The 56,711-nt window shown below is 56.5% G+C and carries 53 protein-coding genes, 2 tRNA genes and 1 riboswitch (1 of these 56 running past the window's edge); of the genes, 23 read left to right on the top strand and 32 right to left on the bottom strand.

Features of this window, described 5'->3' with window-relative positions; translation table 11 throughout:
• The 5 genes from kdpA to ACK13D_RS20675 form a co-directional block, all read right to left on the bottom strand.
• On the bottom strand, positions 1-1,419 hold the 5' portion of the coding sequence (gene kdpA / locus ACK13D_RS20695) for a potassium-transporting ATPase subunit KdpA (protein ID WP_010253440.1). The gene continues 270 nt to the left of window position 1, outside the view; the window shows 1,419 of its 1,689 coding nt (coding positions 1-1,419); it begins with the start codon at positions 1,417-1,419; the stop codon falls past the left edge of the window.
• Positions 1,419-1,508: a K(+)-transporting ATPase subunit F gene (gene kdpF / locus ACK13D_RS20690; RefSeq protein ID WP_010253443.1), complete on the bottom strand. Its 90-nt coding sequence runs from the start codon at positions 1,506-1,508 to the stop codon at positions 1,419-1,421. The genes kdpA and kdpF overlap by 1 nt, the downstream gene beginning before the upstream one ends.
• A 108-nt stretch (positions 1,509-1,616) precedes the next feature.
• Positions 1,617-2,783 (bottom strand): HD-GYP domain-containing protein, encoded by a 1,167-nt coding sequence (locus ACK13D_RS20685; RefSeq protein ID WP_010253446.1) that lies wholly within the window; start codon positions 2,781-2,783, stop codon positions 1,617-1,619.
• Positions 2,784-2,942: 159 nt separating this feature from the next.
• On the bottom strand, positions 2,943-3,899 hold the full coding sequence (locus ACK13D_RS20680; protein ID WP_022623978.1) for a 2-hydroxyacid dehydrogenase: 957 nt from the start codon (positions 3,897-3,899) through the stop codon (positions 2,943-2,945).
• The gene (locus ACK13D_RS20675) at positions 3,880-5,271 is read right to left on the bottom strand and encodes an MFS transporter (protein ID WP_033759126.1); all 1,392 of its coding nucleotides are present in this window, start codon (positions 5,269-5,271) and stop codon (positions 3,880-3,882) included. Before ACK13D_RS20675 ends, ACK13D_RS20680 begins: the two co-directional genes overlap by 20 nt.
• A gap of 420 nt (positions 5,272-5,691) precedes the next feature.
• Between ACK13D_RS20675 and ACK13D_RS20670 the strand changes: the two genes are divergently transcribed.
• A complete protein-coding gene (locus tag ACK13D_RS20670) occupies positions 5,692-6,609 on the top strand; it encodes a sugar ABC transporter substrate-binding protein (RefSeq protein ID WP_061704377.1) in 918 nt (305 codons plus the stop codon).
• Between the two features lie 35 nt (positions 6,610-6,644).
• On the opposite strand, the gene ACK13D_RS20665 is transcribed toward ACK13D_RS20670, so the two are convergent.
• Positions 6,645-7,145, bottom strand: a complete 501-nt coding sequence (locus tag ACK13D_RS20665) for a GNAT family N-acetyltransferase (protein WP_010253457.1) — start codon at positions 7,143-7,145, stop codon at positions 6,645-6,647.
• 72 nt (positions 7,146-7,217) lie between these two features.
• On the opposite strand from ACK13D_RS20665, the gene ACK13D_RS20660 reads away from it, so the two are divergent.
• Positions 7,218-9,050, top strand: a complete 1,833-nt coding sequence (locus tag ACK13D_RS20660; RefSeq protein ID WP_010253459.1) for an ABC transporter ATP-binding protein — start codon at positions 7,218-7,220, stop codon at positions 9,048-9,050.
• On the opposite strand, the gene ACK13D_RS20655 is transcribed toward ACK13D_RS20660, so the two are convergent.
• A complete protein-coding gene (locus ACK13D_RS20655) occupies positions 9,047-10,171 on the bottom strand; it encodes a GNAT family N-acetyltransferase (RefSeq protein WP_033780931.1) in 1,125 nt (374 codons plus the stop codon). The two genes, ACK13D_RS20660 and ACK13D_RS20655, sit on opposite strands and share 4 nt — an antisense overlap.
• A gap of 141 nt (positions 10,172-10,312) precedes the next feature.
• Between ACK13D_RS20655 and ACK13D_RS20650 the strand changes: the two genes are divergently transcribed.
• The 3 genes from ACK13D_RS20650 (at position 10,313) to ACK13D_RS20640 (ending at position 12,874) form a co-directional block, all read left to right on the top strand.
• Positions 10,313-11,218, top strand: coding sequence for a LysR family transcriptional regulator (locus ACK13D_RS20650; protein WP_045139531.1), 906 nt, complete (start codon positions 10,313-10,315; stop codon positions 11,216-11,218).
• A 98-nt stretch (positions 11,219-11,316) separates the two neighbouring features.
• Positions 11,317-12,258: a glutathione S-transferase family protein gene (locus tag ACK13D_RS20645; protein WP_122889834.1), complete on the top strand. Its 942-nt coding sequence runs from the start codon at positions 11,317-11,319 to the stop codon at positions 12,256-12,258.
• Positions 12,259-12,268: 10 nt separating this feature from the next.
• Positions 12,269-12,874: an alpha/beta hydrolase gene (locus ACK13D_RS20640; RefSeq protein WP_033773107.1), complete on the top strand. Its 606-nt coding sequence runs from the start codon at positions 12,269-12,271 to the stop codon at positions 12,872-12,874.
• Here the strand turns inward: ACK13D_RS20640 and ACK13D_RS20635 are convergent.
• Together ACK13D_RS20635 and crcB are read right to left on the bottom strand one after the other, a co-directional pair.
• The gene (locus ACK13D_RS20635; protein ID WP_418797009.1) at positions 12,871-13,686 is read right to left on the bottom strand and encodes a sugar phosphate isomerase/epimerase family protein; all 816 of its coding nucleotides are present in this window, start codon (positions 13,684-13,686) and stop codon (positions 12,871-12,873) included. The two genes, ACK13D_RS20640 and ACK13D_RS20635, sit on opposite strands and share 4 nt — an antisense overlap.
• A 132-nt stretch (positions 13,687-13,818) precedes the next feature.
• Entirely contained in the window at positions 13,819-14,196 is a 378-nt protein-coding gene (crcB, locus tag ACK13D_RS20630; protein ID WP_031593044.1) for a fluoride efflux transporter CrcB, read from the bottom strand.
• An 88-nt stretch (positions 14,197-14,284) separates the two neighbouring features.
• Positions 14,285-14,360, bottom strand: a riboswitch (Fluoride riboswitch).
• Between the two features lie 117 nt (positions 14,361-14,477).
• Here crcB and ACK13D_RS20625 point away from each other — a divergent pair.
• Positions 14,478-15,398 (top strand): nucleoside hydrolase, encoded by a 921-nt coding sequence (locus ACK13D_RS20625; protein WP_060681270.1) that lies wholly within the window; start codon positions 14,478-14,480, stop codon positions 15,396-15,398.
• Between the two features lie 23 nt (positions 15,399-15,421).
• Here the strand turns inward: ACK13D_RS20625 and ACK13D_RS20620 are convergent, their stop codons facing one another.
• Positions 15,422-16,450, bottom strand: a complete 1,029-nt coding sequence (locus ACK13D_RS20620) for a zinc-binding alcohol dehydrogenase family protein (RefSeq protein WP_033780926.1) — start codon at positions 16,448-16,450, stop codon at positions 15,422-15,424.
• A 137-nt stretch (positions 16,451-16,587) separates the two neighbouring features.
• Here ACK13D_RS20620 and ACK13D_RS20615 point away from each other — a divergent pair, with 137 nt between their 5' ends.
• Both ACK13D_RS20615 and ACK13D_RS20610 read left to right on the top strand, forming a co-directional pair.
• A complete protein-coding gene (locus tag ACK13D_RS20615; RefSeq protein WP_010671481.1) occupies positions 16,588-17,490 on the top strand; it encodes a GntR family transcriptional regulator in 903 nt (300 codons plus the stop codon).
• Between the two features lie 170 nt (positions 17,491-17,660).
• Positions 17,661-19,013, top strand: coding sequence for an MFS transporter (locus ACK13D_RS20610; protein ID WP_010671480.1), 1,353 nt, complete (start codon positions 17,661-17,663; stop codon positions 19,011-19,013).
• A 21-nt stretch (positions 19,014-19,034) separates the two neighbouring features.
• Here ACK13D_RS20610 and ACK13D_RS20605 read toward each other — a convergent pair whose 3' ends face one another.
• Together ACK13D_RS20605 and ACK13D_RS20600 are read right to left on the bottom strand one after the other, a co-directional pair.
• Positions 19,035-20,426, bottom strand: coding sequence for a hypothetical protein (locus ACK13D_RS20605; protein ID WP_418797008.1), 1,392 nt, complete (start codon positions 20,424-20,426; stop codon positions 19,035-19,037).
• Entirely contained in the window at positions 20,419-21,330 is a 912-nt protein-coding gene (locus ACK13D_RS20600; protein ID WP_187515394.1) for an alpha/beta fold hydrolase, read from the bottom strand. Before ACK13D_RS20600 ends, ACK13D_RS20605 begins: the two co-directional genes overlap by 8 nt.
• Positions 21,331-21,630: 300 nt before the next feature.
• Between ACK13D_RS20600 and ACK13D_RS20595 the strand changes: the two genes are divergently transcribed.
• Complete coding sequence (locus tag ACK13D_RS20595; RefSeq protein ID WP_418797007.1) at positions 21,631-22,407, top strand: nucleotidyltransferase domain-containing protein; 777 nt, start codon at positions 21,631-21,633, stop codon at positions 22,405-22,407.
• A 181-nt stretch (positions 22,408-22,588) separates the two neighbouring features.
• Here the strand turns inward: ACK13D_RS20595 and cspE are convergent, their stop codons facing one another.
• From cspE to ACK13D_RS20580, 3 genes are all read right to left on the bottom strand, one after another.
• Positions 22,589-22,801: a transcription antiterminator/RNA stability regulator CspE gene (cspE, locus tag ACK13D_RS20590; protein ID WP_010671477.1), complete on the bottom strand. Its 213-nt coding sequence runs from the start codon at positions 22,799-22,801 to the stop codon at positions 22,589-22,591.
• 346 nt (positions 22,802-23,147) lie between these two features.
• The gene (locus tag ACK13D_RS20585) at positions 23,148-23,288 is read right to left on the bottom strand and encodes a hypothetical protein (RefSeq protein ID WP_176442701.1); all 141 of its coding nucleotides are present in this window, start codon (positions 23,286-23,288) and stop codon (positions 23,148-23,150) included.
• A gap of 171 nt (positions 23,289-23,459) precedes the next feature.
• The gene (locus tag ACK13D_RS20580) at positions 23,460-23,723 is read right to left on the bottom strand and encodes a DUF2798 domain-containing protein (RefSeq protein ID WP_010253502.1); all 264 of its coding nucleotides are present in this window, start codon (positions 23,721-23,723) and stop codon (positions 23,460-23,462) included.
• A 128-nt stretch (positions 23,724-23,851) separates the two neighbouring features.
• On the opposite strand from ACK13D_RS20580, the gene ACK13D_RS20575 reads away from it, so the two are divergent.
• Positions 23,852-24,754: a LysR family transcriptional regulator gene (locus ACK13D_RS20575; protein WP_033766567.1), complete on the top strand. Its 903-nt coding sequence runs from the start codon at positions 23,852-23,854 to the stop codon at positions 24,752-24,754.
• A 216-nt stretch (positions 24,755-24,970) separates the two neighbouring features.
• Here ACK13D_RS20575 and ACK13D_RS20570 read toward each other — a convergent pair whose 3' ends face one another.
• Positions 24,971-25,984 (bottom strand): zinc-dependent alcohol dehydrogenase family protein, encoded by a 1,014-nt coding sequence (locus ACK13D_RS20570; protein WP_022623962.1) that lies wholly within the window; start codon positions 25,982-25,984, stop codon positions 24,971-24,973.
• 168 nt (positions 25,985-26,152) lie between these two features.
• Here ACK13D_RS20570 and ACK13D_RS20565 point away from each other — a divergent pair, with 168 nt between their 5' ends.
• Positions 26,153-27,058 (top strand): LysR family transcriptional regulator, encoded by a 906-nt coding sequence (locus tag ACK13D_RS20565; protein WP_033781012.1) that lies wholly within the window; start codon positions 26,153-26,155, stop codon positions 27,056-27,058.
• Between the two features lie 323 nt (positions 27,059-27,381).
• On the opposite strand, the gene azuC is transcribed toward ACK13D_RS20565, so the two are convergent.
• Positions 27,382-27,459: a stress response protein AzuC gene (gene azuC / locus ACK13D_RS20560; RefSeq protein ID WP_111534772.1), complete on the bottom strand. Its 78-nt coding sequence runs from the start codon at positions 27,457-27,459 to the stop codon at positions 27,382-27,384.
• A 117-nt stretch (positions 27,460-27,576) separates the two neighbouring features.
• Positions 27,577-28,152: a manganese efflux pump MntP gene (gene mntP, locus ACK13D_RS20555; RefSeq protein WP_010253515.1), complete on the bottom strand. Its 576-nt coding sequence runs from the start codon at positions 28,150-28,152 to the stop codon at positions 27,577-27,579.
• Between the two features lie 316 nt (positions 28,153-28,468).
• On the opposite strand from mntP, the gene ACK13D_RS20550 reads away from it, so the two are divergent.
• Positions 28,469-28,711 carry a DUF1158 domain-containing protein gene (locus tag ACK13D_RS20550; RefSeq protein ID WP_010253517.1) on the top strand — a complete coding sequence of 81 codons (243 nt, stop codon included), beginning with the start codon at positions 28,469-28,471 and terminating at the stop codon, positions 28,709-28,711.
• Here ACK13D_RS20550 and pdxR read toward each other — a convergent pair.
• Entirely contained in the window at positions 28,701-30,137 is a 1,437-nt protein-coding gene (pdxR, locus tag ACK13D_RS20545; RefSeq protein WP_089414962.1) for a MocR-like pyridoxine biosynthesis transcription factor PdxR, read from the bottom strand. The two genes, ACK13D_RS20550 and pdxR, sit on opposite strands and share 11 nt — an antisense overlap.
• Before the next feature lie 59 nt (positions 30,138-30,196).
• On the opposite strand from pdxR, the gene ACK13D_RS20540 reads away from it, so the two are divergent.
• From ACK13D_RS20540 to ACK13D_RS20530, 3 genes are all read left to right on the top strand, one after another.
• Complete coding sequence (locus ACK13D_RS20540; protein ID WP_346447929.1) at positions 30,197-30,652, top strand: carboxymuconolactone decarboxylase family protein; 456 nt, start codon at positions 30,197-30,199, stop codon at positions 30,650-30,652.
• A 511-nt stretch (positions 30,653-31,163) separates the two neighbouring features.
• A complete protein-coding gene (gene mqo, locus ACK13D_RS20535) occupies positions 31,164-32,780 on the top strand; it encodes a malate dehydrogenase (quinone) (protein ID WP_089414961.1) in 1,617 nt (538 codons plus the stop codon).
• Between the two features lie 126 nt (positions 32,781-32,906).
• Positions 32,907-35,291, top strand: a complete 2,385-nt coding sequence (locus ACK13D_RS20530) for a phosphoketolase family protein (RefSeq protein WP_346449836.1) — start codon at positions 32,907-32,909, stop codon at positions 35,289-35,291.
• Here the strand turns inward: ACK13D_RS20530 and ACK13D_RS20525 are convergent.
• Entirely contained in the window at positions 35,288-35,875 is a 588-nt protein-coding gene (locus ACK13D_RS20525) for a LysE family translocator (RefSeq protein WP_031593770.1), read from the bottom strand. The two genes, ACK13D_RS20530 and ACK13D_RS20525, sit on opposite strands and share 4 nt — an antisense overlap.
• A 134-nt stretch (positions 35,876-36,009) precedes the next feature.
• On the opposite strand from ACK13D_RS20525, the gene ACK13D_RS20520 reads away from it, so the two are divergent.
• Positions 36,010-37,497 (top strand): aminotransferase-like domain-containing protein, encoded by a 1,488-nt coding sequence (locus ACK13D_RS20520; RefSeq protein ID WP_022623956.1) that lies wholly within the window; start codon positions 36,010-36,012, stop codon positions 37,495-37,497.
• Here the strand turns inward: ACK13D_RS20520 and ACK13D_RS20515 are convergent.
• Positions 37,464-38,087 carry a glutathione S-transferase family protein gene (locus tag ACK13D_RS20515; protein ID WP_010253536.1) on the bottom strand — a complete coding sequence of 208 codons (624 nt, stop codon included), beginning with the start codon at positions 38,085-38,087 and terminating at the stop codon, positions 37,464-37,466. The two genes, ACK13D_RS20520 and ACK13D_RS20515, sit on opposite strands and share 34 nt — an antisense overlap.
• 107 nt (positions 38,088-38,194) lie before the next feature.
• Here ACK13D_RS20515 and ACK13D_RS20510 point away from each other — a divergent pair, with 107 nt between their 5' ends.
• Positions 38,195-39,043: a PhzF family phenazine biosynthesis protein gene (locus tag ACK13D_RS20510; protein ID WP_010253539.1), complete on the top strand. Its 849-nt coding sequence runs from the start codon at positions 38,195-38,197 to the stop codon at positions 39,041-39,043.
• A 47-nt stretch (positions 39,044-39,090) separates the two neighbouring features.
• Here ACK13D_RS20510 and ACK13D_RS20505 read toward each other — a convergent pair whose 3' ends face one another.
• Positions 39,091-39,849, bottom strand: coding sequence for an SDR family NAD(P)-dependent oxidoreductase (locus ACK13D_RS20505; protein ID WP_010671464.1), 759 nt, complete (start codon positions 39,847-39,849; stop codon positions 39,091-39,093).
• A 115-nt stretch (positions 39,850-39,964) separates the two neighbouring features.
• Here ACK13D_RS20505 and ACK13D_RS20500 point away from each other — a divergent pair, with 115 nt between their 5' ends.
• The 3 genes from ACK13D_RS20500 (at position 39,965) to ACK13D_RS20490 (ending at position 43,533) form a co-directional block, all read left to right on the top strand.
• Complete coding sequence (locus ACK13D_RS20500; protein WP_010253546.1) at positions 39,965-40,864, top strand: LysR family transcriptional regulator; 900 nt, start codon at positions 39,965-39,967, stop codon at positions 40,862-40,864.
• Between the two features lie 45 nt (positions 40,865-40,909).
• Complete coding sequence (gene yhjD, locus ACK13D_RS20495) at positions 40,910-41,929, top strand: inner membrane protein YhjD (protein WP_182500855.1); 1,020 nt, start codon at positions 40,910-40,912, stop codon at positions 41,927-41,929.
• A gap of 272 nt (positions 41,930-42,201) precedes the next feature.
• Entirely contained in the window at positions 42,202-43,533 is a 1,332-nt protein-coding gene (locus ACK13D_RS20490) for an MFS transporter (protein ID WP_010671462.1), read from the top strand.
• A gap of 515 nt (positions 43,534-44,048) precedes the next feature.
• Here ACK13D_RS20490 and ilvC read toward each other — a convergent pair.
• On the bottom strand, positions 44,049-45,524 hold the full coding sequence (gene ilvC / locus ACK13D_RS20485; RefSeq protein WP_010253551.1) for a ketol-acid reductoisomerase: 1,476 nt from the start codon (positions 45,522-45,524) through the stop codon (positions 44,049-44,051).
• A gap of 162 nt (positions 45,525-45,686) precedes the next feature.
• Here ilvC and ilvY point away from each other — a divergent pair, with 162 nt between their 5' ends.
• A complete protein-coding gene (ilvY, locus tag ACK13D_RS20480) occupies positions 45,687-46,568 on the top strand; it encodes an HTH-type transcriptional activator IlvY (RefSeq protein ID WP_008926355.1) in 882 nt (293 codons plus the stop codon).
• Here ilvY and ilvA read toward each other — a convergent pair whose 3' ends face one another.
• From ilvA to ilvL, 6 genes are all read right to left on the bottom strand, one after another.
• Positions 46,569-48,116, bottom strand: coding sequence for a threonine ammonia-lyase, biosynthetic (ilvA, locus tag ACK13D_RS20475; protein WP_031593765.1), 1,548 nt, complete (start codon positions 48,114-48,116; stop codon positions 46,569-46,571).
• Between the two features lie 2 nt (positions 48,117-48,118).
• Positions 48,119-49,969 (bottom strand): dihydroxy-acid dehydratase, encoded by a 1,851-nt coding sequence (gene ilvD, locus ACK13D_RS20470; protein ID WP_010253556.1) that lies wholly within the window; start codon positions 49,967-49,969, stop codon positions 48,119-48,121.
• 62 nt (positions 49,970-50,031) lie between these two features.
• Positions 50,032-50,961 carry a branched-chain amino acid transaminase gene (locus ACK13D_RS20465; RefSeq protein WP_010253558.1) on the bottom strand — a complete coding sequence of 310 codons (930 nt, stop codon included), beginning with the start codon at positions 50,959-50,961 and terminating at the stop codon, positions 50,032-50,034.
• A gap of 18 nt (positions 50,962-50,979) precedes the next feature.
• Positions 50,980-51,237 (bottom strand): acetolactate synthase 2 small subunit, encoded by a 258-nt coding sequence (gene ilvM / locus ACK13D_RS20460; RefSeq protein ID WP_008926359.1) that lies wholly within the window; start codon positions 51,235-51,237, stop codon positions 50,980-50,982.
• Entirely contained in the window at positions 51,234-52,880 is a 1,647-nt protein-coding gene (gene ilvG, locus ACK13D_RS20455; RefSeq protein ID WP_033780904.1) for an acetolactate synthase 2 catalytic subunit, read from the bottom strand. The genes ilvM and ilvG overlap by 4 nt, the downstream gene beginning before the upstream one ends.
• 150 nt (positions 52,881-53,030) lie before the next feature.
• Positions 53,031-53,129, bottom strand: coding sequence for an ilv operon leader peptide (gene ilvL, locus ACK13D_RS20450; RefSeq protein WP_072101316.1), 99 nt, complete (start codon positions 53,127-53,129; stop codon positions 53,031-53,033).
• 330 nt (positions 53,130-53,459) lie between these two features.
• Between ilvL and ACK13D_RS20445 the strand changes: the two genes are divergently transcribed.
• Positions 53,460-54,980: a YifB family Mg chelatase-like AAA ATPase gene (locus ACK13D_RS20445; RefSeq protein WP_418797006.1), complete on the top strand. Its 1,521-nt coding sequence runs from the start codon at positions 53,460-53,462 to the stop codon at positions 54,978-54,980.
• Positions 54,981-55,005: 25 nt separating this feature from the next.
• Here the strand turns inward: ACK13D_RS20445 and ACK13D_RS20440 are convergent, their stop codons facing one another.
• Positions 55,006-55,344, bottom strand: coding sequence for a DUF413 domain-containing protein (locus ACK13D_RS20440; RefSeq protein WP_010253568.1), 339 nt, complete (start codon positions 55,342-55,344; stop codon positions 55,006-55,008).
• A gap of 120 nt (positions 55,345-55,464) precedes the next feature.
• On the opposite strand from ACK13D_RS20440, the gene hdfR reads away from it, so the two are divergent.
• Positions 55,465-56,298, top strand: coding sequence for an HTH-type transcriptional regulator HdfR (hdfR, locus tag ACK13D_RS20435; protein WP_010253571.1), 834 nt, complete (start codon positions 55,465-55,467; stop codon positions 56,296-56,298).
• 118 nt (positions 56,299-56,416) lie between these two features.
• Here the strand turns inward: hdfR and ACK13D_RS20430 are convergent.
• Positions 56,417-56,492 (bottom strand) — tRNA-Trp (locus ACK13D_RS20430).
• A 7-nt stretch (positions 56,493-56,499) separates the two neighbouring features.
• Positions 56,500-56,576 (bottom strand) — tRNA-Asp (locus tag ACK13D_RS20425).
• Between the last annotated feature and the right edge of the window lie 135 nt (positions 56,577-56,711).

Raw genomic sequence — 56,711 nt, 5'->3', positions numbered from 1 at the left:
ACTCAGGCCGGCAAAGGCGCTGCCGTTGTTGTTGGCCGCCGAGGAGACCGCGTAGAGCACTTCGCTGAAGCCGTGAATGCCGGGATTGGCCATGGCACTGCGTCCGGCGTCGGTCATCATCGCCAGTGCGGTACCGATCAGCACCAGCGCCGGTGTGACCAGAATCGCCAGCGCGGTCATTTTCATCTCCCAGACGTCGATTTTTTTACCGAGGAATTCCGGGGTACGACCGATCATCAGCCCGGCGATAAACACCGCCAGCAGCACAAACAGCAGCATGCCGTAGAGACCGGCACCGACGCCGCCAAACACCACTTCGCCCAGTTGCATCAGCCACATCGGCACCATGCCACCCAGCGCAGTAAAGGAGTCGTGCATGGCATTCACCGCACCGCAGGAGGCGGCAGTGGTGATAACCGCGAACAGGCTGCTGTTAAGAATGCCAAAGCGCGTCTCTTTACCTTCCATGTTGATGGCGCTGTCAGCACCCAGCTGGAGGAAGTGCGGGTTGCCCTGCAGTTCGGCCCACATGACGACCGATACCGCCGCCACAAACATCAGCGTCATCGCCCACAGCAGCATGTGGCCCTGACGACGGTCACGCACGCTTTCGCCAAACGCGAAGCAGAGCGCCGCCGGGATCAGGAAGATGCTCAGCATCTGCACCAGGTTAGTCAGCACCGTTGGGTTTTCAAATGGATGGGAGGAGTTGGCGTTAAAGAAGCCGCCACCGTTGGTGCCCAGCATTTTGATCGCTTCCTGCGACGCCACCGGCCCCATTGACAGCGTCTGCTGCACGCCTTCCAGCGTGGAGAAACTGTGATAAGGCGCGAAGTTCTGGATGCTGCCCTGGCTGACAAAGAACAGCGCCATCAGCAGGCTGATAGGCAGTAAGACATAGAGCGTGATGCGCGTCAGGTCGCGCCAGGCGTTACCCAGGGTCGCAGAGCTGCGATTAGCGAAGCCACGGATCAATGCAAACGCCACGGCGATACCGGTCGCGGCTGAGAGGAAATTCTGCACCGTCAGGCCCACCATCTGACTAAAATAGCTCAGGGTGCTTTCGCCGCTGTAGGATTGCCAGTTGGTGTTGGTGACGAAGCTCACGGCGGTGTTAAGCGCCAGATGCCAGCTCAGGCCAGGCAGCTGCTGCGGATTCAGCGGCAGCGCGCCCTGCATCAGCAATATTGCCAGCAGCACCACGAAACCCAGCGCATTAAACAGCAGAATCGCCAGCAGGTAGTGCGGCCAGCGCATGTCCGATTGTTGCGCGCCCAGCAGTCGCCACAGCGGCGCTTCCAGGCGGGCAAACACCGGCTTGTCAGCCACTAACGACGCCAGACCCCGTCCGAGCGGCTGCGCCAGCACCATCAGCAGCAGCAGATAGAATGCGATGAGTAAAAAAGCATTGGCCGCCATCAGAAGGCCTCCGCATTTAACAGGGCATAGATCAGATAGCCCAGTAACAACACCACCAGCACAATGCCGGTTATTACGCCCACGCTCACAGGAACCTCCAGAGGATTGGATTTATGGCTTAGCTTGCGCGGAGGCGTATAAAGAAGGGGTTAAAATGCAGCGGGCGGGCGTAAAAATAGTGTAAAAATGGCGAAAAATCAGGCGACTTCCAGCGCCCAGATACGATTGAGATCGACGTTACCCCACAGCGTGCTGTCCTCTGCGCCTACAATGCTGTCGGTGCAGAAGCTGTCGCCAAGGTCGAGCTCTTCCGGTTTCACTTCACGCTGGGCGTGCAGCGACCAGAAGACATGCACGCAGGGACGCATCAGCGATTTTTCGCCCGCTTTCACCACCAGCGCCACCCGGCCGGAGGCCAGACGCACCAGCGATCCCACCGGATAGATGCCGATGGTCCGTACGAAGGTGTGCAGCAAGCCAGGGTCGAAATGGCCGCGCCAGCTCAGCATCTGGTGCATCGCCTCGGCGGGTGTCCAGCCGTTGCGATAGGAGCGGGTCGAAGTGACGGCATCATAGACATCGCACACCGCCGCCATGCGGGCGTAGAGCGAAATCGCCTCGCCTTTCAGGCGGTGCGGATAGCCGCTGCCATCATATTTTTCATGATGATGCAGGGTGATATCGAGCAGATCGTCATCGGCGTCGGCTTCTATCAGCATCTGCGCACCGACCACCGGATGCTCACGCATCACCCTGAACTCCTCTTCAGTCAACTTGCCCGCTTTGTTCAGGATCGCCAGCGGCACGGCCGCTTTGCCGACATCATGCAGTAAACCGCCCATGCCCACCCGACGCAGCTCCTGCTCATCCAGTCCAAGTTTTTTACCCAGCGCAATCATCAGCCCGCAGACCGCCATGGAGTGCAGGTAGGTGTAGTCATCATGATTTTTCAGTCGCGCCACGCTCAGCATGGCAGAGGGTTCACGCGTGATCGATCCGGCGATTTCATCCACCAGATCCATCATATAATCGAGCTTCAGGCCGTTACCCAGCCGCGCTTCGTTGAACATCGCCAGCACTTTCGGTTTGCCCTGCAAAAAGATCTGCTGTGCCTGATCCAGTTCCTGGAAAAACGGGGTGCGGCCAATGGTTCTCTTCGCGACCGTGGAGGCGATCGGCGCCTGCACCGATCGATCGAGGTCGATCCAGAGCTGGCGGATCCCTTCAGTGCGAAGCATGGCGATTTGTCGGGGATCGGTGATCAGCATCTCATTATGAATGCGCTGGTCTTTTATCCACCAGACCTCCAGCTTGTGGATAAACATCCCTGGGCGCAATTCATCAATGGTAATCAGCTTTATCACGCTATCACTCTTTAATATCAGCGGGTGGTAAGGTGATATCGGCAGCCGGACAAATTTTCTTCAGGCTGTTTTGTGCGAAGGTGAGGGTCTGGTGAGTGGTCAGAGGAGAGGCGTCCTGCCTCGCCCCCGTTTCAGCAGGGAGTTAAGACGCCGCTGCGGTTACACTACCCGGGTCAGCACCGGCTCACCACGGGCAAACGCCAGCATATTCTCAAAGACCAGGTCAGCCATCGCCGCCATGGTTTCGCGGGTGCTGCTGGCGATATGCGGCGTGATCACCACATTGTCGCGCTGGCGCAGTGCGTCAGGCACCTGCGGCTCCTGTTCAAACACATCCAGCCCGGCACCGGCGATCTGCCCGGTTTCCAGCGCATCCACCAGCGCCTGCTGATCCACCACGCTGCCGCGCGCAATGTTAATCAGATAGCCCTGTGGTCCCAGCGCCTGCAGCACTTCCGCATTGATAATGTGGCGCGTCGCGGCACCGCCCGGCAGGGTCAGCACCAGGAAATCGGCCTGCTGCGCCAGCGCCACCAGGCTCTCATGACGGGTGTAGGGCACATCGGGGCGTGAACGCGGATTGTAATAGTGAATCGCCATATCAAACGCCTGCGCGCGCCTTGCCACCGCCTGACCGATATTGCCCAGCCCGACGATTCCGCACACCTTGCCACCGATTTTGCTGCTCAGCGGAAAGCGGCCCTGCGTCCAGTGACCGGCGCGTGTGAAGCGATCGGCCTCGCTGATGCGGCGCGCCACATCCAGCAGCAGCGCCATCCCCAGATCGGCGACGCAATCATTGAGCACCTCCGGCGTGTTGGTCACCACAATGCCGCGCGACCGGGCGGCTTCCGTATCGATGCTGTCATAACCGACGCCGTTACTGCAGATCGCTTTCAGGTTTGGCAGCGCGGCGATCAGCGCGGCCGGTGCGCCCATCACCGCGTTGCCGCTGGTGACCAGCATGTCGATATCTGCGCCCTGCTCAGCCAGAAAGGCTGCCTCATCTTCCGCCTCCCACAGCCGGAACGCGGTGAACGTCTTTTCAATGTTCTCTATCAGCTGCGGCGGCAGGAATTTCCCTCTGATCAGCACCTTACATTGCTTTAATGCCATCTTCTTTCTCCTGATTGTTATAGGATGCCGGGCGATCGCTCTCTTCACCGACGCGTTCAATCGGTCCCATCACCAGCAGGAACAGCAGCGCCGCTACCACGCAGTGTGCCGCCACAAACGCCAGCCCGATGCTGTAGCTGCCGGTCAGACCGACGATGATGCCGAACAGCAGCGGCGTGGTGAAACCGGCAATATTGCCGATGCCGTTAAAAATGGAGCCGGCCAGGCCCACCGCCTCTTTAGGTGCGGTGTCGCTGATCACCGTCCAGGTGCCTGCACCGGCCGCTATACCTTTACCGAAAAAGGCGAAGGACATAATGGCGATAATGCCGCCGTTACCGGGAATAATCGCCGCCAGCACCAGGCTGGACGCCATCAGCATGCCGACGATATAGGGCGTTTTACGCGCCCAGGAGACGCTCCAGCCCCGGGCGATTAACTTGTCTGACAGGTAGCCGCCGCTGATCCCGCCCAGAAAACCAAACAGCGCCGGAGCAACGGTGGCGAAGCCCGCCTCCATGATGTTCATGCCGCGCGCCTGCACCAGATAGATCGGAAACCAGGTAATAAAGAAGTAACTGAGCGCAATGATGCAGTACTGACCGAGATAGGCGCACCAGAGCATGCGATTAGTGAGCAGCTTTCTGAACATCGCTTTACTGACCGGTGGCCGCGCTTTCAGCGTCTGCGCCGAGTCGATATCCACCAGCGCACCACCGTCGACGATGTGGCGCAGTTCACTCTCTGACACGCCAGGGTGATTGCGCGGCTCGCGCATCCAGGCAGCCCAGACAAACACCGCCAGCAGGCCGATGCCGCCCAGCACAAAGAACGGCCACTCCCAGCCAAAGCGCGACACCAGCCAGCCTGACAGCGGCGAGAAAATGGCGACGGCAAAATATTGCGCCGAGCTGAACAGCGATGAAGCCCGTCCCCGCTCTGCGCCAGGGAACCACATAATCACCACGCGCGCATTGGCGGGAAAGCTGGGTGCCTCGATCAATCCCAGCATAAAGCGCAGACCAAACATCAGCATCAGCGCGCCGGTCATGCCGCTGGAGAACTCGCCAACGAATCCCATCGCCAGCGTCGAGACTGACCAGAGCGCCAGCGTGACGCCATACACTTTTTTAGCCCCGAAGCGGTCAAGAAACAGCCCGCCGGGAATCTGACCGATAACGTAGGCCCAGCTGAAGGCAGAGAGGATCAATCCCAGCTGGATCGCTGACAGGCCGAACTCCTCTTTGATCGCCGATCCGGAGATCGAGAGGATCGAACGGTCGGCATAAGCCACGACCGACAGAAAGAGGATCAGGCAGAGGATCCAGATGCGCACATGAGACGTCCGGTGAGTCGTTTGGTCTTTAAGCATGAGCTGAATTCCTTAAAAAGCGGCAGGTTGCGCCACGAGGTTTTTTTCAGGAATAACGCTGAGATTTCCCGCTTAAGGAAATATAGATAGGAGGCTAACGATGGATCATTGTGCGGATGTTGAGATCGTCAGGCCCGATTCAACGGTTTTCTGACAACCACCACAAAGGCCAGTGCGATGCTGCACAAAAGCGCAAAAAGCCGCGGCTGACTGCCGCAGAGTGTGCGCCACGTCGAGGATTTCATCGGCGCTGGCAGCTATGACGCGGCGATTTTACGGCAAAGTGTGGCGGCGCTAGCAAGAGTGAAAAGGGCCGGTTGTCAAACCCGGCGACTGTTCATAAGCTGCAAATGATAATCTTTGTCCATTTTTATAATAAATGAAAAATCTATTCCACTCAGTTAACCTCGGGAGTCTGCAATGAAAAAACGTGCATGGGCAATACTCTGTCTGCTCTCTCTTTCCACGTCGGCGCTGGCAGAGAAAATTGGCGTCTCAATGGCCTATTTCGACCAGAACTTTCTGACCATTATCCGCCAGTCGATCGAGAAAGAGGCCAAAGCGCGTCAGCTGGATGCGCAGTTCGAAGATGCACGCGGCGACGTGGGCCGTCAGACCGATCAGGTGCAGAGCTTTATCAGTTCCGGGGTGGACGCGATTATCGTCGATCCGGTCGACTCCGCCAGCACCCCTGCCCTGACCAGACTGGCGCAGCAGGCTCACATTCCGCTGGTCTACGTTAACCGCACACCGGGCGATAAAACCCTGCCGCCGGGCGTGGTGTTTGTCGGCTCTGACGAACGCGAATCGGGCACGTTGCAGATGGAAGCGCTGGCGAAGCAGGCGGGTTATCGTGGCAAAGTCGCCATTATCATCGGTAACCTCAGCGATGCGGGTGCGCTGCAGCGCACCAAAGATGTGGAGCAGGTGGTGGCAAAGTATCCCGACATGAAAGTAGTGCTGAAGCAGACCGCAAACTATTCGCGTAATGAGGGCATGGATTTAATGCTCAACTGGCTGTCGAACGGGGAAGAGATCGATATTGTCGCCGCCAACAACGACGAAATGGCGATTGGCGCAACCATGGCGATTGCCCAGGCGAAACCGAAGAAAACCATTCTGGTGGGCGGCATTGATGCCACGCCGGATGGCCTGAAAGCCCTGGCAAGCGGCAAACTGGCCGTCACCGTGTTCCAGGATGCTGTGGGTCAGGGCAAAAAATCGGTCGAGGTGGCGCAGCAGATGATCAAAGGGGAAAAAGTCGATTCCCACCAGTGGATCCCGTTTGAACTGGTGACGCAGCAGAACATGCAGCAATACAGCAATAAAAATCCGTAATGAAAAGCGGAGCGGCAGCGCTGCCGCTCCGGTTATCACTTCTCGTGCAGCAGTTTCGCCATCATCACCACATCGCGCAGCTGACCGTCGCGCAGGGCGGCCTGCCGCATCACCCCTTCACGCTCAAAGCCCAGCCGCTCATAGAGCCGCAGCGCCCGTTCGTTGTCGTGAAACACCTCCAGCTCCATACGCGTAATCCCCAGCCAGTTACGGGAATAGTCGAGCGCGGTGCGGATCAGGCGCTCACCGACGCCGCGACCGGCGTAATCGGGATGCACGCCCAGCCCAAAGCTGATGCAGTGGCGGGTGCGCGGCTTGTTATCCACAAACAGCGTCAGCTCACCGGCCAGCACGCCCTCGATCTCCGCGACAAAGGCGATAAACCCCTCGGCATCCATTCTGGCGATTTTTTTCTCCCAGGTGGCAACGCTGGGAAACGGCAACTGCAGCGTCCAGGGATAGACATCGGGATGACTGTAGAGTCGCTGATAGGCGGCGGCATCCTGCGGTTCCCGTGCCCGAATAATGATTTCCATATTTTCTCCTTTTAGCCGAACGGGGTTCATGCACTAAGCTGTAGCTCTTTACCGGACGGAAAGAGTATCGCTATGTTGTATCGCCGTTTTGAGCGTTTTATCAATATTTTTCATGACGCGCCCACCGACTCGCCCCCCTCAACGGTCTGGTCGTTTTACCTCTACTATCTGCGGCAGGTCTGGCCGAGTTTCGCGGCACTGCTGGTAGTGGGACTGGCGTCAGCCCTGATTGAAGTGTCGCTGTTCAGCTATCTGAGCCGCATTATCGACATGGTCAATCACTCCACGCCCGCCACCCTGTTTCGGGATAACTGGCCGATACTGCTGTGGATGGGGGCGGTGGCGCTGATTCTGCGGCCGATTTTTATCGCCCTGCACGACATGCTGGTGCATCAGAGCATCAGCCCGAGCATGACCAGCATGATCCGCTGGCAGAATCACAACTACGTGCTGCGCCAGAGCCTCAATTTCTTCCAGAACGATTTCGCGGGTCGCATCGCCCAGCGCATTATGCTGACCGGCAGTTCACTGCGCGATTCCGCGGTGCAGCTGGTGGATGCCATCTGGCACGTGCTGATCTACGCGGTAACCTCACTGGTGCTGTTTGCCGGTGCCGACTGGCGGCTGATGATCCCGCTGATTCTGTGGATGGTGGCCTACAGCGCCTCGCTGCGTTTCTTTGTGCCGCGCGTTAAAGCCCGTTCGGTGGTCTCCTCAGAGTCGCGATCTAAACTGATGGGCACCATTGTCGATGGTTATACCAACATCGCCACCATCAAGCTGTTCGCTCACAGCGATCTGGAACGGCAGTATGCGCGTGAGGCGATTCAGGAGCAGACCGAAAAAACCCAGAACGCCGGCCGCATGGTCACCAGCATGGATCTGACCCTGTCGGCGCTGAACGGCCTGCTGATTGTCTCGACCTCCGGGCTGGCGCTGTGGTTATGGAGCCAGTCGCTGATTAGCGTCGGGGCGATTGCGCTGGCGACCGGTCTGGTGATCCGCCTGGTAAATATGTCCGGCTGGATCATGTGGGTGGTCAATGGCATTTTCGAAAATATTGGTACGGTACAGGATGGCCTGAAAACCATTGCGCAGCCGCTGAGCGTGCAGGATGCGCCGCAGGCGAAGCAGCTTAAGGTGACGCGCGGCAACATCCGTTTTGAGGATGTGCGCTTCGATTATGGCGGTGGCCGTCAGGTGATTAACGGCTTTAACCTCGACATCAAACCTGGCGAGAAGATTGGGCTGATTGGTCCCTCGGGTGCCGGTAAATCGACGCTGGTGAACCTGCTGCTGCGCCTCTATGACCTGAACGCGGGGCGGATTGTGATCGACGATCAGGATATCGCCGCCGTGACGCAGGAGAGCCTGCGCAGCCAGATTGGCATGATTACGCAGGACACCTCGCTGCTGCACCGCTCAATCCGTGAAAACCTGCTGTATGGTCGTCCCGACGCCAGCGAAGAGGAGCTGCAGCTTGCGATTCACCGCGCCCGCGCCGATGAGTTTATCCCGCTGCTCTCCGACTCGCTGGGTCGCACCGGGCTGGACGCGCACGTGGGCGAGCGCGGCGTGAAACTGTCGGGCGGTCAGCGTCAGCGTGTGGCGATAGCCCGCGTGCTGCTGAAGGATGCGCCGGTTCTGATCATGGATGAGGCCACCTCGGCGCTCGACTCCGAAGTGGAAGCGGCGATTCAGGAGAGCCTGGAGTCACTGATGCAGGGCAAAACCGTTATCGCCATCGCGCACCGCCTGTCGACCATCGCGAAGATGGATCGGCTGGTGGTGCTGGATAAAGGCGGCATTGCCGAGATGGGCAGCCATCACGAGCTGCTGGCGCAAAACGGTCTCTATGCCCGGCTGTGGCAGCATCAGACCGGCGGTTTTGTCGGCATCGATTAATCGCCGCGTCGATAGGGTAAGGCGTCGCGGGCTTCTTCCGCCCAGCCGCGCACGCCTTCCCGCTCCTGCACCAGAAAATCTGCCACGGCATCGCGCAGGCCGGGATGCAGCAGATAGTGCCAGGAGTGGGTAATCTGCGGCTCGAAGCCGCGCACCAGCTTATGCTCGCCCTGCGCGCCGGCATCAAACCGCGTCAGCCCCTCATCAAGGGCCAAATCCATTCCCTGATAGAAACAGGTTTCGAAGTGCAGCCGGTCAAACTCCGCCAGACAGCCCCAGTAGCGGCCATAGAGCGCATTGCTGTCCCGCAGATAAAACGCCATCGCGGCCGGTTGCTGCTGTAAACGGGCGATCACCACCACAATATTCTGCGGCATGCGTTCCGCCAGCAGGCTGAAGAAGTCACGCGTCAGATAGGGACGCTGACCGCGCACCGCATAGGTGTTGGCGTAACAGGTATAGACAAAATCCCACTGATCTTCGCGCAGCTGGTAGCCCAGGTAGCGGTCAAACTCAAAGCCGCTCTGCATCACCTGCTCACGCTCTTTACGCAGCTGTTTGCGCTTGCGCGACATCAGCGAATCCAGGAAATCCTGAAAATCGCGGTAGCCACGGTTATGCCAGTGATACTGACAACCGAGCCGGGAGAGCCAGTCGGGCTGATCGGCCAGCAGCTGATTAGCCTGCGCATCGGTAAAGTTGATATGTGCCCCGCTTAAGCCCTGCTGTAACAGGCTCTCAGGCAGGGCCGACAGCAGTTGCGCCGCGGCAGCGGTTTCGCCCAGCAGGCGCGCACCGCTGACCGGGCTGAAGGGGATCGCGCCCAGCCATTTCGGGTAGTAGCGGATCCCGGCGCGCTGGCTGGCATCCGCCCAGGCGTGATCAAAGACGTACTCGCCCTGTGAATGGCGTTTGCGGTAGCCTGGCAGCGCGGCGCGGGTCACCCCTTCCTCCCGCCACAGCAGATGATCGGGCTGCCAGCCCGCCTCTGACCGCACGCTGCCGCTCTGTTCTAACGTGAGCAGAAAGGCGTGGCGCAAAAACGGCTGGTCATCAGGCAACAGCGCATCCCACTCGGCGGCCGGGATCTCCGCCAGTGACGTCAGGTGAATCAGCGACATGAATTACTCCAGAGAACGTCGGGCAGAGAGTCAGTCAAGCAGGTTTTCCGCGTCAGCGAAAGGGTTAAGGCACGCAAAGTGAAGGCTGCATCAGCGGAGCACAGCTTCTATACTGCGACTTTATCTCCACAGGACACCGCCATGGATCGACTCGATTGTGACCGGATGTTTGTCACGGTGCTGGAAACCGGCAGCTTTTCTGCGGCGGCGTTACGTCTCGGCACCAGCAGCAGTCAGGCTTCCAAGCTGGTTTCAAAGCTGGAGCAGCGGCTCGGCGTCCAGCTGTTTAAGCGCAGCACGCGCGCCCTGTCGCCCACCGATGTCGGGCGCAGCTATTATGAGCGGGTCAAAAATCTGCTTGATGCGTTTGAGACGCTGGATGCCAGCGTGCGTGAAAGCGCTACGACGCCTACCGGCAGGCTGAAAATCAGCGCCCCCGGCTCCTTTGGTACTGTGGTGTTGTCTGAGGTGCTGGTGGCGTTTGCCCGGCGCTATCCGCTGATTGAACTGGATGTCAGCTTTTCAGACCGGTCCGTCAACATCGTCGATGAAGGCTTTGATATGGCGATCCGTATCGGCACCCTCAGCGACAGCAGCCTGGTCGCGCGCAAGCTGGGTGAGGTGCATGTGCGCATCGCCGCCTCGCCGGTCTATCTTGAGCAGTTTGGCACGCCGCAGCACTGGCGCGAGATGCCCCAGCATCAGTGCATCATCGACACCAATTTTCGCGATCCCTGGCACTGGCCGTTTGCCGGCGGCGGCGGCAGCAGCGAGATTATCACCGTACCGGTCCGCGGGCGTCTGCGCTTCGCCAACACCGAAGCCTGCCTGCAGGCCGCGATGGCCGGACTGGGCATTGCGCGGCTGCCCGGTTTTATCGCGGCTCCCGCGCTGCAACGCGGTGAGATTGTCCGGCTGCTGGAGAATTTCGACACGCCACCGCTTGGCCTGTTTGCGGTTTATCCGCCCGCCCGTCATCTGGCACACCGGGCGCGCCTGCTTATCGACTTCCTGGTGAGTCACTTTACCCGTTTTCCGCCCGCGTAATTTCTTCCAGAATGGAAGAAATGATTGTCTTTATGACCGGATTATCAGCCGTTTAGTCATCAGTTAAGCTGCTTCTCACATTACAGAGGAGTCGCGCGATGTTAGTAGAAGGCAAATGGAGTAGTGACTGGCACCCGGTGCAGTCGACCGATAAACAGGGTGGATTTGTCCGTCAGACGTCCGGTTTCCGGCATTTTATCAGCAGCGATGGCTCCACTGAATTTGCGGCAGAAGCGGATCGCTACCATCTTTATGTGGCGCTGATCTGTCCGTGGGCGTCGCGCGCGTTAATTGCCCGCAAGCTCAAAGGGCTGGAGTCGCTGATTAGCGTGACGGTGGTTGAACCGCAGCTCGGTGCCCAGGGCTGGCGCTTTGGCAATTTCCCCGGCGCACAGCAGGACCCGCTGAATAACGCGCAGTACCTGCATGAAATCTATACCCGCGTCGCGCCCGATTACACGGGCCGGGCCACCGTGCCGGTCTTGTGGGACAAGAAAACCGGCACCATCGTCAGCAACGAGTCCGCTGACATTGTGCGTATGTTCAACAGCGGCTTTGGCGATCTGGCCGATAACCGCATCGACCTCTATCCCGCCGCGCTGCGCCCTGAGATTGATGCGCTGAATGAGAGTCTTTATCCGCGTCTGAATAACGGCGTTTACCGCGCCGGGTTCGCCACCACATCGATCAGCTACCAGCAGGCATTTAATGACGTCTTCAGCCAGCTCGACGAACTGGAAGCCCTGCTCAGCGATGGACGCACCTTCCTGCTGGGTGAACGGCTGACTGAAACCGATATTCGCCTGTTCGTCACCCTGATTCGCTTTGACGTCGCCTATCATGGCCTGTTCAAATGCAACCTGCGCCGGATACGCGACTATACGCTGCTGAATCGCTATCTTAAGAGCATGCTGTCAGTCTCCGGCGTGCGTGAGACGGTCAGCATCGATCATATCAAACAGGGTTACTACTCAATCAAGGCACTGAACCCGAACGGGATCGTTCCGGCAGGCCCGGATCTGAGTGAGTACGGTCTTTAAAGGAGCAATAATGGCAAAAGCACTGGTGATTTTTCTGCATGGCGTAGGCAGTAACGGCGACGATCTGGCACCGATTGGCCGTCACTGGGCGACGCTGTTGCCGGATGTGATTTTTGCCTCACCCAATGCGCCCGAACGTTTTACCGCCGGTTTTGGCTGGCAGTGGTTCAGCCTGGAGGAGGTGACGCCAGAGAACCGGCCAGGTCGGGTACGGGCCGCGCGGGCGGCGTTTGACGCGACCCTCAGCGACGTTATCGCACAGCACGGCTTCGCCGACCGCTGGCAGGATGTGGTGCTGGTCGGCTTTTCACAGGGGTCGATCATGGCGCTGGATGCGCTGGCATCTGGCCGTTATCCGCTGGCGGGCGTGGTCGCCTTTTCGGGTCGTCTGGCGGTTGACGGTGAACTGACGCCACAGCCTCATCTGCCCGCGCTGCTGATCCACGGCCAGGCCGATGAGGTGATTCCGTGGCAGGAGAGCGAATCTGCCGCAGCACGACTCAGGGCCGCATTGGTGCCGGTAGAAGCGCGATTTGAACCCGCCACCGGCCACACCATCTCCGCTCAGGGTGCCATGCACGCCGCCGCGTTTATCGGGCAGTGCTTACAGGATTAACCCCAGCAGCGCTTTAATGCCTGCCAGGCATGACGTGCACCCACGTCAGGCGGCAGGCGTTTCAGCGCATCATTAAAGACTTCAATGCCCACCGGCCCCTGATAGCCCGCGCTTTTGAGCTTATCGACAAAGCGTTCAATGTCGATAATGCCATCGCCGGGCAGCAGACGCTGGTGCTTCGCCATCGCCATCAGGCTCTGTTTATCCTGCGCGGGAACGGCGGCCATATCACACAGCTGCACTTCATAAATGCGATCGGCAGGAATGCCGTCCAGCTGCGAGGCGTCGCCGCCCAGTGCGCAGATATGAAACAGATCGACCACCAGCCCGATATTGGGCTGATCGAGCCGCTGCAATCGCTGCCACGCCAGCGGCAGCGTGTTATCCACGCTGCACCAGGCCATCGGCTCATACATAATGCGCATGTTGTAGCGCGCAGCTTCAGAGGCCATCCAGCGCAGGTCATCATCAATCTGGTCGGCGCAGCAATCCTCACGGGTGCTGGCCGGCGCCTGAATGGTGTCGCAGCCCAGCGCCTGGGCAATCTGAATAAACTGGCGCAGCTCTTCGCGCTTCTGTCCGCGCAACGCACTGGGTGCCCCGGTGAAATCGCGCAGCACCTGGAGATTGGTAAAGCCAGGTCCCTGCCGGGCAGCGATCTCAGCCAGTGCCGCCGCGCCGCCCTCGCACGCCTCGACATCCTCGCGCCAGATCTCCACCTGATCGAAACCGGCGTCACGCGCCGCCTGAAGTTTCTGGCCGGGTTCACCGCTTAACAGCACCAGGTTAAGGAATGTGGGGTTAGTTCGCATTGCTCGGCTCCTTAATCGTCCGGAATAATCGGTGACGTTCAGCTTCTGTGCCCGTTCATGCAGGATGGTCGGGCGTAAAACCTGAAACAGTATCTACCTCTTAAGGAGTATGACAAGCGCCGCTTAGCCGGATCAGCCCAGCATCGTAACCAGTGCGAAACCGGCAAACGCCATCAGCAGCGAACCGATCACATGCACCAGCGCGCTGGTCATCGCCCAGAGATAGTTCCCTGATTGTAGCAACCCCATTAATTCCGCCGTGAAAGAGGAGAAGGTGGTCAGCCCGCCGCACAGTCCGGTGACGATCAGCAGTTTCCAGATCGGGTCGATATCGGGATGGCGAACAAACCAGGCCATCGCGCCGCCGATCACCAGACCGCCGATCAGATTCACCAGCAGCGTGCCCGGCGGCAGATTGGGAAAGAGCGCATTAAAGCGCATCGCAAAGAGCCAGCGCAGTACACAGCCGGCAGAGCCGCCGATCATCACAGCCAATAACGGTTTCAACATGTCTTGCTCCTGATTGCAGATTGACGCCGGGCTGAGGGGGAAAGGCAGAGATAAACTGCGCCTGACACCTCAGCTCCCGCGAAAGGATTGAGTGTCAGGCGTCATCAGCCGGTGTAAAGCCCACCGGCGGTTGGGAAAGGTGGCACGCCATCACCTTGAGCCGGTGATAATACGACGCCCGTTTCAGGCTGGCAACAGTGAGGTCATGGCGGCTGAAAACCTTGACGCGCACGCCACAGACGGAGTAATGCTGATGGTTTACAGCCTGTTGCGGAGACCCTATGCGTACCCTGATTTTTGATACCGATATCGGCGTGGATGACGCCTTTGCGCTGGCCTATGCGGCGCGGACGCAGCATCTGCTGGGGATTACCACGGTCTTCGGCAACGTGGCAGTGGGTCAGGCGGTGAAAAACGCCCGACTGTTTTGCGGGAAAATGGCGATTAACGCGGAGGTCTATCGCGGCTGTTCACGACCGCTGGCGCTGCCACCCTCTGCGCCTGCCAGACTGCATGGTGAAGATGGGCTGGGCGATGCGTTTGATAATACCTGCAGCGATCAGGCGCCGGGCGCGGTGCAGTTTATTATCGACAGCGTGCGGGCGCAGCCGCATCAGATCACCCTGGTGGCGATTGGTCCGCTGACCAATATCGCCACGGCCATTAATCAGGCGCCGGATATTATTCCGCTGGTAAAAGAGCTGGTGATCATGGGCGGCGCATTTGGCACCGACGGGCACAGTGGCAACGTGACGCCCTTCAGCGAATTTAATATCTGGAAAGATCCGCATGCTGCCGATCAGGTGCTCGCCTCGGCGCTGAACGTGGTGGTGATCCCGCTGGATGTCACACACAAGGTGCTGATCAGCGGCGATGAGGTTCAGCGTCTGAATCAGCCGGTGCTGAGTGCGATCTGTCGCCCTTACCTGGCTTACAGTCTGGAGAAAGAGGGATTCGAGGGTATGGCGCTGCACGACACCCTGGCGGTGGCGTGGCTCACTCTGCCACAGGCGTTTACCCTGACCGAAAGCCCGCTTCGGGTGATCACGGAGGGCATCGCCTGCGGTCAGACGGTGCGTAAGCTGAGCGCGCTGGCCTCCCGCCAGGACCCCTTTAACGGCCTGCCCGCCCAGCGTATCGCACTTGGCGTGGATGCTGACGCGGTGCGGGCGCACTTCTTTCAGACCCTCACCGCGCCCTGAACCACGCGAACCGACTGGCCGCGTTACCGGTCGAAATGAATCACGCCTTTGATCAGCTCGCGGTTGTTGATGATTTGCGCCTCAAAGGTTTCATCCAGCGTGGAGAAGGCCAGATGGTGATTCAGCATCATTTCGGCGCGCAGCTGGCCGCTGGCCATCAGCGCACGCACCCGATCGAAATCTTCACGGGTGGCGTTGCGGCTGCCCATCAGGGTGGTCTCTTTTTTATGGAATTCACTGTCCGGGATCACCAGATCGCCTTTGTGCAGGCCGACATAAACGATCGTGCCGCCGTGTCGCATCAGGTTGACCGCATTGTTCATCGCCGCCGGGCTGCCGGTGGCGTCGATCACCTTCAGCGCCAGACGGCCACCAAACTCCTCGCGCAGCGCGCTGTAAAACGCTTCATCAGCCGGATTCAGTGTCGCCAGGCCGAGCTGGTCAGCAACATGCTGGCGACGAAATTCGCTGGTATCCGCCACCACCACCTGCGCGCCGCTGGCGGCGGCGATAGCGGCAACACCCAGCCCAATCGGTCCGGCACCCACCACCAGCACCTGCTCATCCGCCACAATTGCGGCACGACGCACTGCATGGGCGCTGATGGCAAACGGCTCAATCAGCGCAGCCGCTTCCGGCGCGACATCATCCACCACCAGCAGCGTGCTGACCGGCACGCTCAGGTAGTCGCAGAACCCGCCATCCTGATGCACACCAATCACTGAGATCTGCTCACAGCAGTTGGTCTTGCCGCTCTGGCAGGCGTCACAGCGCAGGCAGGAGATGTAAGGCATTAACGCCACCCGCTGGCCCGGCTGAAAGCTCTCCGCACCACTTCCCGGCGCCACGACTTCGGCACAGATTTCATGGCCCAGCACCCGTGGATAGCTGAAGAATGGCTGATTACCGGACCAGGCGTGGATGTCGGTGCCGCAGATTCCCGCGGTGAGGATTTTAATCACTACCTCGCCAGCGGCGGGCGTGGGGATATCGCGGGTGGTCCATACCATCTTACGTGGTTCAGCGATGACCAGTGCTTTCATTGTTGTCATGGTGATTCTCCGGTTGTCCTGCAGGCAGTTATGGCGAATCCTGCACGCGCTGCGGTGTTCGTTTGCGGGAAGTGTGAAGCACCGCGATTTTTTTGGGCTTTGAATGGTTTTTAATGCATAAAAAACCGGAGAGTGAGATGAGCCGCAGCCAGAATTTGCGCCAGAACGTCATCAACCAGATGCTGGAAAGCATCGCTCAGCACCACATTCGTTCACCGCTGCCGCCCCAGGCAGCACTGGCGGAAATGTTCAATATCAGCCGGACTACGGTGCGCCACACCCTGCACTATCTGCATCAGTGCGGCGTGCTGGATAAGGTGGATCAAACCTGGGTTATCGTGCGCGATCCGCGCGAAGATGACGGTTTTAGCGCGTTAACGCCGCCGATTGAGCAGCAGGCCAGCCACTTTGAGCAGATGTTTTTTAATATGATTAATCAGCGGCAGCTGGTGCCCGGCGATACCTTCAGCGAGCTGCAACTGGCGCAGCAGGTGAAAGTCAGTCCGGTGGTGGTGCGCGAATTCCTGCTGCGCTTTATGCGCTATGACCTGCTGGAGCCGGTCAGACGCGGCCAGTGGCGGATGAAAAAATTCACCCAGGATTACGCCGAGAAGCTATTTGAACTGCGCGAGATGCTGGAAACCCACGCCCTGAGCCGCTTCCTGAATCTGCCCGCAGGCGACGAGCGCTGGGTTCAGGCGCGGGATCTGCTGGATCGTCACCGATCGATGCGCGACACCATCGCCAGCAACTATCGCCACTTTGCCGCACTGGATCGTCAGATGCATTCGCTGATTTTATCCGCCGCCAACAACCCGTTTTTCAATCAGTCGCTGGAGATTATCTCGGTGATCTTTCATTCGCATTATCAGTGGGACGAGAGCGACCTCAAGCAGCGAAATATTGTGGCGCTGGAGGAGCATATGGCGATTCTGACCGCGCTGATTGGCCGTCAGGATGTCGACGCCCTCTGTGCATTACATAACCATCTGGCGACCGCTAAAACCTCGATGGTGCGCTCAATCGGTCAGTACAATTAAAAACCGATTAAAAACCACAAAGCATTAGCTCCCGCACGATTCAGAAACATCTTTGCAACATCCTTAACCCTTTGCTCTTAGTCTCGACTGCAATGTCACGGCGGCCTTTTGCCGCTGCGCGCAGACCCCTTCTCACCATAACGATAAGTACCCAGTTTCGGGAGAGTGCAATGGAAAAGACTTCAGTAACCGGCCGCGACAGCGCAGCTGGCGACACGCCATCAGACCAGGATTTCGTGCCGATGCGTAGCGACGTGGTGCGTTCACCGCGTATCCGCAAGATTCAGATCACGGCGATGCTGCTGTTGCTGTTCGCCGCCATCATCAACTATCTGGATCGCAGCTCGCTGTCAGTCGCCAATATGACCATCCGCGAGGAGATGGGGCTGAGCGCCACCGAAATCGGCTTCCTGCTCTCCGCCTTTTCGCTGGCTTACGGCCTGGCGCAACTGCCGTGCGGCGCGCTGCTGGATCGTAAAGGGCCGCGCATTATGCTCGGCATTGGCATGTTTATCTGGTCGCTGTTCCAGGCCGCCTCTGGCCTGGTGCATAACTTTACCCAGTTCATCCTGGTGCGCATCGGCCTCGGCATTGGTGAAGCGCCGATGAACCCGTGCGGCGTGAAGGTAATCAACGACTGGTTCAACATTAAAGATCGCGGCATGCCGATGGGGATGTTCAATGCGGCTTCGATGATTGGACTGTCGGTGGCTCCGCCGATTCTGGCGGCGATGATGCTGGTGATGGGCTGGCGTGGCATGTTTGTCACGATCGGTATCCTCGGCATGTTCCTCGCTATCGGCTGGTATATGATCTACCGCGACCGCGACAACAACACCCTGAGCGCTGAAGAGATCCACTATTTGCAGGCGGGCAGCGTCGCCTCGCGTAAAGAGCCGATCAGCTTCAAAGAGTGGCGCGGCCTGTTTAAGCAGCGCACCATGTGGGGGATGATGATTGGCTTCAGCGGCATCAACTACACCGCCTGGCTCTATATCGCCTGGCTGCCGGGCTACCTGCAGTCGACCTATCATCTCGATCTTAAAAGTACCGGCCTGCTGGCAGCGATTCCGTTCCTGTTCGGTGCGGCGGGCATGCTGCTGAATGGCTATGTGGTCGACTCGCTGGTACGTCGCGGCTTTAACGCGGTGAAAACCCGCAAAGTCTGTATCGTCAGCGGGATGCTGCTGTCCGCCGGCTTTACCGCCGTGGTAACCCGCGCGACCGACACCACCAGCGCCGTAACGCTGATTGGGATGGCGCTGTTCTGTATCCACTTCGCCGGAACGTCGTGCTGGGGATTGATCCACGCCAACGTCACCGCCCGTATGACAGCGTCTGTCGGCAGCATCCAGAACTTCGCCAGCTTTATCTTCGCCTCGTTCGCGCCAGTCATCACCGGCTGGGTGCTCGACACCACCAAATCGTTCAGCATGGCGCTGATGATTTGTGCCTGCGTGACGCTGGTTGGCGCACTCGCCTACCTGCTGCTGGTGCGCCAGCCGATCACCGACGGCGAATAATCACGGCTGACGGCGCGACTGCTACGTCAGCGCCGTCAGGGTGACCCCATGTTTTGCACCATACCGCTGAATACCTGCCATCACCTTCTCCGCGCTCAGCGCGGGTGGAGTCGGTAACAGCGGTGCCCGTTCACGCAGCGCCGAGTCGAAGCGGGCAAACGTCGCGAAATCACGCGGGAAACGTTCTTCATCCACGCCAATGAATACGCCTTCATCACGTGCATGGGAGAGCAGCACCCGCCAGCGGTCAATCTCCGCCAGACCGATGCTGTCGGTACCGTGAGAAAAGAGCATCATGTCGATGTTGCGGAACGGTGGCTGTTTTTCCAGGAAGCGTTGCAGGGCCGCGGCCGAAGGCTCGGTGCAAAAGACCAGCCAGAACGGGATGGCGTGCTGATGCATGCTGCACCACGGGTCCATCAGCAGGAAGCTGTCCACCGTCAGCCGGGTCGGTAAAATTCCCGCCGCCAGATACCAGTCGCGGTAGATCTCTGCCACCACATAGCTCATCGCCTCCGGATCTTCATAACGAATCTCCATCAGCTTCCAGTTCTGAGCTTCCGCCAGTTTTTTCAGCGGCGAAATCAGATAACCATCCAGTCCCCACTCCGCTTCCGGCACGTGGTCAGTAATGGCCGGCGGCGTCCAGCGCTCGCGATCGATGCCATAGCGTGCCAGATATTCCGCCACCCGCGGGCCGCCCTGTAAGTACTCTTTTTCGGTTGCGCCGCCGAGCGCACCAAACTGGAAAAACGAGCGATCGCTGGTGCGGGTTACCGGCCACTGTCGGGTACAGTGATTGATAAACAGCGTTGATCCGGCGGGCAGACTTCCCATCAGAAATTCGTTGAAGGCCAGCGGCAGTTCGCGCAGTTTTAGCCGGAAGTAGCGCATCTGATCGAGCATCAGCCGATCCTGATTCGGGTCCTGCATATGGTGCACCGCCAGCCGGGGCCAGGCAGCCAGCAGCGCGGCAGCAATCTCTTTGCCCTGCTCAAAGCTGGTCTGTGCGTCATCGGGATCGTTATTCGCGGCCCGCACCGGGCAAAGAAAAGTCTGGGGCAACCAGGGCACACCCATCGCCGCCGCCAGATGCACCAGTGCACCGTTCGATGAACCGATAAAGGCCGCCGGATAATCCTGTTGCGGGTATTCACTCACCATCCATTCGGCGATCCCTTCCACATCCAGTTCACCCGCCTGGCGCAGGCTGATGCCTTCTGCCATGCCGCCCAGCGCATAGCCCCACTCACGCAGCCCGGTCGGTAGCCGGTTCAGTGAGGGCAACAGGCGATCCAGCGTCGGTGACTGGCTGGGGCTGGCAAAGGGGCGGTCGTGCAGCGCATTGGCCAGCGCAAGCAGCATGGCAGCAGCAGAGTCAAAGCGGGCAATCCCTCTTGGTGGTTTACTCATGTTGATCCTCCTGCTGGATACGTGCCAGGAACGGGCGGATGGCGTGACAGAAACTCCACGGGTAGACGTAGTGCAAAGTGTGCGTCCCGTCGCGTAATGTCAGTCGTTCACTGCGCGGCATCAGGGCGGCGAGTTCATCCAGCCAGCGGGCCGGACAGACGGGATCGCGCGAGCCCCGCAGCAGCAACGTGGGTGCGTTAATGTAAGTAAGGCGATGCTCAATGCGGTCGCGCATCATGGCGCGCAGGGTACCGAAGGCGCGCCGCAGGCCCGCTTTGGCGTAATCGATTCGGGCCAGTGGCCCCGGTGGACGACGGGATTCCAGCCGGCCATTACGCCAGTCGCGCCAGAGCTGACGCGGCAGACTGCGGGCATGACGATCGACCGTCGGCCCCTGCAGCACCAGTCCCGCCACAGCCTGTGGATGTTTCACCGCCAGCGCGGCCAGAATCTGGCAGCCAAACGAATTGCCGACCCAGATAGCGCGCTGGAAACCGTTATGCTGTAACCACAGCCACAGCGCATCCGCCAGCTGATCCACCGACATGATCGGCGCAGAAGGGGGCAGTGTGCTGGCGCCAAAACCGGGCAGATCCGGCACCAGCACGTGATAGTCGCGCCCCAGCGCCAGCGCCAGTGGCTCCATCGCCCGGCCCGACATCACCAGACCGTGGATTAACACGACCGGCAGTCCCTGATCCTCATTGGGCGTAACGCGGGTAAACATGCGCCAGTCACCAATCTGCTGATAATAACCGGCCAGACCGGCGTGATGACTGTTCGGCGACACCGGCGGCGTCTCCTTAAGTTGCCGCCAGCGTTTCATACCCCATAACGTGGCCGCCACACCCAATCCAACACCTGCCACAATCGCTGCCTGTTTTCGTCGATGCTTCTGGATCATCCGCTGCTCCTGGTTTGGGGAGAATAATTCAGTGTAGGTCGGGATCAGGCAGCAGGCGGGTTATCCGCGCGATGGTGTGAAAAAGTATGGGGTTTCGCCTAAGAAGACGCTGGCATTGCGGGTGATGAACTCTGGCGGGGGATGTGTCTGGTGTAAGCGGGAAGGCAATGACGGCAGTGAATGATGTGTGTACGCTGTGAGCGAGAAGCGGACATGAGAGATATAATTAATCCGCCATGAGAATCTCAGATTCCCAGGACTTATTAACCCGGTGAATGACGCCATTAAAAGGGATACAGGGTGGCAATCGATCACAACGGCTTTATTGCCCTGCCAGAAACCAATAAATTGCAGCCAGAGTTCCGGAATATTGTTGCACAGGTCGTGGCAAAGCTAATCCAAAGTTTTCCTGAGCTTATACATAGCCTTTATTTGTATGGCAGTGTGGCTGAAGGCCGGGCAAAAATCGGGAAGTCCGATCTGGATATGACAGTCATATTTAGCGTTGATCCCGGCGAAGCGGCTAAAGTGCAAACTACTGAAATACAACGTAAACTTGAAAAAAATAATCCTGTTCTCAGTAAAATCGATTTTGATTGTGGTCTGTTACAACAGGTAGTGCATCCGGATAATCTGCTTAGCTGGGGATACTGGCTCAAACATCACTGTGTCTGCGTTTACGGAGAGGACCTGAGTCAACGATTCCAGGCATTTAAACCTTCAAAAGAAATTGCTGTAGCAGTGAATGGTGACTTCCTGCCGGTGCTGGAAAAATTAATAACTCAAATGCAGTTATCTGCTGACGAAAATAAAAAGTTGCAGCTACAGCGTGCTGCTGCACGAAAGACAATCAGAGCAACCAATATTCTTCGCAGTGAACATGACAAACAGTGGCCTGAAACACTCGAGGAGTATCGCTTTACATTCAATGCCCGATATCCAGCGTTAGCAAAAGAAATGGATTACTTGCTGGCAATCAGTAATACACCTCAGGGGAGCATCGCTGATTTCAAAAGGCGCGTTATGGCTTTTGCCCGATGGCTTAACGTAACATTTCATAACGGGCAGGGCTTATGAAGGGAGGATTAACATCGGGGTAGCCTGATAAACGCGGAGCAGGTCAACGGACCAGAGATGATGCGAATTTCAGGCAATAAAAAACCCGCACTGAGCGGGTTTCTTTTATTATCAGCAGAGCTTATCTGCTCAGACTTATGTCTTCATCGCTATTGTAAGCGTCGCTGATAATGAGCGCGGCTTACTGCGCTGTGACGTTGCCAGCTGCAGGGCCTTTGGCGCCATTTTCAATGGTGAAGGAGACTTTCTGACCTTCATCAAGCGTTTTGTAGTTATCACCCTGGATAGCAGAGAAATGCACGAATACATCTTTGCTGCCATCATCGGGAGTGATAAAGCCAAAACCTTTATCTGAGTTAAACCATTTTACTAAACCAGTCATTTTGTTAGACATAGATATTTCCTTAATCGATTAGCCACTAAGAGCGGCGAAGATGGCCTGTAGTTAGAGATTTACTTATTGGGCACTTAGGAGGAGGCTCTCGAAGAAGGATATCTGTGGATAACACTTGAACTGAGGACTACTTTACTAAAACTGCTTTCATAAGGTCTGTGTTCCAAACCGATGACGCATTAAGACATAGCGATAATAATTTAGCAATGTATATGTTTATTTATTTTAACCATTTAAACGCTCAGATGGCTGAATGGCTGTTTTATTTTGACTGCTCAGGAAGTGCTTCAGGCTCCGCTGTGTGCGAAGAGGAGCAGGCTAATCCTGTCATAATGACGGTGCCGATTTAACGTTGATGCTTAACAATAAACAGAGCCTGTAATGTCACATCGCCTAAAAATTTCCGCACGGCCAGCGAAGCGCTGTCACCGCCCTCTTCATCTGTGAGCTTTACCTGCTGCATATCGTACGCCCGGCTCTTCGGCATCTTTCATCCTGATACCGGTCAGTATCCGGACGACCTGCCCGCCCTCACCCTGCATCTGAAATGCTGGAGGTTTGCCACCCGCCTCCATTCTGGTGCAGAAGCAGCCTGCCGCGATGAGCGAGAAGCGGGCTAAACCCTACCTGTCCGCCCATTTTGGGCATGCTGACTGTCTCAGTGACCGTGAACGGTCAATCCTACGAGCCGGATAACAACAGGACGGACAACCAGTATGCAAAAGAAAGCCGCTGGCATGGCGACCCGGTAAGCATTCATCACATTTGTCATGTAATGAGGCCCCATTCCGAATTCGGCTAACGTGATGACCAGACTCATCAGGAACGCCATGATGATCGCCATATAAAGCGCAAATATGTAAGGTGTCGTGCGCACCGGCAAGCGGGTTCGTAAGGTTTTTTTTGTTGCAGCATCAGTCATCTGAATATCCTGTTTAACAAAAGTAGATAAGACTGTGGCTAACTTAACAAGCTTATGCGGGGGGTTGTAGAGCGGTTATGCTTTAATCATTATTAAGTAAAAGTGACGAATTAACGGTTGAGGATACGATGGACATTTTAGGGCTGATTAGCACTTTTATTCGCGTGGTGGAAAACGGCAGTATTGCAGCGGCGGCACGCGCTAAAGGTATGAGTCCGGCAGCAGTCAGCCAGAGTCTTTCCCGTCTTGAAGCGCATCTGGGCGTGCGACTGCTATCGCGCACCACCCGCAGCATGACCTTAACGGAAAACGGTAAACGCTATTTCGAGAAAGTCCGTCACATCCCACATGATATCGAACTCGCCTCTCAGGCTGCTGCGAATGAAACCAAACCACAGGGGCCACTTTGTATCGCTACGACAGCCGCGTTTGGTCGGTACGTTCTGGCTCCCCTTATGCCCGCTTTCAAAGCGTCTTTCCCCGATATAGATATTGAACTGATCAGTACCGATCGCAACGTCGATCATCGCCTGGAAGGCGTCGATGTCAGTATCCGCATCGAAGCACAGCTGAATGATCAACTAATCGCCAGAAAAATTGCATCGTTACCCTTTATATTCTGTGCGGCTCCCGCTTATCTTGATCGCGCTGGTACGCCTCAGACGCCTGGAGAACTTAGCCAGCACGCCTGCCTGGTTTTCCGCTATCCCACCGACAGACGGTTTCTGCCATGGACATTTATGGTCAACGGACAGCCTGTTAATGCAAAACTCAACCCCAGTTTTATCAGCGATGATATTGATATCATCGCCAGAATAGCCGTAAACGGCGGCGGCATTGCCCGTCTGGCAAGCTTTGTAGCTCAGCCACTGATAGACAGCGGTCTGTTAAGGCCTTTATCCTGGTCAGGTCACAGTGGCGAGAGCACCATTGAGTCCCTGCCGATGAATATCTATGCCTGTGTCACCGAACGTTCGGCACTCAATTCGAAAGTACGGACATTTATTGAATTTTTGGCCGATGCGATTTAAGACAGGAGCGTTTTTGCCGGGCGAAAATTGTCCCTTATCCACCCGCAAAAGTAACTCACCGCTGCCGGTCGTGGTGATACGAAAAGCGGCCCTTTTGACGATGTGCAGAAAGGATATAAGTACGCTTTGAGAAGGGGTTTAACGCGGTGAGAATGGGATCCGAAAGTATCTGGCAGTCGGTGAAAACTGCCAGAATTGAGGAATAAAAAGTCGTTATCAGTCACTAATTCTGATGACGATTTTGCCAAATGCACCACGGGAGAGATGCCGGAAGGCTTCAACCGCCTCATTAAAGCTGTAAACCTGTTCAATGACGGGCTTGATATTATGTTTATTGAGGAACGGATTCATCCGATCAAACGAGGAGCGTGGTGCAACCGCAATGCCCCGGATTTTTGTCTGACGGAAAATTAACGGCATCAAATCAAGTTGTGCTGTCTGGCCGGTCAGAAATCCTACCTGAGCAATCGTACCGGCAACTTTTGTCGCAGCAATTGACTGATTGATGCCATTGCCCCCGGCGACATCTATCGTTACGTCAGCGCCTTTACCATCAGTCATTTCAAGCACTTTTCTTTCCCACTCAGGGTATTTTTTATAGTTAATTCCTTCATCAGCTCCCAGTGATTTAATGCGCTCAAGGTTTGCATCGTTACTGGAGGTGGCAATGACACGTGCACCATAGGCATGCGCTATCTGAGCAGCGAAGACCGATACACCACCGGTTCCCTGTACGAGCACGGTCTGACCGGGTTGCAGATTGCCGATATCCATTAGCGAGTACCATGCCGTAAGTGCAGCGATGGGAAGTGTAGAGGCTTCTTCATCTGTCATGCTGTCAGGCGCTTTAACTGCGCTGTCCTCATGAATGATCATGTACTCAGCCAGCCCGCCGGGTAACGGCATTCCAATACACCATGCTGGCTCATCGGCTGCAGGTTCACCCTCTAACCAGCGTGAATAGAGATGCGAGTTAACGCGATCACCCGTGCTAAAACGGGATACACCCTGTCCCGTGGCAACAACGGTACCTGTGGCATCAGAGACAGGAATCAGTGGCTTTGGAACCAGATGAGGCTCATAAAAGCCCTCTACTATTGCCTTATCCCTGAAGTTCAGAGACACCGCGCCAACTTTAACCAGAAGTTCACCCGGACCGGGTACAGGCGTTTCCACCTCTTCAAGCTTTAAGTTTTCAAGTCCAAAATCTTTCAGTAACCATGCTTTCATTTTGTCATTTCCCATGTGTATGCATCCAATAGAGTGATGATAAAAAAAGCAGGCAGGCGTAAAAAGCCACGTAAAAGGACTTCAGTGTTACTGCAGGAGAAACAATCGGAATGAGATATAATCCGCAATACACTATTTCGGCAGGAATATTTTTTGCGGAGTTAAATGATGCGCTCGAACATGCTGGAATTGATGGATATTTTTGTTCACGTCGTTGAATTCCGTAGTTTCACCCGGGCCGCTGACGCTTTGCAGCTGCATCGCCCTGCGGTCAGTAAGTCCGTACAACAACTGGAAGACAAGCTTGGCGTTAAGCTATTGCACCGCACAACGCGCAGTCTGAGTGTGACCGTTGAAGGGGAGGAAATTTATCAGCGGGCTAAAACGCTGCTGAGTGATGCCAGCGATATAATGGCTTCTTACTCTTCAAATCAGCGACCTCGTGGCCAGCTGCGCATTGATGTTCCACTGGCGCTGGCGCACAGTATCCTGATCCCACAATTAAGCGAGTTTCAGGCTTTATATCCTGAAATTGAAATAGTCTTAACCGCTTCAGATCGCCTGACCCATTTAATTACAGAAGGTGTGGACTGTGTTATTCGTCTCGGTGAGCTTGCTGATTCGAATTTTATTTCGCGCAGAATGGGCAGCCTGCAGATGGTCACCTGTGCAGCACCCTCTTATCTGGATAAATATGGCACTCCTTTAACGCCTGATGACCTTAAAGATCACAAAGCCATTTATTTTTTTAATGAACACAGTCGGGACATCCAGGAATGGAAATTTGTCATGAATGGCGAAATTGTTTCACGGCATCCGGGAAGCAGCATACGAGTTAACAATTCTGACGTCCTTCTTTCATGTGGCGTGGCGGGCCTCGGCATGCTTCACGCATTATATACGGCATTAAAGCCCTGCCTCGAAACAGGCCAGCTGAAGGAAGTATTATCGGGTTATGCGACTGTGACGAAACCGGTTTCTATACTCTACCCTGACCGACGCTATCTTCCGCCTAAGGTCCGGGTCTTTATCGAATGGTTTACTGAAATATTCAGGAAAAATCATCAGGGTTAACCGTGAATCTTTGTTTCGGCACAGGCAATTCCGTGACCCATTAAAAGTGCTTGTTTCCTGTTTAAGGTATGCCGCCATTTTGTCTGGCATCCGGAAATCTCCCGGGCAGATTAGATCACTGCAGCAACGTCTTTTCTGGCTCAAAGTGACGCATAACGGGAAAATCAGAAGGAGAGGAGTTGCAACAAACAGGATGCACCCGAAGTGCAAAAACGCGGGTTTAAATCAGCAGAAGCAAAGGCAGAAAAAGCAGAAAAAGCAGAAAAGGTGATAATCACAGGTCGATCCCTGACCGCGATTATCGAGGGTTTCTTGCGGGGTGCTTAGTACATGGCACCCGGCGGTACGTGTTTGAACGTCTCAACGTAAGCGCGGAACACGTGTTTAAAAATACGTTTCATGGAACACCTGATTCAAATTTAGTTGAACATATACCGAAAAAGTATAGCTCCTGTGCGTTTTAACAGCAAATAAATTTGAACCAGATCACAAAAATGGCGGTTTTATGTGCAAAAGCCCTACGCGGTGTAGCCGAGATGCTGCAACAGAATGGTAGAGCCGACGGCAATCAGCACTACTCCACCCAACACTTCCGCCCATTTGCCCAGAATCGGACCGATAAAGCGCCCGACTAATACGCCAGTCGTCGCCATCACCGTAGTGGCTGCACCAATGGTCAGCGCGGTAGTAATGATGTTCACCTGCAGGAAAGCCAGACCCACACCGACAGCCAGCGCATCCAGGCTGGTCGCTACCGCAGTGGTCGCCAGTACCATAAAGCCATGGCTTTGCGGGGCTTCACAGGGTTCTGCAACAGCAGTCTGACGGAAGCCTTCCATCATCATACGGCCACCCAGAAACGCCAGCAGGATGAAGGCAACCCAGTGATCCCACGCCATGATGTAACGGCTGGCGGCCAGGCCAAGCGCCCAGCCAATCAGCGGCGTCAGCGCTTCAATTGAGCCGAAAATCAGACCGGTACGCAGCGCTTCTTTAAAACCGGGACGATGCAATGTGGCACCTTTGCCCAGAGCAGCAGCAAACGCGTCCATCGACATGCCCAGCGCAAGAATTAAAGTGGCAATAAAGGTCATGATTTATTCACCTGGGGCGAAAAAGCGGCAATTCACGCTGAATTCACCACACAAAGTGTTCAGTTATGAAAAAGTGGGCGCAGTCTACCATGCAAACCCAAAGATAAAAAGACAGTAAAATCAGGGATTTAAGTATAGCAAAGGCTATAACTCTTATCATCCGCTATGAATCGCGCTAAGTCGATGGTAGCAAAGCATTTTCTGACCATTCCTCTGGCCATGTAGCATGCCGGATGCGCACGAAGCAGCGCGCCACCATTGAACCGTGTCGCCGTTTACCGGAAAATGCCGGGCTGATAAATATGGGATACCGGTTATGAATAACCCTTTTGAAACGTTGATCGTGCCTGGTGGCATTTTACTGCTGGGCTTTCTCTCGGCGCTGCTGCTGCCCGCGCCCGCCTTTAGCGTGACGGTGGCGCAGCATCTGTTGCAGATGTTCCATTTGCAGGACCTGAATCAGCTCTACACGGTGGTGTTTTGCGTCTGGTTTTTGCTGCTGGGCGCACTGGAGTTTTTTGTTATCCGTTTTGTCTGGCGTCGCTGGTTCAGGGGCTGACCGCCTGCGCATCGACCAGCGCCTTTAGCCTTTCGGCACTGCGCGCATAACCTTCACGTGGCAGATGTGCCGCCCCCAGCAGCAGGCCCGCACCGCGCTGATCCGCCTGCTGATACCAGATCGACAGCGGTGACGGCGCCATGCCCCACTCCACCGCCTGCTGCGCAATCACCTGATCCGGTGAACCGGCGGGTAAACGGACAATCACCGCCAGCCCGGCGCGTTGCAGGTCAGGAAAGTGAGGATGCAGCGCCGCGATCATCTGCTCCAGCCGCTCATGATAGACGCGCTTCATGCGCCGCAGATGCCGCATAAAGTGGCCATCCCGCAGAAATTCCGCCACCGCGTTGTGCAGCAATCCGGAGGAGGCAGGCGAAAGCAACGCGCAGACCTCACCGAACCGGGCCGTCAGCGCGGGTGGCACCACCATAAAACCGAGACGCAGTTGCGGCGTCAGCGTCTTGCTGAACGTGCCGATGTGCAACACCCGCCCCTGGCTGTCGAGCGCGGCCAGTGCCGGCGCGGCGCGGGTGCCGGGCTGAAGCTCGCCGAGATAGTCATCTTCGATAATCCAGCGCTCCGCGCGGCTGGCCCAGTTAAGCAATTCATGGCGGCGTGCCAGGCTCATCGTCATGCCAAGCGGCGCCTGCTGTCCCGGTGTGACCAGCGCAAAAGCGGCATCCGGCGCGCGGGCAATCCCGGCCTCAACCTGCAACCCTTCGGCATCAACCGGCACGGCAACCGGCGTGACGTGCAGCGCTTCAACCGCGCGACGCGCCACCCAGAATCCGGGATCTTCCAGCCATGCTGTTTTACCCTGAAAATTCATCGCCAGCCCAATCAGTCCCATTGCGCCAGCATAGCCGCTGGTAATAATAATCTGGTCCGCCTGACAGCGCAGGCCGCGTGCCACCGCCAGGTAGGCCACCAGCGCCTGCCGCAACGCTAAGCTGCCGCGGGGATCGGGATAGCTGGCCGGTCTGCTGACCTGCATGCGCGTCTGACGCTGCAGAATGCGCAGCCAGACTTTGGCCGGGAATGCATCGCTGGCAGGAATGCCCATCTGGAAGGTCAGCGGTGGCGCTTCATACTCCTCTGCACCCTCCAGCAGCTGGCGTTCAGCCTCGGCATTGACCGGTTTTAACGGCGGTAATGGGCTGACGAAGGTACCCGCCGCGCCTCTGGCCTGCAGAAACTGACCATCAACCAGCATGTCATAACTGGCGCGAACGGTGCCACGCGCCACGCCGAGCTGAGCGGCCAGATCGCGGCAAGAAGGCAGACGTGCGCCAGGTTGTAAACGTCCTTCACCAATCGCCTGTTCGATCAGCTGGCGCAGTTGTTCACTGAGGCCACGTGACGCGCCGCGCTGCAGTGTCAGCGTGGAAAGCGGCGATGGACCAGTCAGACTCTCATTTTTTGGCACTTTATCTGCTCCATTGAAAGGCTGAAAATCGCCTTATCAACCCTGAATGAGGCAATAAGATGAGCGAACGTATCGATTTTCACAGTGCAGCACCGGCAGGCATGAAAGCGCTGGGCGGCGTATACAGTTATCTGGCACAAACCGATCTGCCGCTCACTTTACTGGAACTGCTGTTCCTGCGCATATCGCAGATTAATGGCTGTGCCTACTGCATTGATTTACATACCAAAGCACTGAATAAGTCGGGCATGGTCTGGGATAAGATCGTGCTGACCTCGGTCTGGCAGGAATCCGGTACGCTGTTCAGTGATAAAGAGAAGGCTGCCCTGTACTGGGCTGAATGCCTGACCCTGATTGCTCAGCAGGGCGCGCCAGACGACCGCTATACCGCACTGAAAGCGCACTTCAGTGAAAAAGAGATTGTCGATCTGAACATCGCGATTGGTCTGATGAACACCTACAACCGCATGGCGATAAGTCTGAAAAAGTTGCCCGCCAGCGCCAGTCAGTCATAAGTGAATCCGATGCGTGCGCCGGTGTGCACGCATTTTCAGACTCACAAAAATGTAACATTATTTTTACACAAGCAGCCTTTCAGCCTCTCTTCCCCCGATTCCCGTTATTCCTTACTGCATAATAAATCGCTAAATTTCAGCGGATTAAATAATTCCGCACGGTGCATATCCATTCCGTCGTTGCACCAGCACGGGGCTTTTCAGCAACATGCCATTTCCGTTAACCCACTGACTTCACACTAAAAAAACCCTAATACGCCGCTGGCCCTGATGATTAATTCTTATGCTGAATCATTTCTGCATTTAAAAAATAAACAAATGTTTAATTCAGATGCGAGAATGTTATATTCAGATGACAAAGCATAACGTGCAGTTAACGCGTTATTACCGCTTTAACCCTATACCTGAGACTTAACCTTTGAGAAATAGCGCAACGCGCTCGTAAGAAGCGTGACTATTTCGCCTGCAAAACTGTTGGGCTTCAGGTCAACAGAAGAGGAGATGTCGCCTCATGTGCAATTCAGCTGTAAACCTTGCGCTCGCGATGAGTGCCATGGCAAAGGACACCACTATTACCGCGCAGGAGCGCAAAGACGTTGACGTGCTGCTGATTGGCGCAGGTGTGATGAGCGCCACCCTCGGCGCGTGGCTGCAGGATTTAGAGCCGGACTGGTCCATCGAAATGGTGGAGCGGCTGGATAGCGTGGCCGAAGAGTCGTCCAACGGCTGGAATAACGCGGGCACCGGTCATGCGGCGCTGGCAGAGCTGAACTATACGCCTCAGCAGGCGGATGGCAGCATCGACATCTCTAAAGCGGTAACGATCAACGAATCGTTCCAGATTTCCCGCCAGTTCTGGGCTTATCAGGTTCAGAAAGGCAACCTGCGCAACCCTAAAAGCTTTATTCATAGCACGCCGCACATGAGCTTTGTCTGGGGTGACGACAATGTCGACTTCCTGCGCAAGCGCTTTAAGGCGCTGCAGAAAAGTACCCTGTTCCGTGGCATGGCCTACTCCGAAGATCCGCAGCAGATTGCCCGCTGGATCCCGCTGGTGATGAATGGCCGTGACCGCAGCCAGAAAGTGGCCGCGACCTGGACGGAGATGGGCACCGATGTGAACTTCGGTGAAATCACCCGTCAGCTGATCGCCTCATTAGAGAAGAGAGCGAATTTCCAGCTGCGTCTGCGCCAGGAAGTGCGTGAGCTGAAGCAGCTCGCCGACGGTCGCTGGCAGGTGACGCTGCAGTGTCTGAACAGCGGCACGCGTCGCACACTGACGGCGGGTAGAATATTTATCGGTGCTGGCGGCGCAGCGTTACCGCTGTTGCAGAAGGCTGGCATCCCGGAAGCCAACGGTTACGCTGGCTTCCCGGTGGGCGGTTCATTCCTGGTAACGGAAAATCCGCAGGTCGTCGCGCAGCACATGGCCAAGGTCTATGGCAAAGCCAGCGTCGGTGCGCCACCGATGTCCGTGCCGCACGTCGACACCCGCGTGCTGGATGGCAAGCAGGTGCTGCTGTTTGGCCCGTTCGCCACCTTCTCGACTAAGTTCCTGAAGCAGGGTTCGCTGATGGATATGTTCACCTCACTGAACAGCAGCAATATGCTGCCGATGGTGAAAGTGGGGCTGAAAAGTTTTGATCTGGTGAAATACCTGATGGATCAGGTGCTGCAAAGCGATCGCGACCGGATGGACGCCCTGCGCGCCTATGTGCCGCAGGCGAAGCAGGAGGACTGGCGCTTAGTGACTGCCGGTCAGCGTGTGCAGATCATCAAGAAAGATGAGAAAGAGGGCGCCGTGTTACGCCTGGGCACCGAAGTGGTCGCCTCACAGGATGGCTCGATTTCAGCACTGCTGGGTGCATCGCCTGGCGCCTCTACGGCGGCACCGATCATGCTGGAGCTGCTGCACAAGGTTTGTCCTGAGCAGATGGCTTCGCCGGAATGGCAGAACAAAATCCGTGCGGTGATCCCATCCTGGGGACGTAAGCTGAACGGCGACGTAGCGCTGACAGAGAAAGTGTTAGCCGAAACCAGCCGGATTCTGCAGCTCGACTATTCGCCGGTTACCCCGATGGCGGCAAACGATGAAGGACGGGAAACCGCGTTCGTCGTCGGCAAATAATTCAGCGCCATTGATAAAAAGGCTCCGCACTGCGGGGCCTTTTTTATTGGTTGGTTACCTGGTCGATCCGGGCATTCTCTATTAGGGTTAAGGCATCTTTTAGCTGCACGATCAGGAGGAAACTGCATGTCTTACTCCCCTGCTTCACCGGAATTCACGCTGCTCGACCGCTACTGGCGGGCAGCAAACTACCTCTCCGTCGGACAAATTTACCTGATGGATAACCCGCTGTTGCGTGAGCCACTCAGGCCTGAACACATTAAACCGCGTCTGCTGGGTCACTGGGGCACTACGCCAGGCCTGAATTTTATCTATGCCCACCTCAACCGCGTTATCCGGAAGCAAAACCTGGATATGATCTACATCTGCGGACCAGGACATGGCGGCCCCGGCATGGTGGCGAATACCTGGCTTGAGGGCAGCTACAGCGAGATTTATCCGCACATCACGCAGGATGCGGCGGGAATGCAGCGTCTGTTCAAACAGTTCTCCTTTCCGGGGGGCATTCCCAGTCACGCGGCACCGGAAACGCCTGGCTCGATTAATGAAGGCGGTGAGCTGGGCTATTCGCTTTCCCATGCGTTTGGCGCGGCCTTCGATAATCCCGAACTGGTTGTACCCTGCGTGATTGGCGACGGCGAAGCGGAGACCGGTCCACTGGCCTCCAGCTGGCACGGCATTAAATTCCTGAATCCTGAACGTGACGGCGCGGTCCTGCCGATTCTGCATCTCAATGGCTACAAAATCGCCAACCCGACGCTGCTGGGTCGCAGCAGCGATGAAGATTTGCACCAGTTGTTCAGTGGCTACGGCTATGAGCCGCTGTTCGTCTGCGGGCATGAGCCTGAAAAAATGCATCCGCTGATGGCGGAGGCGCTGGATAGTGCCTTCAGTAAAATCGCCGCTTATCAGCGCGAGGCGCGCCAGGGCAAAGCCACCACCGGGGTGCCGCGCTGGCCGATGATTATTCTTCGCAGTCCCAAAGGCTGGACCGGCCCCAAAACGGTCGACGGAAAGAAAGTGGAGGATTTCTGGCGGGCGCATCAGGTGCCGGTCGCGGCCTGTCGTGAAGATGAAAGTCATCGCCAGATCCTTGAGACGTGGATGCGGAGTTATCAGCCAGACGACCTGTTTGATGAACAGGGTCGCTTAAAGCCGGAACTGCAGGCGCTGGCACCGGAAGGTGATAAACGCATGGGGTCATCGCCTTATGCCAATGGTGGCCTGTTGCGCCGTGAGCTGGATGCGCCTGAACTCGCGGAGTTTGCCTGCGATGTCAGCGAGCCAGGCGCCCAGATGGCGCAGGCCACTGAGCATCTGGGCCGCTATCTCAGCGTGCTGTTCCAGCGCAACCGCGATAATTTCCGCCTGTTTGGCCCGGATGAAACCGCCTCTAACCGCCTGACGCCGGTCTTCGACGTGACCAGCCGTACCTGGCTGGAACGAACAGAGCCTTACGATGAGCAGCTGGCGCGTGATGGCCGGGTGATGGAAATTCTCAGTGAGCATCAGTGTCAGGGCTGGCTTGAGGGCTATCTGCTGACCGGCCGCCACGGGCTGTTTAACTGTTATGAAGCTTTTATCCACATCGTCGATTCGATGTTTAACCAGCACGCCAAGTGGCTGAAAGTGTCGCGTAAACTGGGCTGGCGTAAGCCGATCTCGTCGCTGAACTATCTGCTCTCTTCGCACGTCTGGCGACAGGATCACAATGGCTATAGCCATCAGGATCCTGGCTTTATCGATCACGTTGCCAATAAAAAAGCGGACATTGTGCGCATCTATCTGCCGCCCGATGCCAATACGCTGCTGTGGGTTGGCGATCACTGCCTGCGCACCTGGGACCGCATCAATGTGATTGTGGCGGGCAAGCAGCCTGCGCCGCAGTGGCTGGATATGGCGAGTGCGGTAACCCATTGTGAAGCGGGCATGGGCGAGTGGCGCTGGGCGGGCACCACCCCAGAGCATGAGGAGCCGGATGTGGTGATGGCCTGTGCCGGTGATGTGCCGACCATGGAGACGATGGCGGCGGTGGATCTGCTGCGCGGTATGCTGCCCGAACTGCGTATCCGCGTGGTGAACGTGGTCGATCTGCTGGCGCTGCAGCCGCAGGATCAGCATCCGCATGGCAAGTCTGATGCGGAATTCGACGCGCTGTTTACCCAGGATAAACCGGTGATTTTCGCCTTCCACGGTTATCCAACGCTGATACATCGCCTGACCTATTCGCGAACCAACCACCGCAACTTCCATGTTCGCGGCTTCAATGAAGAGGGAACCACCACCACGCCATTTGATATGACGGTGCTGAACGAGCTTGACCGCTATCATCTGGCGCAGGAGGCGATTCTGCGCGTGCCGGGCCTGGCCGATGCGCATCCTGAGCTGCTGGACGATCTGCAGGAGCGCATCGCTGAACATCATCGCTATGTGCGAGAACACGGTGAAGATGTGCCGGAGGTGCAGAACTGGAAATGGCCGTCGGCCACAGCACCTGGTGCACCCGATTAAGCGGCCAGCAAGGCGTCGGTCAGCATCCAGATGGTAGTCGCCACCAGCGACAGCGCCATCAGGCTGTTGAATAACTGACGCTTCCAGGCAATCTGCAGATGGCTGCGCAGGCGATCGCCCAGCGCAGCCCAGATCAGAATGCAGGGCAGGTTCAGCAGCATAAAGCCGATCATCACCGTCAGCACGCCGCTGCTGGCGCTGTACAACAGCGCCACATTGGTCGCCATCAGCCAGGCTTTGGGATTGATCGCCTGGAAACAGGCTCCGCCCAGCAGCGTCATGGGCTGCGGCTTGCTGCGCACTTCAGGTGCTGCCGCACGGAAAATCTTCCACGAGAGCCACAACAGATAGGCACAGCCTGCCAGCGTCAGCGGCAGGCGAATCGCCGCCATCCAGTGCAGTAAGACCTCCAGTGCGACGCCGGCGATCACCGTTTGCAGCGCACAACCTACCAGTATGCCAAACACCATCGGCAGCGTGCGGCGCATGCCGAAATTGACGCCTGAGGTCGCCAGCAGCAGATTGTTCGGGCCTGGCGTAATCGACATGACGGTAACGTAACTGAAGAAAGAGGGATCGAGCATGGTGACTCTCCTGAAAACAGACAGAGTTCTATGCTAAGGCGGCAAAAGGGATGGTAACAGTGACAAAAAATCACTATTGTTATGGTTACAATTCCCGTTAACAGCAATTGTACCCATCCAATCCGGAGGCTACTGTGTCCCTTGCTCCTACTTCCGATCAGCCGCTCTATCAGCAGCTGGCAGACAGCTTCGCTGAGGCTATCCATCAGGGCACGCTGAAACCCGGCAAACGTCTGCCGGCGATCCGCCGCGTCGCCCAGTCACATCAGGTCAGCGTCAATACGGTACTGAATGCCTGGCAGTTACTGGAAGATCGCGGGCTGATTGAGGCGCGTCCCCAGTCGGGCTATTACGTGCGCGGCGTGTTGCCCGCCGTGACCCGCCATGGTCAGCATAAAACCCGGGTACGCGACCCCAGCAGCAGCAAGCTCGACCTGATCGATAAGGTATTTGCGGCGCAGAACCATCCCGACTACATCAATATTTCCCTGGCCTGTCCCCAGGATAGCGAGCTGTTTCCTGCGGCGCGTATTGCCCGGATTACCGCCTCACTGCTGCGCCGTCATCCGAACATGATTGGGCGCTATGCGCTTCCGCCCGGTAGTGAGCGCTTACGGGAGGAGATTGCGCGACGGGCGCTGCACGCCGGACAGACGCTCACCGCCGATGAGATCACTCTTACTCACGGCTGCATGGAGGCGCTTCAGCTGGCGCTGCGGGCGGTCACGCAGCCCGGCGACTGCGTCGGACTGGAGTCGCCGACCTACTTTTTCCTCTTCCCGCTGCTGGCTTCACTGGGCCTTAAGGCGCTGGAAATTCCCACCGATCCGCAGCATGGGCTGTCGCTGGATGCGCTGGAGATGCTGCTTCAGGAGCAGCGAATTAAGGCGCTGATTGCGATGCCGAGCGCGCAGAACCCGCTGGGCTGCGGCATGTCGCTGGAGAACAAGAAGCGGCTGGCGAAGTTAGTGAATACTTACCACGTTCCGCTGATAGAAGATGGGCTGTATGACGAGTTACAGTTCGACTGGCCGCTCTCGCCCGCGGTAAAAGCCTTTGATCGCGACGGCTGGGTGATCTACTGCACCAGCTTCACCAAAACCGTGGCGCCCGATTTCCGTATTGGCTGGACCGCCGCTGGCCGTTTTCATGATGCGATTGCCCGACTGAAAGCGGTGTCGTCGATGGCAGAATCCGCCCTGCTCTCTGAAACGCTGGCGGAGTTTCTTGCTTCCGGCGGTTATGACCACCATCTGCGCACGCTGCGCCGTCGCTACGCGGCCAACCTGGATGAGGCGCGGGGGCTGATCGCCCGCTACTTCCCGGAGGGCACCCGCGCGACGCTGCCGCGCGGTGGCTTCGTCTTCTGGGTCGAGTTACCGGGCGGCGTAAATACCACCGAGATGTTTGATCGGCTGCTGCAGGAGCAGATTTGCGTCACGCCCGGCGCGCTCTATTCGCTGAGCGAGCGCTACAACCATGCACTGCGCCTCTCCTGCTGCTATCCGTTTGATGCGCGCTATAGCTGGGCGATCAGACGCGCGGGCGAAATCGCCTGTGAACTGGCGGGAGTATCCTGCGGCGAGGCTCAGGGTGTGCCGTTGCGACCCCAGACGGTATAGCCGTGGCGTTCAGTCAGGCGTTCGTAATAGGTGCGTACCGCCGGATAATCAGGGTGTTCGAGCGGCGTTTCAAACCAGCGGTTCACCGCCAGACCAATCGGAATGTCTGCCAGCGTGAAATTACGTCCGGCAACGTAGCGACCGGTTTTTTCCAGCTGCTGATTGAGAATGCTCATGGTGTGTGCCCAGCCTTTGCTGGCCGCGGCCAGCAGACGTGGATCCTGATGAGCCGGTGAATTTCGCACCAGCGACATAAATGCGTAGCGCCATGAGGTGTTGAGTTCAGTGGACTGCCAGTCCATCCACTGATCGACAGGCGCACGCGTTTGCGGATGATGAGGATAGAGCCACTCGCCGCCATAGGCATTCGCCAGATAGCGCAGGATGGCGTTGGATTCCCACATCACAAAGTCATCATCTTTCAGTACCGGCACCATCGCATTGGGGTTGAGTGCCATGAATTCGGGCAGATGCGTTGAGCGGAATCCGTCGCCCCACTCTTCGCGCTGATAATCAAGGTCAAGCTCGTCACACAGCCATAATACTTTGCGCACGTTGATTGAGGAGGCGCGTCCCAGGATCGTTAGCATTCACAGTCTCCGGTAAAATCTTTAACTTATTGATAACGCTGTTAGCTGTTATAAGCAATCATCCGGCAGAGAAAAGGCCGCACTGAACCCAATCGCAAGGAGTCACTATGAAGGTCGCGTTTAAGCAAGTCGATGTGTTTACCTCAGCAGCCTTTAATGGCAATCCGCTGGCGGTGATTATGGATGCTCAGGGGTTGAGCGACAGCCAGCTGGCGGCGATTGCCCGCTGGACTAACCTGTCGGAAACCACCTTTGTGCTGCCGCCACAACATGAAGAGGCGGACTACCGGGTGCGTATTTTTACCGTTGAAGGCGAACTGCCGTTTGCCGGTCACCCGACGCTGGGCACCGCACACGCGCTGCTGGAGGCGGGCTGGCCAACCCGTACGCCGGGTGAAATCGTGCAGGAGTGCGGCGTCGGTAACGTGACGGTGAAGATTAATGAGACGGGCGGACTGGCCTTTGCCGCGCCAGCTGCCACCCTGATGCCATGGCAGGATGCGCTGATGGGTAACGCCTTAAACAGCGATGCATTCGATCTGACGCAAAGCCCGACCGTGGTGGATATGGGTATCCGCTGGCTGCTGGTGCCGATGGTCAGCGCCGAGGCCGTGCTGGCGCTGCAGCCCAATGTCAGCGATTTGCAGCGCCTGATTAAACATGCGGGTGTCTCGGGCGTGATGCCTTTTGGCCGTTTGCCCTCGGGCGAGCATGAACAGTATGAAGTGCGTGGCCTGCTGGTGGAAAATGGCAGCCTGACCGAAGATCCGGTGACCGGCAGCGCCAACGCCTGTCTGGCGCGGTATTTTGCAGCCGCAGGCCATACCACCTCCTATCGCGTGCGTCAGGGTACTGCCCTGCAGCGTGCCGGTCGGGTGAACGTAACCTTTAATGGTGAAACCATCTGGATTGGCGGTAATACCGTTACCGTTATCGATGGCACCATTACGCTGTAAAAGGCGGCGGCGACGTCGCGGGGTGCTTTCCGCGACGCCACCAGCGGTTAAATCCCCTGCCCGCCTGAGGCTTCAATACGCTGAGCGGTGATCCAGCCGGTTTCGTCACTGAGGATCGCGCTGATGGCGTCGCCGATATCATCCGGCAGTCCGACCCGGCCCAGCGCCGTCAGCCCGGCAATCTGATGGTTAATCTCGGGGGTATCGCGCACCCGGCCACCGCCAAAGTCGGTCTCTATCGCGCCAGGTGCCAGGATATTAACGCGAATGCGCCGTTCGCCCAGCTCCTTCGCCTGATAGCGCGTCAGTACCTCCATCGCCCCTTTCATTGACGCATAGGTCGAGGAGCCAGGATAGATCAGCCGGGTCAGACCGCTGGAGATATTCAGGATGCGGCCACCGTCGTTGATCAGCGGCAGCAGCTTCTGGGTCAGGAAGTAAGGCCCTTTGAAATGCACATTAACCAGCGCATCAAATTCCGCCTCGGTGGTGTCGGTAAACGGCTTGTAGTGTCCGTGTCCGGCGTTGTTCACTAAATAGTCAAAGCGCTCACGCTGCCACTGCTGTTGCAGTGCCTCTTTCACCTGGCCGACAAAACGATCGAACTGACCGGTTTCGCCGACGTCCAGCGCCAGCGCCACTGCACGCCGTCCCAGCGCCTCAATCTCCTTCACCACCGTCTGTGCCTCATCGGCATGGCTGCGGTAAGTCAGGATAATGTCTGTCCCCCTGGCCGCCAGTTTTAACGCGCCATTGCGGCCTAAACCGCGGTTTGCACCGGTAATTAACGCCACTTTCTGATTCATCTCTCGCACCTGTTGAAAAATTGAACACAGGTTAAGGATATTCGCGAATTATTGATCTATAAACAGTGTTAAATGCGCATCACTGTTTCAATAAAAACAACAATCGGTGAACAACATGGACAAAATTCACGCAATGCAGGTGTTTGTGCGGGTGGCCGAAATGGGCAGTTTTACCCGCGCGGCAGAGAGTTTAGGTGTCCCTAAAGGCAGCGTTTCGCGACAGATACAGGCGCTGGAGAATCAAATGGCAACACGTTTGCTGCATCGCACCACGCGCCGGGTGCAACTAACCCAGGACGGGTTGGTCTATTACGATCGCTGTCTGGATTTATTGTCGATGATTGACGATATGGACAGCCTGTTCCAGCACGAGCCTGCCTCGCTCAGCGGTAAACTCCGGATTGATATGTCTGTGGCCATGGCCACCAGTTTTATCCTGCCACGGCTGCCGGAATTTTTGCAGCACTACCCCGGCGTAGAGATTGAGCTGAGCAGCAGCGACCGTCAGGTGGATGTGATCCGGGAAGGGTTTGACTGCGTAATCCGCGTCGGTGAGCTCAAAGATTCTGGCCTGATTGCGCGAAAAATTGGTACCCATACCTTGATCAACTGCGCCAGCCCTGGCTACCTTTCGCGTTTCGGCATGCCGATCCGGCTGGAAGAGCTGTCGCAGCATGCGATGGTGCATTACAGCCAGCAACTGGGTCAGGCTTCACCGGGTTTTGAATATTTTGATGGCAGGCAGTGTCACTATGTTCACACCGGCGGTGTGGTCACCGTGAACAGCACCGAAACCTATCGCGCCGCCTGTCTGGCGGGGTTAGGCATTATTCAGGTGCCTGCCGCCGGGATTCAGACATTACTGGAAAGAGGCGAGCTGGTAGAAGTGCTGCATCGCTTTCCCGCCAGACCGATGCCGATCCACCTGCTCTATCCGCACCGGCGCAATGTGGCACGTCGCGTGCGGGTTTTTATGGAGTGGCTGAGTCAGGTGTTACAAGAGTACGTCACCTGAGCGGCTATACTTTGATTTTAATGATAAACAGGACAGTGAAGGTCTATGACAGACAAGCAGGAAAACCCGCAGGATACGCAGCCGCAAAAGCCGCTTATCGATATTAAAACCGGCAACGAGACGGTTGATCATTCGATTGTGCGCGTGTCGCGTTTTGCCGCCTGGTTTCAGGCGATCCCGGCAGTGGCGCATTTTATTCGCGCCCTTGACCGCTTTAATGATCGGCTCGGCAGCCAGTTTGGCGCGGCCATTACCTATTTCTCTTTTTTATCGCTGATCCCCATTCTGATGGTGTCGTTTGCCGCCGTGGGTTTTGTGCTGGCATCGAACCAGGATCTGCTGACCGATATCATCAACAAAATCGTCAGCAGCATCAGCGACCCGACGCTGGCAACCACGCTGAAGAATACGGTAAATACCGCCATTCAGCAGCGTGCCACCGTGGGTATTACCGGTTTACTGCTGGCGCTCTACTCCGGTCTTAACTGGATGGGTAACCTGCGCGAAGCGATTCGTGCCCAGTCGCGCGACGTGTGGGAACGCAAACCGGATGACAAAGAGAAGATCTGGAAGCGTTATATTCGCGATTTCCTGTCGCTGACCGGTCTGATGCTGGCGCTGGTGATTACGCTGTCGCTGACCTCGGTAGCCGGTTCGGCGCAGGCACTGATCGTCAGCGCACTGGGGCTGGATGGCATCGACTGGTTACGGCCCGCCCTGACCATTATTGCCACCTCGATTTCCGTTATGGCTAACTATCTGCTGTTCCTGTGGATTTTCTGGATCCTGCCGCGTCATAAGCCGCGTAAGAAAGCACTGTTCCGCGGCACGCTGCTGGCGGCAATCGGTTTTGAGGTGATCAAGTTTGTGATGACGCTAACGCTGCCGAAGCTGGCGACCTCGCCTTCCGGTGCGGCCTTTGGTTCCGTGCTTGGCCTGATGGCGTTTTTCTACTTCTTCGCCCGTCTGACGCTGTTCTGTGCGGCGTGGATCGCCACCGCCAAATATAAAGACGACCCACAAATGCCTGAAGCGGGCAGCGCGTCACGACACAAATCATCGTAATCCGTTAACAACAGCGGAAAATATCACCCCTCGGCTATTTTTTAACCAGATAACAGGATGAATAGCTGAGGGGTCACTTTTATTTAGCCCTTTCGTAGAGTATCCCGCCAGATATCATCCGGATTACCCCGGTATCACCCGACATTCGTCGCACCTCAGAAATTATCCTCTTTTTGCCAGCTGAAGCCAGACGCGGCGCGGGTTTTCATCATTGAATGCGCTCTGGCAGATGCGTAAGATTCTTTGTCTGTATTTACAAATAAGAAACAGTTATGCAAGCCTCCCTCACAGACACGCTCGACAAACAGCAGGATCCCACGCCGGTTAACTCACGCAGTAAAGTGGTGATTGCCTCGCTGGTCGGAACGGCCATCGAGTTCTTCGACTTTTATATTTATGCCACTGCTGCGGTGATTGTTTTCCCGCACATTTTCTTCCCGCAGGGTGATGCCACGGTCGCGACGCTACAGTCGCTGGCCACCTTTGCTATCGCCTTTATCGCGCGTCCGATTGGCTCCGCCGTGTTTGGTCACTTTGGCGATCGCGTGGGTCGCAAAGCCACGCTGGTTGCCTCGCTGCTGACCATGGGGATCTCCACCGTGGTGATTGGTCTGCTGCCCGGCTATGAAACCATCGGCGTGATGGCTCCGTTGCTGCTGGCGCTGGCGCGCTTTGGTCAGGGACTGGGACTGGGTGGTGAATGGGGTGGCGCAGCGCTGCTGGCGACGGAAAATGCCCCGGCGAAGAAGCGTGCGCTTTACGGTTCCTTCCCTCAGCTGGGTGCGCCGATTGGCTTTTTCTTCGCTAACGGCACTTTTCTGCTGCTTTCGTGGCTGCTGACCGACGAGCAGTTTATGCAGTGGGGCTGGCGCGTGCCGTTTATTCTCTCCGCCGTGCTGGTGCTGATTGGCCTTTATGTGCGCGTTTCGCTGCATGAGAGTCCGGTGTTTGCCAAAGTACAGAAAGAGAAGAAGCAGGTTCGGGTGCCCATTGCGGCGCTGCTGAGCAAGCATCTGACTGCCACCATTCTCGGCACCTTTATCATGCTGGCGACCTATACGCTGTTCTATATCATGACCGTCTATTCGATGAGCTACGGCACCACGGCAGCACCGGCCGGTCTGGGTATTCCGCGTAATAGTATGTTGTGGATGCTGATGCTGGCGGTGATTGGCTTTGGAGTGATGGTGCCGATTGCCGGTTTGCTGGCTGACCGTTTTGGTCGCCGCAAGACGATGATTACCATTACGCTGATGATTATCGCGTTTTCGTTCCTGTTCCCGGCGATGCTCGGTTCCGGATCGCAGGCGCTGGTGATGGCGTTCCTGTTGCTGGGTCTGAGCATTATGGGCCTGACCTTTGGTCCGATGGGCGCCCTGCTGCCGGAGCTGTTTCCGACCGAAGTGCGTTATACCGGCGCATCGTTCTCTTATAACCTCTCATCGATTCTGGGTGCCTCTGTTGCGCCTTATATCGCGACCTGGCTGAATGCGCATTATGGTTTGCAGGCGGTGGGACTTTATCTGGCGTCGATGGCCGTGCTGACGCTGATTGCATTGCTCGCCTGTAAAGAGACGCGTAATCAGACGCTGTATGACGTTTAATCCGGCTGGATGAAGGTCAGTGAAAACCCGGCGGCTGCCGGGTTTTTTTATGGAGCAGGCTCACAGAGTACAACCGCTCTGAAGGGCTAAACAATATCAGGCGACAGGCTCAGGGAGCATACGCCTTAAGTGGGTTAGCTGTCTGTTTGAAAAAACCGGACCTCGCTGAAAGGCGTATTGATACTGGCAGCAATAAAGAAGCTTAAGGGCACAGGGAATACGGTCAGAAGAGGAAAGCGTCCCGCGCCAGGGACAAAAACGCCGGGAGCGTTTTTGAACAACGCAAAGCGTTGGCCCGGAAACGGGCGCACCTCAGGGATGAGGTGCGTAATCGCGCGGGCCGAGCGGCCAGGGATTGGCTTAAGCGCCTTTCCGATCTGACCGTGTTGCCTGTGCAGGCACGGTCTCACAGCAGTGCAGGCACTAACTTACAATCGGCCTTGCCTGGTATGGTTCATCAACAAAAAACCCCGGCAAGCCGGGGTTTGTTTTGCTAAAAACTGTGATGACGGTAATTAGCCCGCCACAGCGATACGCTTCATGTCGGTCATGTAGCCACGCAGCTTACGGCCAACGGTTTCAATCGGATGCTGGCGAACCGCTTCGTTAACGTCACGCAGCTGCGCGTTATCAACCTGCGTGCCTTCTACCGCTTTACCCAGATCGCCTGGCTGCAGCGTGGTCATGAACTCTTTCAGCAGCGGCACCGCGGCGAAGGAGAACAGGTAGTTACCATATTCGGCGGTATCGGAGATCACCACGTTCATTTCATACAGGCGCTTACGGGCGATGGTGTTCGCGATCAGCGGCAGCTCATGCAGTGATTCGTAGTAAGCAGACTCTTCAATGATGCCGGCGTCTACCATGGTTTCAAACGCCAGCTCAACGCCCGCTTTAACCATCGCAACCATCACCACACCTTTGTCGTAGTACTCCTGCTCTTCGATTTTGCCTTCATACTGTGAGGCGGTTTCGAACGCGGTCTGGCCGGTCTCTTCACGCCAGGTCAGCAGGTTTTTATCATCGTTAGCCCAGTCCGCCATCATGCCGGAAGAGAATTCGCCGGAGATGATGTCATCCATATGTTTCTGGAACAGCGGTGCCATGATGGTTTTCAGCTGCTCTGACAGCGCATAAGCGCGCAGTTTAGCCGGGTTAGAGAGGCGATCCATCATCAGTGTGATGCCGCCAAACTTCAGTGATTCGGTGATGGTTTCCCAGCCGAACTGGATCAGTTTTTCTGCGTAAGCCGGGTCAGTGCCTTCAGCCACCAGCTTGTCGAAGCAGAGCAGTGAACCAGCCTGCAACATGCCGCACAGGATAGTCTGCTCACCCATCAGGTCAGATTTCACTTCAGCAACGAAAGAGGACTCCAGCACGCCAGCACGATCGCCGCCAGTTGCTGCTGCCCAGGCTTTGGCAATCGCCATGCCTTCGCCTTTTGGATCGTTTTCCGGGTGAACCGCGATCAGCGTCGGTACACCAAAGCCACGTTTGTACTCTTCACGAACTTCTGTACCCGGACACTTCGGTGCCACCATGACCACGGTGATATCTTTGCGGATGCTTTCGCCCACTTCAACGATGTTGAAACCGTGCGAGTAGCCCAGCGCAGCGCCATCTTTCATCAGCGGCTGAACAGCCTGAACTACAGCGGAGTGCTGCTTGTCTGGCGTCAGGTTTACCACCAGGTCAGCCTGCGGGATCAGTTCTTCGTAGGTGCCCACTTTGAAACCGTTATCGGTCGCTTTGCGCCATGAAGGGCGTTTTTCCGCAATTGCTTCAGCACGCAGTGCATAGGCCACATCCAGACCGGAATCACGCATGTTCAGACCCTGATTCAGGCCCTGCGCACCACAGCCAACGATAACGACTTTTTTGCCTTTCAGGAAACTGGCACCATCCGCGAATTCATCGCGCGCCATGAAACGGCATTTACCTAATTGCGCCAGCTGGTTGCGCAGGTTCAATGTGTTGAAATAGTTAGCCATGGGTACTCCGGTAAGGTTGTGTTTGCTTTTTTTGTTCAGGAACGGCGTGTCATGCAGCGCCGCGAATGACCCCATCATATGACAGGAATTCTGTTGCTTAAATTGATATATTAACAACGTCACATTGCAATAAATGCAACACCACCCAGAGGCGACGCGCACATGGATTTACGGGATCTGAAACTGTTTCTTCATCTGGCAGAAAGCTGCCACTTCGGGCGCACTGCGCGTGCTATGCACGTCAGCCCTTCCACGCTGTCACGCCAGATCCAGCGGCTTGAAGAAGATGTCGGCCATGCGCTGTTTCTGCGCGATAACCGCACCGTGACGCTGACAGAAGCGGGCGAACGGCTGCGCCAGTTTGCCCAGCAGACGCTGTTGCAGTATCAGCAACTGCGCCATGTGATGGATCTTAACGGTCCGTCGCTCAGCGGCGAGCTGCGCCTGTTCTGTTCGGTGACGGCGGCCTACAGTCATCTGCCGCCCATCCTGGACCGCTTTCGCGCTGAACATCCGCAGGTCGAAATCAAACTGGATACCGGCGATGCCGCGGATGCGGTGGAAAAAGTGCACTCCGGCGATGCCGATCTGGCCATTGCCGGCCGTCCTGAAACGCTGCCCGCCAGCATTGATTTTATGCCACTGGGGCTGATCCCGCTGGTGCTGATCGCGCCTGCACTGCCCTGTGCCGTTCGTACTCAGGCAACACAGCCGCAGCCCGACTGGTCAAAAATTCCGTTTATCCTGCCGGTGCAGGGACCGGCACGGCGACGTATCGATCTCTGGTTCCGCCGCCAGCGCATCCCGAATCCGGTGATTTACGCCACGGTCTCGGGGCATGAGGCGATTGTTTCGATGGTGGCGCTGGGCTGCGGTATCGCACTTTTACCGGATGTGGTGCTGGAAAACAGCCCGGATCCGGTGCGTAACCGCGTGCTGCTACTGGAGAATATTGACTCGGTTGCGCCGTTCGAACTCGGCATCTGCGTGCAAAAAAAGCGGCTCGGAGAGCCGCTGATCAGTGCTTTCTGGAGCCAGCTGTAATCAGCTGCCTGACAGGAAGAAGCGGAATGCCGGGTTCTGGCTTTCGTCATGAAAGTCGTAACCCAGATCGGTGAGATGCTCTTCGAAGCGTGGCTCATCGCTGCCAAGTTCAAAAGCGGCCAGCACACGGCCATAATCGGTGCCGTGGCTGCGATAATGAAACAGCGAGATATTCCAGTGGGTGCCCAGCGTTTGCAGGAACTTCAGCAACGCGCCGGGTGCCTCCGGGAATTCAAAGCTGAAGAGGCGTTCACGCAGTGGTTTAGAAGGACGTCCACCCACCATGTAACGCACGTGCAGTTTCGCCATCTCATCATCCGAGAGATCGACCACCTGATAACCGCCGCTGGTGAGCTCGCTGATGATCTCGCTGCGCTCTTCCACGCCGCGCGTCAGTCGTACGCCAACAAAGATGCAGGCTTTGTCCGCATCGGCGTAGCGGTAGTTGAACTCGGTAATCGACCGTCCACCCAGCGTCTGGCAGAAACGCAGGAAACTGCCCTGCTGTTCCGGGATCGTTACGGCCAGCAGCGCTTCACGCTGTTCGCCCAGCTCGCAGCGCTCAGAAACGTAGCGCAGGCCGTGGAAATTGACGTTGGCCCCGGATAACACATGCGCCAGCCGCTCGCCTTTGATCCCGTGCTGCTGGATATACTTTTTCATGCCCGCCAGCGCCAGCGCGCCAGAGGGCTCCGCCACAGCACGGACATCTTCAAACAGATCTTTCATTGCGGCACAAATGGCATCGCTGTCGACGGTGATGATGTCATCGATGTATTCCTGACAGAGCCGGAAGGTTTCGCTGCCAATCCGTTTCACCGCCACCCCTTCGGCAAACAGCCCGACGCGCGGCAGATCGACCGGATGCCCCGCCTCCAGCGCTGCTTTCAGGCAGGCTGAATCTTCTGACTCCACCGCAATCACTTTGATTTGCGGCATCAGCTGCTTGATCAGCACCGCGACGCCGGCTGCCAGACCTCCACCGCCAACCGGGACAAAGACCCGGTCGAGATGCGCATCCTGTTGCAGCAGCTCCATCGCCAGCGTGCCCTGTCCGGCAATGACGGCCGGATGGTCAAACGGCGGCACGAAGGTGTAGCCGCGCTGTTCTGAGAGTTCTATCGCTTTGGCTTTCGCCTCGTCAAAGTTGGCTCCGAACAGGAAAGCCTCACCGCCAAATGCGCGCACCGCATCAACCTTGATGTCTGCCGTCGCCAGCGGCATCACAATCAGTGATTTGATGCCCAGCTTAGTGGCAGAGAGCGCCACGCCCTGCGCATGGTTACCGGCTGACGCCGTTACCACGCCGCGCGCTTTCTGCTCTTCGTTCAGACCGGCAATCATCGCGTAGGCACCGCGCACCTTGAAACTGTGCACCGGCTGACGATCTTCCCGCTTCACCAGAATGGTGTTGCCAAGACGCGATGAGATTTTTTCCATAACCTGCAGCGGCGTCACCTGTGCCACTTCATACACCGGTGAACGCAACACTGCGCGCAAATACTCGGCGCCACAAGGCGCCTCGGGTAGCGGTTGAGACTCGGCCATTGTTAGCCTCCCAGCTTGCTCTTATCGCGGACGGCGCCTTTGTCAGCACTGGTCGCGAGTAATGCGTAGGCACGCAGCGCAAAGGAGACTTCACGCTGACGATTGACCGGCGTATACGCCGCATCGCCACGTGCCTGCTGCTCTTCACGACGGGCGTGCAGTTCGTTATCCGGTACGGCGAGTTTGATACCGCGGTTAGGGATATCGATTTCGATGGTGTCGCCATCTTTGACCAGCGCAATGGTGCCGCCGTTGGCTGCTTCAGGCGAGGCGTGACCGATAGAGAGGCCCGACGTACCGCCAGAGAAACGGCCATCAGTGATCAGCGCGCAGCTTTTGCCCAGCCCCATCGATTTCAGATAAGTGGTCGGATAGAGCATCTCCTGCATGCCTGGCCCGCCTTTTGGGCCTTCGTAGCGAATGACGACCACATCGCCCGCGACAACTTTGCCGCCCAGAATCGCTTCAACGGCGTCATCCTGGCTTTCATAGACTTTGGCCGGACCGGTGAAGGTCAGGATCTCTTTGTCTACGCCCGCAGTTTTTACGATACAGCCATCTTCCGCGATGTTGCCGTAGAGCACGGCCAGACCGCCATCCTGCGAGTAAGCGTTTTCACGGGTACGGATACAGCCTTCGGCACGGTCATCATCCAGCGTGTCCCAGCGGCAGTTCTGTGAGAACGCCTGAGTGGTACGAATACCCGCCGGACCCGCGCGGAACATATCTTTTACCGCCTGATCTTTGGTCAGCATGATGTCGTACTGATCCAGCGTTTCACGCATGGTCTGCTGCAGGATATTACGGGCGCTGCTGTCGAACAGGCCGGCACGATCCAGCTCGCCGAGAATGGCGAAGACGCCACCCGCGCGATGCACATCTTCCATGTGGTATTTCGGAGTACTTGGCGCCACTTTACAGAGCTGAGGCACTTTGCGTGACAGGCGATCGATGTCGGAGATATTAAAGTCGATATCGCCTTCCTGTGCGGCTGCCAGCAGGTGGAGCACGGTGTTGGTGGAACCGCCCATGGCGATATCCAGCATCATGGCATTCTCAAAAGCGGCCTTGTTCGCGATGTTACGCGGCAGCATGTTGACATCATCCTGCTCGTAATAGCGCTTGGTCAGGCTTACGATGCGCTTACCGGCATTGATGAACAGCTCTTTGCGATCGGCGTGCGTAGCCAGCAGTGAACCGTTGCCAGGCTGCGACAGACCGAGTGCTTCAGTCAGGCAGTTCATCGAGTTGGCGGTGAACATACCGGAGCAGGAGCCGCAGGTCGGACAGGCAGAGCGTTCGATCTGCTCACTGTCGGCATCGCTGACGTTAGGGTTGGCACCCTGAATCATCGCATCTACCAGATCCAGCTTGATGATCTGGTCAGAAAGCTTGGTTTTACCCGCTTCCATCGGTCCGCCTGAAACGAAGATCACCGGAATATTGAGGCGCAATGACGCCATCAGCATACCCGGGGTGATTTTGTCGCAGTTAGAGATGCAGACCATGGCGTCGGCACAGTGGGCGTTGACCATGTACTCGACCGAGTCAGCAATCAGCTCACGCGACGGCAGTGAATACAGCATGCCGCCATGACCCATGGCAATACCGTCATCCACCGCAATGGTGTTGAACTCTTTAGCCACACCGCCTGCCGCTTCGATCTGCTCGGCGACAAGTTTACCAAGATCACGCAGGTGAACGTGGCCCGGCACAAATTGGGTGAATGAGTTAACCACAGCGATAATCGGCTTGCCGAAATCGTCGTCGGTCATTCCTGTCGCGCGCCATAAGGCACGGGCACCCGCCATATTGCGGCCGTGGGTGGTGGTGGCGGAACGGTACTTAGGCATACTCTATTTACTCCAGTAAGAATAAGCTCGCGGACGTCAGATGACGCCCGCGCTGTATCTGATTATGGGTTAACCGGATCTAACCAGCCCCATTTGTCTTCGGTTTCGCCGGTGAACAGGCCAAAGAAGGCCTCCTGGATGCGTTTGGTCACCGGGCCACGTTTGCCTTCGCCAACCTGAATGCGGTCAACGCTGCGCACCGGTGTAATTTCTGCCGCGGTGCCAGACATAAAGACTTCGTCAGCCAGATAGAGAGATTCACGCGACAGGGTCTGCTCACGCACTTCAATGCCCATATCGCGCGCCAGCGTGATGATGGCATCGCGGGTGATGCCCGGCAGTGCTGAAGAGGTAAATGGCGGGGTAAAGAGCACGCCATCTTTAACTTCAAACAGGTTTTCGCCTGCACCTTCTGAGATCAGGCCATTAGTATCCAGCGCAATCCCTTCCTGATAGCCGTGACGACGGGCTTCGCTGCCCACCAGCAGTGAGGAGAGGTAGTTACCGCCCGCTTTAGCGGCGGTTGGCAGGGTGTTCGGTGCTACGCGGTTCCATGAGGAGACCATGGCATCGATGCCGTTCTCCAGGGCTTCAGCGCCCAGGTATGCGCCCCACGGGAACGCCGCAATGATCACGTCGGTGGTGAAGCCATCTGGCGGGTTCACGCCCAGGCCCACATCGCCGACAAAGGCCAGCGGACGGATATAAGCACTTTTCAGTTTGTTCACGCGGATGACTTCGCGGCACGCTTCCATCAGCTCATCAACGCTGCTTTTAATCGGGAAGCGATAGATTTTGGCGGAGTCGTGCAGACGTTGCATGTGTTCGCGATGGCGGAACACAACCGGTCCTTTGTGAGAGTCGTAGCAGCGCACGCCTTCAAATACCGACGTACCGTAGTGCAACGCGTGGGACATGACGCTGACCTTCGCCTCTTCCCACTTAACCATCTCGCCATTGAACCAAATAAAGTCTGCTTTCTTCGTGCTCATTGTTATTCCCTCTCGCGGCTAAGCGCGGATTTGTTGTGTTGTCTGTTGTTGAATCTGAACGCATGCAACGTCGATCAATTTGCTTAACTGCGAAGACAGTAAATCGACGGAACGCTGACTGGCAACGGTCATTTCAATATTAATGTTTTCTGCGTTGGCGACTGAGGCCATGTTCATAGAACAGACCTGAAAACCGCGGTGACGCACTACGCGTAAAATGCGCTCCAATATTTCAGGGCGGAAACGGGCTTCGATAGACAATTGATGCTGGTTCATACAGTTTTCTCCATCATGTTTGCATTGCTGGCACCCGGCGGTACCAGTGGCCAGACGTTTTCATGCTCATCAATTGCAACATGCAGGAAGTAAGGACCTTCGCTGTTCAGCAGAGCATCAAGGGCGGCGTCGACCTGATCTTTACGGGTAATGCGCTGGCCGGGAATATTGAAAGCGCTGGCCAGCGTGAGGAAGTCGGGGTTGTCGGACAGATTGGTTTCACTGTAGCGGCCATCGAAAAACAGCTGCTGCCACTGACGCACCATGCCCAGACGCTGGTTATCCAGCAGCACGATTTTGACCGGCAGCTTGCCGCGCTTGATGGTACCCAACTCCTGGATGTTCATCATGATGGAGCCATCGCCCGAGACACAGATAACCGTATCTTCCGGGCGTGCAACCTGCGCACCGATGGCGGCGGGTAAACCAAAGCCCATGGTGCCTAAGCCGCTGGAGGTGATGAAGTTCTCCGGCGCGCTGAATGCCATGTGTTGCGCCGTCCACATCTGGTGCTGACCGACGTCGGTGGTCACTACGGTATTGGCTGGTTTGCGATCGGAAAGCTGCTTCAGCAACAGCGGTGCATAGATCGCTTCGCCCGGATGGTCGTAGCGCCATGGGTGACTGGCCTTAAGCACTTTCATCTCATCGCGCCAGGCGTTGATATGCAGAGGCTGACTCAGGGCGGGCAGCAGTTCGTTGAGATCACCCTGCAGAGAGACGTGTGCACGACGTAATTTGTTTAACTCAGCGGGATCGATATCGAGATGAATCACGCTGGCATGGGGGGCAAAGGTGTCCAGCTTGCCGGTCACGCGGTCATCGAAACGGGCACCGACCGCAATCAGTAAGTCACAACTCTGCACCGCCAGGTTGGCAGCTTTAGTACCGTGCATCCCCAGCATGCCGAGATACACCTCGCTGTGGGGGTCTACGCTGCCCAGCCCCTTTAAGGTGGCCACTGCCGGGATGCCGGTCTCTTCTGCCAGCGCGCGCAGTGCCGGAACAGCCTGTGCCAGGCCAACGCCTCCACCAACATAGAGCATTGGTTTTCTGGCCTGCGCCATCAGTGCGCGTGCTTCCTGAATCGCCTGATGCGGCAGCGCGCTTCCCTCTTCTACCGGAACCAGATGCGGGGCAGGTTCTCCCTGCGCAATCTGAATATCTTTAGGAATGTCCACCAGTACCGGACCCGGACGGCCCGACTGCGCCAGCGCAAAGGCTTCTGCCATGATGGCGGGCAGCTCATCTAACGATTCGACCAGGAAGCTGTGTTTGGTGCAGGCCAGCGATAAGCCCAGCACGTCGATTTCCTGAAAGGCGTCGGTGCCGATGAAGGCCGAGGTGACCTGACCGGTTACTGCCACGACCGGAACCGAATCCATCATGGCATCTGCCAGGCCGGTAATCAGGTTAGTTGCGCCAGGGCCAGAGGTGGCGATACAGACGCCGGTTTTGCCGGTTGAGCGCGCATAACCGATCGCCGCCATCACAGCGCCCTGCTCGTGGCGACACAGTAGGTGTTCCACGCCGCCGTCGTAGAGCGCGTCGTATACCGGCATGATTGCGCCGCCAGGGTAACCGAATACGGTATCAACACCCTGCGCGCGTAAAGCCTGAACTACCCACTGTGCACCTGTCATCGCTATTCTCCTGTGTCCTGACCGGAACAACAGAATTTTATGCTACTGTTCATTGTTTGTTCCTTGTGGATTTACTGATATTTCCTCTGGTCGAAAAAAAACCCCCGGACCTTTCGGTGCGGGGGTTTTTTCGGATTCGAGGCTTGATTTCTAAGCCTTTCTTTCTCCAAGCGTTGCCCCGCACGGTAGGTTAATAACCACCACCACGCTAATCACGACCAGGCTAATCACTTGTAGAAGGGCTTTCATGTGTTGTTCAATTCTTTCGCTTGTTCGAAGTAATGCCTACAGAGTTATCATAGTCAGGGGGCATGACACAACTTTTTTTACAGAGTTTTTTTAGCGCCTGGCGCTAAATCGCGGTCTATCAATTTGTAATACAAGAAATAATTACATGATGATAATTATTCATCACTTTACTGACGTAATAATTTTTTGGTGAATTTGCGCGCAGACACGCAGCGTTTTAACAGGTTGTGAAAAAACTTCTGATAGGTTGTGCAATGACCCGAATAGTGCTGATGATGCCCTGGCTTTCCTTTGATGCTGTCACCAGACTGACGGTAACAAGGAGCGAGTATGTCATTGTCAAAAGTTCTGACCCGGGCAGCGCTGGGAGTGGAAGCCCCGCTGGTGACCATCGAGGCACACATCAGTAACGGACTGCCTGCGTTAACGCTGGTGGGGCTGCCTGAAACCACGGTGAAAGAGGCGCGTGAGCGGGTACGCAGCGCCATTATCAACAGCGGTTTTGCCTTCCCGGCAAAACGCGTCACCATCAATCTGGCACCCGCAGATTTACCCAAAGAGGGCGGGCGGTATGACTTACCCATGGCGATTGCCATTCTGGTGGCCTCTGAGCAGCTTCCTGCCGACAAGCTGACGCACTATGAGTTTCTGGGTGAGCTGGCACTCGACGGTGCACTGTGCGGTGTACAGGGCGCGATTCCAGCGGCCATGGTAGCCATTCAGGCTGGACGACAGCTGGTCCTCTCCGCTGAGAATCAGTGTGATGCCGGGCTAATCCGTCAGGGCTCGTCGCTGGTTGCCTCTCACCTCAGCGAAGTGTGCGCCTTTCTGCGCAATGAACTTACATTACCGACAGCCCAATATCCTGAGCATCAGGGCGATGCACCTGCTGACAATCTCGCTGATATCATTGGTCAGGAACAGGGACGCAGAGCACTGGAGATCACTGCGGCTGGCGGGCACAACCTGTTGCTGATCGGGCCCCCTGGCACCGGTAAAACCATGCTCGCTACCCGGTTGCCCGGCATCATGCCCTCTTTAAGCGATCAGGAAGCACTGGAGTGCGCGGCAATCGCCAGCCTGGTGAACAGCAATACCCTGCATCGACAGTGGCGCACCCGGCCTTTCAGATCACCTCACCACAGCGCCTCTCTCTATGCTCTGATTGGCGGCGGCTCACTGCCACGGCCCGGTGAGATCTCACTGGCGCATAACGGCGTGCTGTTTCTGGATGAATTACCGGAATTTGATCGCAAGGTGCTGGACTCCCTGCGCGAACCATTAGAGTCGGGCGTCATCGCTATTTCACGCGCCCGGGCGAAAGTTACCTATCCGGCACGGTTTCAGCTGATTGCTGCAATGAATCCAAGTCCAACCGGACACTATCAGGGACAGCATAACCGCTGCTCACCGCAGCAGGTGCTGCGTTACCTCAGTAAGCTATCCGGCCCTTTTCTTGATCGTTTTGATCTTTCGCTGGAGGTGCCGCTACTTCCCAGCGGCATTCTCAGCGGTCAGCGCGCCAGGGCGGAAGCATCTGAGCAGGTTCGTCATCGGGTGGTCGCAGCGCGTGACATTCAGTTGGCTCGTGCAGGAAAAATAAATGCGCATTTAAACAATGCAGAGATTATGCGCTGGTGTCAGCCGGCTAAAGAGGATGCGGAGTGGCTGGAGTCAGTGCTGGAGAAGCTGGGTTTATCTGTACGGGCATGGCAGCGGATTTTAAAAGTGGCCCGCACCCTGGCCGATCTGGCTGGGGAAACAGACATCACCCGGCATCATCTGCAGGAAGCTGTCAGCTATCGCACGATAGATCGATTAATGATCCATCTGCATAACAGCCTGCAATAAAAAAGGGGCTTTCGCCCCTTCTCTGTTAATCGTCGCTGTCGGTGAAGTCTTCAACGGTGTCCATCTGCGGTTTACCGCCAGACAGCGTATGAAAACGTTTAGGACGCTTAATGCGGGTCATATACTTAGACCATACACGTTCAGCTTCCGTTTGCGGCTCACGCACGCCACGACACACTTCAATAAACAAACGTTCTTCTTCGGTTGCAGGCTCACGCTTTGATAAATCCAGCTCATTAAAGGCAAAACCGTGGCGTTCAAGAAGCTGAGCTTCTTTAATAGTAAAGTCACCGTGGCGTGAGAAACCACGCGGGTAATGTTTGTTATCAAAGAAACGATTCTCTGTTGAGAAGCTTTCCGCCATGTTACACGCTCCTGATTTTCTAATGCCGTGCTGTTAATGGCGCGGAGTATTAGATAGGCTTGACAGAGTGTAAAACAAAACATTTAAATCTATACGACAAACATTTTTTGGGAGAACGCTGTGGATACGGAATTACTGAAAACTTTCCTGGAAGTGAGCAGAACTCGCCATTTCGGGCGTGCTGCAGAAGCACTTTACCTCACGCAATCTGCTGTCAGTTTTCGCATCCGTCAGTTAGAGAATCAGCTTGGCGTTAACCTTTTTACACGGCATCGCAATAACATACGTCTGACGGCGGCCGGAGAGCGACTGCTCCCCTATGCTGAAAGCCTGATGAGCACCTGGATGATGGCGAAGAAGGAGGTCTCTCACACTCAGCAGCACCATGAGCTTTCAATAGGTGCCAGTGCATCACTATGGGAGGCTTATCTGACGCCATGGCTACAGACGCTCTACGAGAATCGGGAGAGCCTGCACTTAGAAGCGCGCGTGGCACAGCGACATCTGCTGGTTAAGCAACTCCATGAGCGCCAGCTGGATCTGCTGATCACCACTGAAGCGCCTAAGATGGATGAGTTAACCAGTCAGCAGATTGGTCATATTTCACTGGCGCTTTTCTGCGCCCGGCAGAGCGAGAAGCGTGAAAAATATGATTATATCAAGCTGGAATGGGGAGCAGATTTTCATCAGCATCAGAGCTATCTCTCCGGGGCTGATGATGTACCGGTACTGACCACCACGTCGGCACATGTCACCCGTGAACTGCTGCATACCACCGGAGCGTGCGCATTTCTGCCGGACTTCTGGCAGAGTGTGTACAGTGAGTTGATGGTGATTCCGGATACGCCCGTCGCCGTTCGTCCGCTCTATGCTGTCTGGTTGCAGAACAGCGATCAGCAGGCACATATCCGCCAGTTACTTAAATTCCCGATTCTGGTCAGGCAAAACAGCTGAATTTGCAGGCAGGACAGTTAGCAGGGAAGATCAGAGGCCAGTTAGATTTAGCTGGTTTTTCTTTTTTGCTTTTTTAAAGGCAAAAAAAAATCCTTTGCCGAAGCAAAGGATCGTTTTCTGGCAGGGGCGGAGGGACTCGAACCCCCAACACCCGGTTTTGGAGACCGGTGCTCTACCAATTGAACTACGCCCCTAATAGGGTGGCGGAACGGACGGGGCTCGAACCCGCGACCCCCTGCGTGACAGGCAGGTATTCTAACCAACTGAACTACCGCTCCACCGATTCTTTCACAGCTGTCAGCAACTGGCTGATAGCCGTCTGTTCCTGTTATTTTCCTTGTCAGGGGAAAAGGAACGAATTTAATGCCTGGCAGTTCCCTACTCTCGCATGGGGAGACCCCACACTACCATCG

This window comes from Pantoea sp. K16 (genome assembly GCF_048452805.1).
Classification (GTDB): domain Bacteria; phylum Pseudomonadota; class Gammaproteobacteria; order Enterobacterales; family Enterobacteriaceae; genus Pantoea; species Pantoea agglomerans.
The sequence above is the reverse complement of the archived record's forward strand: the minus strand, read 5'-3'. Positions and strand labels throughout refer to the sequence as shown.

Coding starts and splice junctions, on each gene's coding strand:
- ACK13D_RS20680 (WP_022623978.1), bottom strand. CDS start 3,899: ATGGCATTAAAGCAATGTAAGGTGCTGATCAGAGGGAAATTCCTGCCG.
- ACK13D_RS20675 (WP_033759126.1), bottom strand. CDS start 5,271: ATGCTTAAAGACCAAACGACTCACCGGACGTCTCATGTGCGCATCTGG.
- ACK13D_RS20670 (WP_061704377.1), top strand. CDS start 5,692: ATGAAAAAACGTGCATGGGCAATACTCTGTCTGCTCTCTCTTTCCACG.
- ACK13D_RS20665 (WP_010253457.1), bottom strand. CDS start 7,145: ATGGAAATCATTATTCGGGCACGGGAACCGCAGGATGCCGCCGCCTAT.
- ACK13D_RS20660 (WP_010253459.1), top strand. CDS start 7,218: ATGTTGTATCGCCGTTTTGAGCGTTTTATCAATATTTTTCATGACGCG.
- ACK13D_RS20655 (WP_033780931.1), bottom strand. CDS start 10,171: ATGTCGCTGATTCACCTGACGTCACTGGCGGAGATCCCGGCCGCCGAG.
- ACK13D_RS20650 (WP_045139531.1), top strand. CDS start 10,313: ATGGATCGACTCGATTGTGACCGGATGTTTGTCACGGTGCTGGAAACC.
- ACK13D_RS20645 (WP_122889834.1), top strand. CDS start 11,317: ATGTTAGTAGAAGGCAAATGGAGTAGTGACTGGCACCCGGTGCAGTCG.
- ACK13D_RS20640 (WP_033773107.1), top strand. CDS start 12,269: ATGGCAAAAGCACTGGTGATTTTTCTGCATGGCGTAGGCAGTAACGGC.
- ACK13D_RS20635 (WP_418797009.1), bottom strand. CDS start 13,686: ATGCGAACTAACCCCACATTCCTTAACCTGGTGCTGTTAAGCGGTGAA.
- crcB (WP_031593044.1), bottom strand. CDS start 14,196: ATGTTGAAACCGTTATTGGCTGTGATGATCGGCGGCTCTGCCGGCTGT.
- ACK13D_RS20625 (WP_060681270.1), top strand. CDS start 14,478: ATGCGTACCCTGATTTTTGATACCGATATCGGCGTGGATGACGCCTTT.
- ACK13D_RS20620 (WP_033780926.1), bottom strand. CDS start 16,450: ATGACAACAATGAAAGCACTGGTCATCGCTGAACCACGTAAGATGGTA.
- ACK13D_RS20615 (WP_010671481.1), top strand. CDS start 16,588: ATGAGCCGCAGCCAGAATTTGCGCCAGAACGTCATCAACCAGATGCTG.
- ACK13D_RS20610 (WP_010671480.1), top strand. CDS start 17,661: ATGGAAAAGACTTCAGTAACCGGCCGCGACAGCGCAGCTGGCGACACG.
- ACK13D_RS20605 (WP_418797008.1), bottom strand. CDS start 20,426: ATGAGTAAACCACCAAGAGGGATTGCCCGCTTTGACTCTGCTGCTGCC.
- ACK13D_RS20600 (WP_187515394.1), bottom strand. CDS start 21,330: ATGATCCAGAAGCATCGACGAAAACAGGCAGCGATTGTGGCAGGTGTT.
- cspE (WP_010671477.1), bottom strand. CDS start 22,801: ATGTCTAACAAAATGACTGGTTTAGTAAAATGGTTTAACTCAGATAAA.
- ACK13D_RS20585 (WP_176442701.1), bottom strand. CDS start 23,288: ATGCCGAAGAGCCGGGCGTACGATATGCAGCAGGTAAAGCTCACAGAT.
- ACK13D_RS20580 (WP_010253502.1), bottom strand. CDS start 23,723: ATGACTGATGCTGCAACAAAAAAAACCTTACGAACCCGCTTGCCGGTG.
- ACK13D_RS20575 (WP_033766567.1), top strand. CDS start 23,852: ATGGACATTTTAGGGCTGATTAGCACTTTTATTCGCGTGGTGGAAAAC.
- ACK13D_RS20570 (WP_022623962.1), bottom strand. CDS start 25,984: ATGAAAGCATGGTTACTGAAAGATTTTGGACTTGAAAACTTAAAGCTT.
- ACK13D_RS20565 (WP_033781012.1), top strand. CDS start 26,153: ATGCGCTCGAACATGCTGGAATTGATGGATATTTTTGTTCACGTCGTT.
- azuC (WP_111534772.1), bottom strand. CDS start 27,459: ATGAAACGTATTTTTAAACACGTGTTCCGCGCTTACGTTGAGACGTTC.
- mntP (WP_010253515.1), bottom strand. CDS start 28,152: ATGACCTTTATTGCCACTTTAATTCTTGCGCTGGGCATGTCGATGGAC.
- ACK13D_RS20550 (WP_010253517.1), top strand. CDS start 28,469: ATGAATAACCCTTTTGAAACGTTGATCGTGCCTGGTGGCATTTTACTG.
- ACK13D_RS20540 (WP_346447929.1), top strand. CDS start 30,197: ATGAGCGAACGTATCGATTTTCACAGTGCAGCACCGGCAGGCATGAAA.
- mqo (WP_089414961.1), top strand. CDS start 31,164: ATGTGCAATTCAGCTGTAAACCTTGCGCTCGCGATGAGTGCCATGGCA.
- ACK13D_RS20530 (WP_346449836.1), top strand. CDS start 32,907: ATGTCTTACTCCCCTGCTTCACCGGAATTCACGCTGCTCGACCGCTAC.
- ACK13D_RS20525 (WP_031593770.1), bottom strand. CDS start 35,875: ATGCTCGATCCCTCTTTCTTCAGTTACGTTACCGTCATGTCGATTACG.
- ACK13D_RS20515 (WP_010253536.1), bottom strand. CDS start 38,087: ATGCTAACGATCCTGGGACGCGCCTCCTCAATCAACGTGCGCAAAGTA.
- ACK13D_RS20510 (WP_010253539.1), top strand. CDS start 38,195: ATGAAGGTCGCGTTTAAGCAAGTCGATGTGTTTACCTCAGCAGCCTTT.
- ACK13D_RS20505 (WP_010671464.1), bottom strand. CDS start 39,849: ATGAATCAGAAAGTGGCGTTAATTACCGGTGCAAACCGCGGTTTAGGC.
- ACK13D_RS20500 (WP_010253546.1), top strand. CDS start 39,965: ATGGACAAAATTCACGCAATGCAGGTGTTTGTGCGGGTGGCCGAAATG.
- yhjD (WP_182500855.1), top strand. CDS start 40,910: ATGACAGACAAGCAGGAAAACCCGCAGGATACGCAGCCGCAAAAGCCG.
- ACK13D_RS20490 (WP_010671462.1), top strand. CDS start 42,202: ATGCAAGCCTCCCTCACAGACACGCTCGACAAACAGCAGGATCCCACG.
- ilvC (WP_010253551.1), bottom strand. CDS start 45,524: ATGGCTAACTATTTCAACACATTGAACCTGCGCAACCAGCTGGCGCAA.
- ilvY (WP_008926355.1), top strand. CDS start 45,687: ATGGATTTACGGGATCTGAAACTGTTTCTTCATCTGGCAGAAAGCTGC.
- ilvA (WP_031593765.1), bottom strand. CDS start 48,116: ATGGCCGAGTCTCAACCGCTACCCGAGGCGCCTTGTGGCGCCGAGTAT.
- ilvD (WP_010253556.1), bottom strand. CDS start 49,969: ATGCCTAAGTACCGTTCCGCCACCACCACCCACGGCCGCAATATGGCG.
- ACK13D_RS20465 (WP_010253558.1), bottom strand. CDS start 50,961: ATGAGCACGAAGAAAGCAGACTTTATTTGGTTCAATGGCGAGATGGTT.
- ilvM (WP_008926359.1), bottom strand. CDS start 51,237: ATGAACCAGCATCAATTGTCTATCGAAGCCCGTTTCCGCCCTGAAATA.
- ilvG (WP_033780904.1), bottom strand. CDS start 52,880: ATGACAGGTGCACAGTGGGTAGTTCAGGCTTTACGCGCGCAGGGTGTT.
- ilvL (WP_072101316.1), bottom strand. CDS start 53,129: ATGAAAGCCCTTCTACAAGTGATTAGCCTGGTCGTGATTAGCGTGGTG.
- ACK13D_RS20445 (WP_418797006.1), top strand. CDS start 53,460: ATGTCATTGTCAAAAGTTCTGACCCGGGCAGCGCTGGGAGTGGAAGCC.
- ACK13D_RS20440 (WP_010253568.1), bottom strand. CDS start 55,344: ATGGCGGAAAGCTTCTCAACAGAGAATCGTTTCTTTGATAACAAACAT.